Origin of the sequence: Thalassospira australica, assembly GCF_000763295.1 — a bacterium.
GTDB lineage: Bacteria > Pseudomonadota > Alphaproteobacteria > Rhodospirillales > Thalassospiraceae > Thalassospira > Thalassospira australica.
Genome location: NZ_JRJE01000031.1, coordinates 288358 through 345356, shown reverse-complemented (window position 1 = coordinate 345356; position 56999 = coordinate 288358). Strand labels below are relative to the sequence as shown.

Here is a 56999-nt window from a genome sequence, read left to right as displayed (position 1 = left end):
TGGCAATTGAACGCGCCAAGGAAATCTTTGGCTGCGAATTCGTCAACGTGCAGCCGCATTCCGGCGCACAGGCAAACGGTGCTGTCATGCTGGCCCTTTGCAAGCCGGGCGACACCATTTTGGGCATGTCGCTTGATGCCGGTGGTCACCTGACGCATGGCGCACGCCCTGCTTTGTCGGGCAAATGGTTCAATGCCGTTCAGTACGGGGTTCGTGAAGACGACCTGACCCTTGATTACGATCAGGTCGAAGCCCTTGCGGTCGAGCACAAACCAGCCCTGATTATTGCTGGTGGTTCTGCGATCCCGCGTCAGATCGATTTCAAGCGTTTCCGCGAAATCGCTGACAAAGTTGGAGCATTGCTGATGGTGGATATGGCGCACTTTGCCGGCCTTGTTGCCGGTGGCGTTCATCCGAGCCCGCTTCCTTATGCCGATGTTGTCACCACCACGACGCACAAAACCCTTCGTGGCCCGCGTGGCGGCATGATCCTGTCGAACAACCTCGATATCGGCAAAAAGATCAATTCGGCGGTGTTCCCTGGTCTGCAGGGTGGTCCGTTGATGCATGTGATTGCAGCCAAGGCTGTTGCCTTTGGCGAAGCGCTGCGCCCGGAATTCAAAGACTATGCGCAGCAGGTTGTCGATAATGCCAAAGCCCTGGCCGAAGTTCTGGTCAAGCGCGGCTTTGATATTGTTACCGGTGGCACCGATACGCACCTGATGCTTGTTGACCTGCGCCCGAAGGGCCTTAAGGGCAACACCGCAGAAGTCGCGCTTGAACGTGCTGGGATTACCTGCAACAAAAACGGCATTCCGTTCGATACCGAGAAACCGACCGTGACCTCGGGTGTGCGTCTTGGCACCCCGGCCGGTACTACGCGCGGTTTTGGTGTTGCTGAATTCCAGCAGATTGGCGAACTGATCGGTGACGTTCTTGACGCCATGGTCGATAGCCCGGAAGGCAATGCCGAAGTCGAAGCCGCTGTCCGTGCAAAGGTCGAAGACCTGTGCAAACGCTTCCCGATCTATTCCTGATCGAACTGAACTGAGTAAAACATAATGCGTTGCCCGTTTTGCGGACATACCGATACCCAGGTTAAGGACTCCCGTCCGACCGAAGAGCATCATGCCATTCGCCGTCGCCGGTTCTGTCCTGCCTGCGGATCGCGCTTTACGACATTTGAACGTGTTCAATTGCGTGAACTGATGGTTGTCAAGACAGACGGGCAACGCGAATTGTTCGACCGCGACAAACTGGCGCGGTCGATCTTTCTTGCGTGTCGCAAACGCCCGATCGAAGACGAGCGGGTTGAAAAGGCCCTTAATGGCATTCAACGCCGTCTTGAAAGCAGCGGTGAAAGCGATATTTCCACCGATACCATTGGCGAAATGGTGATGGAGGCGCTTAATGCCCTCGATCAGGTGGCCTATGTGCGCTACGCTTCGGTCTATAAGAACTTCCGCGAAGCGCGGGACTTCGAACAATTCGTCGAAAAAATGCATGATGGGGAAGAAGAGGCGGACGCAGAGTAATGACAGCCCCCGCGTTTAGCGAAGACGACCGGCATTTCATGCGGGTCGCATTGAGCCTGTCAAAACGCGGTTTGGGAAACGTCTGGCCGAACCCGGCCGTTGGCTGTGTCCTTGTGTCTTCTGACGGAACCATCGTCGGGCGTGGTCATACCCAACCCGGCGGGCGTCCTCATGCCGAACGTGTTGCTCTTGATATCGCAGGTGATCTTGCACGTGGGGCAACGGCCTATGTCACACTTGAACCTTGCAGTCATTTTGGCAAAACACCGCCCTGTGCGGTCGGCCTGATTGACGCGGGGGTAACGCGGGTGGTCTGTGCGCTGGTCGATCCTGATCCGCGTGTGTCGGGCAGGGGGCATGAGATGCTCCGCAAGGCGGGTATTCAGGCTGATGTTGGTTTGTTTGCCGATGACGCACGCAGGATCAACGAAGGTTTTCTGTCAAAAGTTGAACGTGGCCGTCCTTTCGTGACACTTAAGCTTGCCTCGACAATCGATGCGCGTTCAGCGACGTCTTCGGGTGAAAGCCAGTGGATCACGGGACAACAAGCGCGCGACGAAGGCCACCTGATGCGGGCCACACATGATGCCATCTTGGTCGGTGCCCAAACTGTCCTTGCTGATGACCCAACTCTCACCTGCCGTTTGGCGGGGCGGTCAGATCAATCACCTGTCCGTGTTATCCTTGATCGTTCTGGCACGGTGCCGGTTACGACGAAACTTGCCCAAACGGCGTCTGATGTGCCGACCTGGCTTGTCACTGCCGAGAAGAATTTCACCAAACTACTGGAGAAATTTGAAAAAACTTCGGTAAAAGTGATTGCTGCCCGATGCACTGCCGGGCATTTGGACCTACATGACGTTCTAGGAAAGCTGGCGGGCGAAGGTCTGACCCGCGTTCTTGTCGAAAGCGGCGGTAATTTGGCTGCCGGTTTGATCAAGAGTGGGGTGGTAGACCGGATTGTTCATTTCGTCGCGCCGTCGATGATTGGTGCAGATGGCAAGGCAATGATTGCCGATTTAGGTGTTGATAAGCTTGAAAATGCACCGCAATTCAAACGCTCTTCTGTTCGTTCAGTTGGTCAAGACATTGCGATAACATACGAAAATAAAACGGATTAATTGATGTTCACTGGTATTATCACCGATATTGCAACTGTCCGTGCGATTGAAAAAACCGGCGACACCCGGTTTGAATTCACGACTGCTTTCGACACGTCAAAGATTGTTTTGGGCGCCTCCATTGCGTGTAATGGTGCCTGCATGACGGTGGTTGAGACCGGTAGTGACTGGTTTGCGATTGATGCGTCGGCTGAAAGCCTGTCGCGCACGACACTTGGTGATCTGAAGGTTGGCTCGAAGGTCAATCTGGAGCAGGCGACCCGTGTTGGCGATGAACTTGGTGGCCATATCGTTTCGGGCCATGTGGATGGTGTCGCCATCCTGACAAAACGCGTCCCCGAGGGGGATTCTTTACGCCTGACCTTTGAAGTGCCCGAAAGTTTTGCAAAATACATTGCATCAAAGGGGTCTGTGACCCTTGAAGGTGTGTCCTTGACCGTGAACGAGGTTGACGGAAACACTTTCGGTATCAATCTGATACCCCATACTCAGACAGAGACCACGCTGGGCTCAAAACAGCCGGGTGACCGGATCAATTTCGAAATCGACATGCTTGCACGCTATGTTGCGCGCATGCTTGGCAAGGACTGATTGATAATGCCCAACAACTATCTTTCGCCGATTGAAGACGTCATCGAAGAAGCCCGCAATGGCCGAATGTTTATTCTTGTCGATGACGAAGATCGTGAAAACGAAGGCGATTTGGTCATTCCGGCCCAGATGGCAACACCTGATGCCATCAACTTCATGGCGACCCATGGACGCGGCCTGATTTGCCTGACCCTTGAGTCGGAACGCTGTGACGAACTTGGGCTGACCATGATGAGTGCCCATAACGGCACCCGCCATGAAACAGCATTCACCGTCTCGATCGAAGCCAAAACCGGGGTTACCACCGGCATTTCGGCTCCGGATCGGGCGCGCACAGTCGCCGTTGCAATCGACCCGAATGCCGGACGCCACGATATCGTCACGCCGGGGCATGTGTTCCCGTTGCGTGCCCGTCCGGGTGGGGTTTTGGTGCGTGCAGGTCATACCGAAGCATCGGTGGATATCGCGCGTCTTGCCGGATTGAACCCGTCTGGTGTGATCTGCGAAATCATGAGTGATTCCGGGGAAATGGCGCGGCTTCCGGAACTTGTTGAATTTGCCAAGAAACATGACCTCAAAATCGCGCAGATTGCCGATCTGATCCGCTATCGCCGCAAGCACGAAAAAGTGGTTCAGCGCAAGGCAACCACTAAGATCCAAAGCGTCAATGGCGGCGAGTTTGACATGCATCTGTATGTTAATAACGTTACCTACGCAGAACATATTGCGCTGGTGAAAGGGGACATCAGTGATGATGCACCTGTGCTGACACGTGTGCATGCCCTTAACGTGATCGAAGATGTGCTTGGTGATACCCAGAACGGACATGAGGGCCAACTGGCGGCAGCCATGCGCCAAATCGGAGAAGAAGGCCGTGGTGTCGTGGTCTTGATCCGTGAACCACGCCCGAACACCTTGTCATCGTCTGTCGCCAAACTTATAGAGATCAATGGCGGTGACGGCGATGCCTTGCGTCAGGAACTTGCCGACCAAAGCGGTGATGCCGACTTGCGCGATTACGGTGTTGGTGCGCAAATCTTGCATGATCTTGGTATTCGCGACATGATTCTGCTTTCAAATACAAAACGCCACATTGTAGGACTTGACGGCTTCGGTCTAAATCTGGTTGATCAGCGTCCGCTTGTCGTCTCGGAGGAATAAAACCATGAGCAACGCCCCCCACATTCTCATTGTGGATGCGCCATATTACACGCATATCGTCGAAGACCTTGTCAAAGGGGCTGCTTCGACTCTGGAAGCCGGTGGCGCAACGTGGGACCGTATTTCGGTGTCAGGTGCGTTCGAGGTGCCGATCACCATTCGATATGCGGTGCAGTCAATGAAAGAATTGGCCACTGGACCACGCTATGATGGCTATCTCGCGCTTGGGTGTGTTATCCGTGGCGAAACCACGCACTATGATCACATCTGCGAAGAAGCCAACCGTGCGTTGATGCAGCTATGTCTTGAATACAAACTTGCCATCGGCAACGGCATTCTGACTGTCGAAAACGAGGCACAGGCGCTTGCACGGGCAAAGGCTGACGAAAAGAACAAGGGTGGCGAAGCTGCCAAGGCTGTTCTGCGTCAGATCGAAGTTCAAAACCATTTTGGAATACATCACAAGTAATGACCGAAAAATCAAAGGCATCAGCCGCACAGCGGCGCAGTGCGGCGCGTTTTGCCGCCATTCAGGCGCTCTATCAGGCAGAACTGTCACAGCTTTCTGCCAGTGATATCGTGCGCGAATACTCCGACTTCCGCCTTGATGGTGAAGGCGGTCGCGACCTTGATATCCCCAACGAGGACTTGATTGACCCGGATCGTGGTTTCTTTGCTGATCTGGTCCAGGGTGTCGCTGCGCGCATGGTCGATATCGACGGTATGATCAATGGCGCCCTTGAAAAGGGCTGGACCACCCAGCGTTTGGAAACGGTTCTGCGGAGCATCCTGCGTGCAGGAACCTATGAATTGATCGCGCGCGAAGATGTTCCAATGCGGGTTGTCATTACCGAATATGTTGATGCAGCCCATTCGTTCTTTGACGAGAACGAACCCAAGCTTGTAAATGCCGTTCTTGACCGCATTGGGAAAACGCTGCGTCCCGGTGAAAACGGACAAAATTGATATGGCTGCGCGATCTGGTGAGTTTGAACTGATCGCGCGCCATTTCGCGCCCATTGCCGGGCGTGATCCGGCTGCATTGTCGCTTCGGGATGATGCGGCTGTGTTTTCTTCTCCTGCCGGGTGCGAGGTCGTGGTCACCACCGACGCGCTGGTGGCAGGTGTGCATTTCCGGGGCATTGATGCGCCGGAAAAGGTCGCCAAAAAAGTTCTGCGTGTGAACCTGTCAGACCTTGCCGCGATGGGGGCCAGGGCAGGTGGTGTGGTTTTGACCACCGGGTATAATCGTGATCTTTCCGAAGAATGGATCGAACGATTTGCCAAAGGGTTTGGCGAAGACTGCGCAGCGCATGACGTTGCCCTGCTGGGGGGGGATACAGTCAGTACTCCTGGTCCAAGTTTCTTTAGCCTGACCGCCTTTGGATATGTTCCAACGGGCAGGGCACTTCGCCGGGATCAGGCCCGTCCGGGGGATATTCTGGCTGTAACAGGAACGCTTGGCGATTCTGCGCTTGGATTAGAAGTGTTGAACGGCAATCTCTCCGTTCGTGATGCCGAAGATGCAGATTTTCTCAAGAACCGTTATTGGTTGCCACAGCCCCGCATAAAGGCGGGTTTGGCCTGTGTGGATCTTAATGCCCGTATCGCGGCGATGGATATCTCAGACGGACTATCTGGTGATTGCCGCAAAATCTGCATTGCTTCGGGCGTTGGCATGGAAATCACCCGTGACGCCATCCCGCTGTCACCTGCGGCGAAGGCGGTTGTTGATCTTGAGCCGGGGAAGTGGGAACGTATTTTGGCCGGTGGGGATGATTACGAGCTTCTGATCGCAGGACAAGCCCAAGATATCAAGGCCTTGGGCGAGACAGTTACCGTGATCGGCAAGGTAACAGATGAAGTTGGAACTGTGTCGTTACTTGGACCAGATGGAAAAATGGCCGAACTCGCAGAAGGCGGGTTCGACCATTTTCGATAACGTATTTAGCATTCGGTCAATTGCGAATTAGATCTTATTGACCTTCGCTGAACCGGCCAAGGTTGCCAAAAAGCTGTTGCAGGATCGTCAATTCACGTCCGGCTGTTGGCGTTACACGGTTCGTCGGGATGACGGGTTTGCCGTCTTCCAGATCATATTCGCTCAGGATTTCGACGCGATTGGCGGAATCGAAGCTGATCAAAACGACTTTCTGTTCCACCGTTTCCGGTTCAAAGAATGCAACTGTTTCGGTGACTCTGGAAATATACAGCCAGACGTTTTCGTCAAAGGCAGCGATGGTGGAAGGTGAGCCCAAAATATCGGTCACATCACCTTTGGTCGATTCTCCAACCGATATCTGTTCAAGCTGTTCTGGTTCCGGTGCGTTGCCACGTGAGGCAATTGTCGGGCTACATGCAGAGACAAAGGCAATAGCCAGTCCTGCCAGCATGATCAGGGGAATGCGGGTAGTTTTATTATGCATGAAGCTCACCTGAGCGACCCTCTTGTTGAAGCCAAACCGGAATTGCCTTGAGTTTCTGCGCTAGGCGCATGATATTGCCGGGCAATGACTGGGGCAGGGTTGCCCCAATGGAATTTACGGCATTCTGCGTGCCATGGCAGGAATGTCAACGAAGGAGTGTTACTGTTGTTTGGATGGCTGAAGAAAAAAGACCGCAAGCAAACCGCAGCGTTCGAGCTTTACACGGCAATGGTAACCCAGGCGCGTCAACCGGACTTCTACGCGAAGGTCGGTGTGCCCGATACAATGGAAGGTCGTTTTGACCTTATTCTGGTGCATGCGTTCATCCTGTTTCGCCGCCTTAAGGCAGATGACGGAGACCGTGATCTCGCGCAATATATTTTTGACGTGATGTTTGCCGACCTTGACCAGAATATGCGTGAAATGGGGATTGGTGATGTTGGGATCCTGAAACGGATCCGCAAAATGTCGGAATCCTATCACGGGCGTATTGTGGCCTATGAAGAAGGTGTTCAGTCAGGCGCAGCCGAGCTTGCAGCCGCATTAGACCGGAATCTTTTTGCTGATTGCGAGATCAGCAATGAACAACTGATGGCGATGGTCGGATATGTGCATGACGCATTGGCCGCGCTTGAAAATCAAACCATTTTGCAAATGCAGAACGGTGCCGTGCATTTTCCCGATGTACCACGTGTCGCCGTCTCTGACCCGCAATAGAAAGAATGAACTGATGTCTGATAAATTTACTCCTGAGTTTTCCCGCATCGTCAAAACTGACGAGCAGGTAAAAACCAAAGAAAAACTTGTTATCGAAGCGAACGAAGCAGAACGCGCAGGATTGGCCAAACGTTTTGAGCTTGTTTCCATCGATAGCTTGAAAGCCGAACTTGAAATTAAAACGGCTTCGAATGGCGAAGTTACCGTACGCGGGCCAATGAACGCGCAAATCGTTCAGCGCTGTGTGGCAACGCTTGAGCCGGTTCCCGAGGTTATCGAAGATACGGTCGAGGTTCTCTTCTCTCCGCATGTGTCAGAAGCAGACATGCCGTCAAACCCCGATGATCTTGAAGATCTGTCTGAAGAAGAGTTAATGGCGTTGCTTGATCAGCCAGAACCGCTGGTGGATGGCATGATTGATGTCGGCGAGGTTGTCGCGCAGTTTCTTGCTGTTGCGATGGACCCATATCCGCGCAAAGATGATGCGGAACTGCCGGACTCGATCCAGTCCGAAGAAGATGCCCAAGAAGATAAACCCAACCCGTTCGCACAGCTTGCAGGCCTTAAAGAGCAGCTTGAAAAGAAAAAATAGTAGCTGTAATCGTCGCAAGAGCGGATGATTAGGCACTATGAATATGCCGGTGTTAACCAGCATTGCACTTTTATAAGTCATAGTATCGGTGGTTCAACTGCTGTGCGATTGGTCATCAGTTTCGGCTTTGCCTTGTATCTGGTTGAGAATTCCGGTAATTACGGGCGTTCCGGCCAGTTGATGATGGACGAGACCTTTTGGTCAGTCTGCCGGGTATCCGGTTCAGAGATTTTAGAACAACCATAAGAGAAGACTTTGCCTGAACAGGTTTGCATATCACTTGACGCGATGGGAGGAGACCACGCGCCAGACATGGTCGTGGCGGGTGCTGAAATTGCACTCAAACGACTTCCCCATCTCAAGTTTCTGATGTTTGGTGATGAAGCGCAGTTAAAGCCGCTGCTTGCCAAATATCCTACCTTGGAAGCTGTGAGTGAAATTCGCCACGCGACGCAGGAAGTTTCGATGGAAGACAAGCCTTCCGTTGCCCTGCGTCAGCGCCGTGATTCCAGCATGCGTCTTGCGATCAACGCCGTCAAAGAGGGCGATGCGCAAGGTGTTGTATCTGCTGGTAATACTGGTGCCCTTATGGCAATGGCGAAGTTTGTTCTGAAAACGGTGCGCGGAATCGATCGCCCGGCCATTGCGACCTATATGCCCACACAGCGTGGCGAGACGGTCATGCTTGATTTAGGGGCAAACATCGAGTGCGACGAACATAATCTGGTTCAATTTGCGCTGATGGGTGAAGTCTTTGCACGCATCCTGTTCGGACTTGAAAAACCGTCGGTCGGTTTGCTCAATGTCGGGATCGAGGAACTCAAGGGCAATGAGTCGGTCAAGAAGGCCTCGGCAATCTTGCGCGATATTGATCTGCCAATCCGTTTCGAAGGTTTTGTTGAGGGGGATGATCTTGCCAAAGGGACCGTCGATGTCATTGTGACGGATGGCTTTACTGGTAACGTTGCCCTGAAAACCGCAGAGGGGACAGCCCGTCTTTTGGTGCATTTCCTGCGAGAAACCTTCAAAAGCTCTTTCTTTGCCAAAATCGGTTACCTTCTTGCGCGTCGTTCGCTGCAGCGTTTCCGGGATCGCATGGATCCGCGCCGTTATAACGGTGCGATGTTGCTTGGTCTCAATGGTATTGCTGTTAAAAGCCATGGCGGCACAGACGCACTTGGTTTTTCCAACGCCATCGGGGTTTGCCACGACTTGATCGTCAATAACCTAAATGACACCATCAAAAGTGAACTTGCCATTTTTGAGCAGTCCATGAGCGGTTTGGAAAAAGCTCAGGAAGAAGTTGCCGTTCCTGTTGGTCAAGCCAACTGATCAACCCATCAACACAATAGAAAGCTGGCGGTCCCCAAGTCATGACAATTCGTTCTCGCATTATTGGTTGCGGTTCATATCTACCTGCAAACGTCGTAACCAATGATGATTTGTCCAAGCGCGTCGATACATCTGATGAATGGATCGTTGCGCGGACAGGCATTCGCCAGCGCCATATCGCGGCCGAGGATGAAACGACCAGTGATCTTGCCTGTGCCGCGGCAAATAAGGCGATGGAACATGCAGGTGTTACTGCTGATGATATCGACCTGATTATCGTTGCAACGGCAACACCTGATAATACGTTCCCGGCAACGGCGACCAAGGTGCAGAACCGTCTTGGTATAAAAGGTTTCGCATTTGATGTGCAGGCGGTGTGTTCGGGCTTTATTTACGCCCTGACGACAGCAGACATGTACATCCGAAACGGGCAGGCCAAAACAGCACTGGTTATTGGTGCGGAAACATTTTCGCGTATCCTTGACTGGGAAGACCGTCGAACCTGTGTGTTGTTTGGTGATGGGGCAGGCGCAGTCGTTGTTCAGGCAACTGAAGGCAACGGTTCAACTGACGACTACGGTATTCTTGCAAGTCGCCTGCATTCGGACGGCAGCAAATACGAACTTCTTTATGTCGATGGCGGGCCATCGGCAACCCAAACGGTTGGGCATTTGCGCATGGAAGGTCAGGAAGTCTTCCGCCATGCGGTGACCAACCTTGCCAGCGTTATTCGCGAAGTTCTTGGCGATACCGGGCTTGACCCGGATGATATCGACTGGCTTGTGCCCCATCAGGCCAACCAGCGTATCCTTGATAGCACTGCGCGCAAGTTTGGCATTTCCAAAGACAAGGTTGTTGTGACCGTTGATCGTCACGCCAATACGTCGGCAGCGTCTATACCATTGGCATTGGCCGAAGCGGTCCATGACGGGCGCGTTCAACGCGGCGATATTGTGGTTCTCGAAGCGATGGGCGGCGGATTTACCTGGGGCGCTTCACTTGTTCGTTGGTAACAGCGGCTTGGAAAGTGGCAGAAGTCCTCAAAAACACGTGAAAATCTTAAAAATCGCAACATTCCGCCTTAAAGCAGTGTATCCTGTTGATATTGACTGATTTCGCTACCAGATATAACCTTGTGTATAATGTCCCGAAATAAGGAGGCGGCCTGTCATGTCGGAAACAACGATTACCCGTGCGGATCTCGCTGAAGCCGTTTACCAGGAAGTAGGTCTGTCGCGGAACGAGTCCGCCCAGCTGCTTGAAACTGTGCTTGATGAAATTTCGACTGCGTTGATCAAGGATGAGGTCGTAAAGATTTCTTCCTTTGGAAGTTTTTCTGTTCGTCAGAAAGGCCAACGCATCGGACGCAACCCGAAAACGGGGGAAGAAGTGCCAATTCTTCCGCGTAAGGTGCTTGTCTTCCGGCCGTCACAGGTCCTGAAAGCCCGAATTAACGCTTAAGAAAAAGAACTCATGAAAACGAACTTGGGGGCTGCGGCGGGACCTTCCCGCCGGACAGCAAAGTCTGACTCTGCTTTTCGAACAATTAGCGAGGCTGCAAAGGAGCTTGGTCTTCCGCAGCACGTTCTAAGGTTCTGGGAATCGAAGTTTCCCCAGATTCAACCGATGAAACGGGCCGGTGGGCGGCGTTACTACCGCCCCGAAGATATCGAATTCCTCGGCAAAATCCGCGCTCTTTTGCACGACCAGGGTTTTACGATCAAAGGGGTTCAAAAGCTTCTTGATCAGAACAAGGGCAAGCTGCCCTCGGAAATTTCCGTGTCTGCGCAGGATGTAGACCAGGCCAAACCCGCATCGGTTCAGATTGCGGCTGTTTCAGAGCCAGATCGTTCAGCGAGTATGGATAAAACAGCGCTTCGAACCGTTTTAAGCGAACTTGAAGACCTTCAATCCATCCTGCGGTCGAGCCTGCAGAATATCAAAAAAAATCCGTAAAAATCATTTGCGTCTTTGGCGCGGCACCGCTATTTATCGAGCCGCGCCAAACGGCGCATCTACGGTCGGAGCGTGGCGCAGCCTGGTAGCGCACCTGCATGGGGTGCAGGGGGTCGGAGGTTCGAATCCTCTCGCTCCGACCAATTATTTTCCCCCTTTTAATACCCTCAAGCCAAAAACGTCTGTTCGTTCAGGGCATAATGCGCCCCAGCACTTCGACGTCATTGCCGTTGTTGTTCAGACGGAACAGAATAATTTCGCCTGAGCGCGGGAAGATATCTGTGAGGGCGGTAATGTTCACCTGATGCGTCACCAGCACTACCTTTTGCCCGTCAGGAATCTCTACAAGCCGTTGTTTAATCTGTTCGGTTTGTTGAGTGCGGGTACTTCGATCCTGAAAGAACGAATTTAGGGCGGGTTCTTCGGTGGGGGATCCAAGGTCAAGCAGTTGTGCTGTTTCCAAACACCGACACCATTGGCTTGTGAGGATGGTATCGACCTTTATGCCCATTTCGCGAATGCGATCACCTGCCTGGCGCGCTTGATCTTGCCCGGTTGCATCAAGATTGCGCTGTGTTGTGCAATCCCCAAGTGTGAAATTGGCTGGATCACCGGTGCCCGGTGCGATCGCGTGGCGCATCAGTGCGTGCACACCGTCTGATTGCCAGATTTTCCATGCATCATCAGGCTCTGTGGCAATGGCAGGGGGATGTGCTGCCGCAAAGAGCAACGCAACACAGATAAACAGCGATCTAAGCATCCAAGGCATCATCAATCCCCATCTTGTTGGTAGCGGGAAGGTTACCTTTGATACTTGTTATCGCGGCGTGTGGATCAAAATTGAGAATGCATTGGGGGTGAGGTTGATCTTAATCCGCGAGACAAGCGGATATTATTTTCCCGCAGCTGTGCTGGCGATCCGGCGGCCTTCATCTGTAAGCTTGCAGATCAGCCAGTCGGGTTTGACCGGGTTATCAAACCATGGTGCTGCCCATCCGTGCTCAATGCAGCTCCGGACGGTTTTTTCGCTGATTTGTTTTCCGTTGCCATCAAACAGCGGCAGTTTGCCACCCGGTTGGCTTAGGCCACGGCGCAGCCATTCAAGTTGAACATCAGTGGGTTTCGAATGTTTTTTCCCCGTCATCGGTACTCCCCGCACCGTTATGATATGATGGACCCTAACCATAAGATGTCTTTCAGTGTGACGGATTATCAACCACGGAGCAATCTCAATGACACCGGACGAGTTTCAGCAAAGCGAAATGTCTTTTTTGTATGTCACCGTTCCGGATATGGACACGGCACGGACGATTGCCGGAGGCGCGATTAAGGAAAAGCTGGCGGCGTGCGCAAATGTCTTGCCGCAGATGACGGCCATTTATGAGTGGGATGGTGATGTTGAAGAAGAAAACGAAATGATCGTGATCCTTAAAACATCACGCACAACGGCGACAGATCTGGCGCAATGGATCGATGAACATCACCCATATGAAGTCCCCTGTATCCTTGAAGTTCCATTGGGGCGGGGCAACCATGACTATGTTTCATGGCTGCAAACGCAATTGGGATCAAGATCACGGTTGATGTGATTGCATCTGTGTCCTTTGGCCCCTAGGATGGCGCAAATTTATTCATTGGGATTTATGATTTAATGAGCCAACTGACCAAAATGGCCCTCGAGATGGGGCCATTGATTTTGTTCTTTGCTGTTAATGCCACCACAAACCTGATGACAGCAACCGCTGTTTTTGTGGCGGCGACGGTCATTGCCCTGATCACATCCTACATGATTGCGCGAACCATTCCGGTTATGCCCTTGATTGGTGGGGCTTTTGTTGTCGTGTTTGGCGGTCTGACGCTGTATCTCGATGATGAATTGTTCATCAAGATCAAGCCGACCATCGTGAACCTGCTGTTTGCTGCCATCCTTTTTGGCGGGCTGCTGGCACGCAAACTGTTTCTCAAGCTGGTGCTTGAAAGCGCGTTTAAGGCAACCGATGAAGGTTGGCGGATACTTACGTGGCGCTGGGCTTTCTTTTTCGTCTTCCTGGCTGTGGTCAATGAAATTGTCTGGCGCAACTTTTCGACCGATACCTGGGTTGCCTTCAAGGTGTGGGGCATCATGCCCATCACCATGATCTTTGGAATGGCGCAGGTTCCGGTTCTGATGAAGCATCAATTACCCGAGGATGACGGCGAAGAAGCCGCGTCCTGAGCCTCTATGCGCAGCCTGGTCAAACATAAAAGGGCAGGATCATCATGATCCTGCCCTTTGTTATTAAAGCTGCCTAAGGCCTTCAGGAGGTCGGTAGCGCAACGCTAACGGCTGCCTGGGCTGCAATGCCTTCTTCACGACCGGTAAAGCCCAGACGTTCGGTTGTCGTGGCTTTGACATTGACCCGATCAACTTCGATGTCGAGAATTTCGGCAACCTTTTCACGCATCGTCGGCGTATGTGGGCCGATCTTGGGGCGTTCACAAATCAGCGTGACATCCACGTTTACAATCCGCCCGCCACGTTTGCGAACAAGGTCGGCGGCATGTTTCAGGAAGATATCTGAAGCAGCACCTTTCCATTGCATGTCACTTGGCGGGAAATGCTGACCGATATCACCCGCACCAATCGCGCCCAATATGGCATCTGTCAGGGTATGTAGACCGACATCTGCGTCAGAATGCCCGTCAAGCCGGGCGGAATGGGGAACCTTGACACCGCACAGTATGCAGTGATCACCCGGTGCGAACCGATGGACATCAAAGCCGGTTCCGGCACGGTATTCTTCCAATGGCATGCGCGACATATCCTTTTTTTCGCTCTCAGCCCAGCTCAGGGCACGGCCGAAGTCGTCCTGATGGGTGATTTTGTCGTTGTTTGTAGTGCCTTCAACGCAAATCGCATCAAGGCCGAGTGCTTCAAACAAGGCTGCGTCGTCAGTGAATTCCAGACCTTCAAATTTCTGATGGGCGTCCAAAATGGTTTTGAAGTCAAACCCTTGAGGTGTTTGGGCGCGGTGCAGGCTTTCACGCGGAATTGTGCGGGCAATAACCCCGGTATCAGTGGTCTGTTTTATGGTGTCAGCCACAGGAAGCGTAGGGATCGCCCCGGCATGCGATTGAAGGGCGGTAATCACGCGTTCGATTACGTCGTCTGAAATGCCCGGTCGGGCAGCGTCATGGATCAATACAATATCCGGGGCGTGGGGCTCAAGCGCACGCAAACCGTTCAGAACCGACTGTTGACGCGTTATCCCACCTTTGACTGGCTGCGGAAGTTGGTCGCGACCGTTTGCATTTTCGATCGCGCGGTCAAACCATTGCTGGTGATCGGGATTGTAGACCACCTGAATAAACTCGGGCGTGGTGTGTCGCACAAAGCAGTCGATGCAATGCGCAAGGATGCTTTTGCCACCAAGCATGTGATATTGTTTTGGTATTGGGTCGCCAAATCTGCTACCGCTGCCTGCTGCAACGATGACAACCCCGATTTTTTTGGTCATAAACTTAATGCCATGGCTTGTCTGAAGTGCGCCGCAGGCTATCTTCCTGCGAAGGTTTTGCCAAGTCGCCAAATCGACTGTCGAAATAAGAAGTCGTCCCGGATACAGAAATGGACCAATAGATGCTCGCTGCATATATCCATATCCTGGCTTTGTTGCCGCTTACAGCGCAAATCATGCGACCGGAACCCAAGCGTGACACTTGGTTGTATGCATCCATTTGTTTGGCTGCGGCCGGGACGATGGCGTTGCTTGGTCTGACGGGGGAGGAAATCCAGTCGCGCGGCTTTGCAGCGGCCTTGCATTGGTCTGAACTGACGGTGATCATGATCTTTGGCGGGCTTGTGATCTGCAAGGGCCCGCATCAGGTTTGGCGTTTGGCAGGTTATGTTGGCGGTTATTTGCTGTTGTTTGCCATTTTGGCTGCTGTTTTTAGCCTGCTTATCCCTCACGAACCGGAGACGGTCACAGGACCAGCGCTTTATTCCGGGTGGCTTTGGGCGCATATTGGCAGTTCGTTGATTACATATGCGCTGGTTACCTTGGCGGCTATTGCGGCGATGGCGTATGTCGTTCAGGAATATGCGCTGAAAAAGCGTAAACCAACACGCTGGAGCCGCCGTCTTCCGCCTTTGCGTGACAGTGAATACATGCTTGTCGGCTTTTTGAAATGGTCGGCGTGGGTTCTTGCGATTGGCATCATTTCAGGGTTTGCCTTGCGCTATGTCGAAGGCAGTAGCCTTTGGGCCATTGATCACAAGATGCTGCTGACCCTTTTGGGGTTTGTGATCATCTGCATTCTGATCTTTATCCATGAACGATCGACGCTTCGAGGCCGTATGGCTGTTCGGTTCGTGCTTGGGGCCTGGTTATTGCTGACGCTTGCATTTCCTGGGGTGCGATTGGTTACGGGCTATATCGTCAGCTAAGCTATTTGGCGATATATGCAGCAGAACTGCCCAATTTTTACAATCTCGCCTTATCCTTATGCATAATTGGTAATCATTGCCCTGAGGTACGTGCTCATATCCACGGGCATACTCGTGTTGAGCCTTTGTGTGACGCAGGATACATGCGTCGGATTTTCAGCCAAGGCAGAACGATATTTGCAATAACGCGCTTAGAGTTGTTGCATGTCGTAGTCAGTTTTATTAATCTGCCCAAGATTTAGGCAAACGGAAATTCTTCATGTCATTACAGATCGGTTCTGTACATGTGCCAGAGACAGTTGTGCTGGCACCGATGTCAGGTGTGACTGACCTTCCTTTTCGGCAACAGGTTCGCCAATTTGGCGGGCATCTTGTTGTGTCGGAAATGATTGCGTCTGATGCCATGACCCGCATCCAGCGACATGAAAAGGAAGTGCGCAAGATGCATGGTGACTGCGCTGCGGAAAGTCCACTTTCCGTTCAGCTTGCAGGTACAGAACCCGAGGAAATGGCCGAAGCGGCAAAAATGAACGAAGCCCGCGGCGCCATGATCATCGATATCAACATGGGCTGTCCGGCCAAGAAAGTCACCAAGGGCTATGCCGGGTCCGCATTGATGCGTGATGAACGGCTGGCTGCCGATATTATCAAGGCGACTGTTGACGCCGTTTCTGTGCCCGTCACGCTTAAAATGCGTCTTGGTTGGGATGATGACAATCGTAATGCGCCGCGTCTTGCGCGCATTGCCGAGGACCTTGGCATTACCATGCTGACCATCCATGGCCGTACACGCTGTCAGTTCTACAAGGGGGATGCCGATTGGGATGCGATTGCATTGGTCAAGCAGGCCGTCTCAATCCCTGTAATCGGTAATGGTGACGTTACCAGCGAAGAAGACGCCAAAGAGCTTCTGAAGCGTTCCGGGGCGGATGGCGTGATGGTGGGCCGTGGTGCGCAGGGGCGTCCGTGGTTCCTGGCCCAGGTATCGCATTACCTTAAGACGGGTGAAAAACTGGCCGCGCCCAGCTTGGAAATTCAGTTGCAAACAATCCTGCGTCACTATGATGCAATGATCGACCATCATGGTCGACAGGGTGTGCGTATCGCACGCAAACATCTAGCCTGGTATTGCAACAGCTTGCGCAATGCGACGGAATTTCGTCGTGTTGTCAATGTGTTGGATGATCCGATTGAGGTCAAAGATCAAATACGGGCGTTTTACGAACCCTTGATCGAAAACAAAATCAAATTTGATCAGCAAGCAGCCTGATCACTTCATAACAACAATAATATGGCGACGGCATAGCAGGCCGCGTCGGGGAAAATATGTATGAGACTGGGATTTGGAAAAGGCAATGGGGTTGACCCGACTGGCGTGCTCAATGCGATTGCGAGCGCCGTTGTCGTTGCCAATCGGGACGGAAAGATCAAATTCGTCAATCAGGCAACCGAACAACTGTTCAACACAAGCGCAAGCGTGCTGTGTCGCGGCAATCTGACAGATTTTATCCCCGCTGACAGTCCGGTCTTCTCATTGATCAAGCAGGCAGTTGACGAGGCAACCCTTGTTGCCGACCACAATCTGTTGATCGAAAGCCCCAAGATTGGCAAGCACACCGTCAACCTGACTGTCGGTTCCATGCCCGATGATAGTGACTGTGCGGTTCTGACGTTTGAGCCACGTTCAATTGCGCAAAAGATCGATAACCAGTTGCTCAGCCGCAATTCGGCGCGTTCGGTAAGTGCGATGGCCGCAATCCTTGCCCATGAAATCAAAAATCCGCTTTCGGGTATCCGTGGGGCGGCTCAATTGCTTGAGCAGACCAGCAACGAAGATGACCGGGTGCTGACCCGCCTGATTTGCGACGAAGCGGACCGCATTGTCGAGCTTGTCGACCGGATGGAGATTTTCTCGGACAAACCGCTTGAACGTGGCGCGGTCAATATTCACACCGTGCTGGAACATGTGCGTCGTTTGGCGGAAAACGGATTTGGCAAACACCTGACGTTCGAGGAAATCTATGATCCGTCCTTGCCGCCGGTATTTGGCAATCGTGATCAACTGATTCAGGTGTTTTTGAACCTGATCAAAAACGCGGGTGAGGCGGTTGATCCACAGGATGGCGAGATTACCATCTCGACGCGCTATCAGCATGGCATCCGTCTGGCTGTTGCGGGCGGTGATGCGCGTGTGCATCTGCCACTTGTTGTGTCTGTTCGTGATAATGGCCCTGGCATTCCGCAAGACATGCGCGAAAGCCTGTTTGATCCATTTGTCACGACCAAGCCAACCGGATCGGGGCTTGGCCTTGCACTGGTTGCGAAAATAATCAATGACCATGGTGGTGTGATCGAAGTTAAAGATGTACCGGGGGGAGGTGCAGAATTTCAGATCATGCTGCCAATCTACAATCGTGCGCTGGCCGAAGGTGCAAGCGAAGCGATCATAATCAATAACAGGGAAGAAACGGCATGAGTACGAGCCCTGCCAGAATTCTGGTTGCCGACGATGATCGGGCCATTCGCACAGTTTTGACACAGGCGCTGTCACGTCAGGGACATGAGGTGCGCAGCACCGGTCATGGACGCACGTTGTGGGACTGGATCGCCGACGGGGACGGTGATCTGGTTATTACCGATGTCATGATGCCTGACGAGAACGGGTTGGATATGGTGCCGCGCATTCGCAAATTGCGCCCCGATCTTCGTGTTATCGTCATGAGTGCCCAGAATACCCTGATGACGGCCGTCAAGGCTGCCCAGCGTGGAGCGTTTGAATATCTGCCAAAACCCTTTGATTTGAATGAATTGATGGGGATTGTTGATCGGGCGCTTGAAACGCCGCAGGAAAGTGAAACGGGCACGGTAGAGGATGAAGAAGGCGATGGTCGCCTGCCTCTGATCGGGCGTTCGTCGGCGATGCAGGAAATTTACCGTGCACTTGCCCGTCTGATGAATACCGACCTGACGGTGATGGTGACCGGCGAAAGCGGCACTGGTAAAGAGCTTGTCGCGCGTGCCCTGCATGAATATGGCGGGCGCCGCCACGGACCATTTGTTGCGATTAACATGGCAGCAATCCCGCGTGAGCTTATAGAAAGCGAGCTGTTCGGTCATGAAAAAGGCGCCTTTACCGGTGCGAACGAACGCAAGGTCGGCCGCTTTGAACAAGCCGAGGGGGGCACGCTGTTTCTGGATGAAATCGGTGATATGCCGCTAGAGGCACAAACCCGTTTACTGCGAGTGTTGCAGGAAGGCGAATATACCCGCGTCGGCGGACGAACACCGATCCGCGTCAATGTCCGTATTGTGGCCGCAACCCACCGCGATCTGCGCAAACTGATCCGCGAAGGCACATTCCGCGAAGATTTGTTCTATCGTCTTAATGTGGTGCCCATCCGTCTTCCGTCGCTGCGCGAACGTCTTGAAGATATTCCTGAACTTGTGAACCACTTCCTGTTGCAGGCAAGTGAAGAGGGGCTTCCGCGCAAAAACCTTTCCGCGGAGGCAATGGCGCGCCTTAAGGCGCATCGCTGGCCCGGCAACATCCGTGAACTGGAAAACATGGTACGGCGCCTGACCGCGCTATATTCACATGATGTGATCGGTGTTGACGTTATCGAGACCGAGTTCTCCGAAAATAATATCAGCGAAGCTGCGCCAAGTGCCGAACCTCAGTCTCTTTCTGAGTCGATCGAACGCCATGTGCGTGAGTATTTCGATGCGCATGATGAAGATCTGCCAGCAAACGGCTTGTATGACCGCATCTTGCGTGAAATGGAACGCCCGCTGCTAAACGTTACGCTTGAAGCAACGCGCGGCAATCAGGTCAAGGCCGCTGAGGTGCTTGGCCTTAACCGTAATACTCTGCGCAAGAAGATCCGTGACCTTGGTCTTGAAGTCGTCAGGGGCACGAAATGAACAATACCGACCGTTCGATCTCCAACCGGTTTTTGCGGTCGGGCTTTGTGCGGTTTCTTGGGCGGTTGGGCCAGTCGCGTCGCTTTGCATTCGGACTGGTTTCAGCAGCCCTTGTATCGGTGGTTGCGACCTATCTCGTGATGACGGGCACCGCACCGTTTCGCCCTGATCCACGACTGATTCTGTTATTGCTGAATATCGACCTTGTACTTGTCCTGCTTTTGGCAACGCTGGTTGCGCGCAAGCTTGTGCAGATTTGGGTGGAACGACGGCGCGGGGTTGCCGGGGCCAAACTTCACACCCGTATGGTTTTGATGTTTTCGCTGGTGGCGGTTACCCCGGCGATTATCGTTGCGATCTTTTCTGCATTGTTTCTGCATTTCGGTATTCAGGGCTGGTTCAGTGATCGCATCAGAACGGCCGTTGAAGAAAGTATGGTCATTGCAGATGCCTACCTGCGTGAACATCAGGAGCTGATCCGGGCTGATGTGTTGGCGACGGCCAACGACCTGCAACGCTTTGGTGTTAATTTTTCAACCAGTCCGGAACGTATTTCCAGTCTGTTAACGGATCAGGCACTTGCACGAGGATTGCCGGAAGTCATGATGATTGACGGTACCGGGGAAATTATTGCGCAGTCGGAGTATAGTTTTTCCTACGATACCAACCAGGCATCGGTGCCGGCGGAAGTCTTTGATGACGCGCGGGAAAAAGACGTCGTTTTGATGGTTGGTTCAAGTGACAACCGCATTCGCGCCATTGCCAAAGTCCCTACTTTTATTGACGCGTTTTTGCTGGTTGGGCGATTTGTTGACCCGAACGTTCTGGATCGTATTGACAAGGCGCGCCGTGCTGTTGACGCCTATCAAAGCCTTGAGGGCGAACGTTCCGGGATCGTGATCACGTTTGTGATGATCTTTGTTTTGATCTCTGTTGTGTTGTTGCTTGCGTCGGTAACTCTTGGCCTGATGGTGGCGACACGTCTTGTCCAGCCGGTTTCGCAACTGATCACCGGGGCCGAACGTGTGCGTGACGGGGATTTGTCATTCCGTGTACCGCTGGATGGGCAGGGCGATGAACTTGAAGCCCTAAGCCGCGCCTTTAACCGGATGACTGCACAACTTGAAACCCAGCGAAACGAACTGATTGCGGCAAACCGTCTTAATGATGAACGCCGCCGCTTTACCGAGGCCATCCTTGGTGGTGTGACAGCAGGCGTGATTGGTCTGGACCCGGAACGCAAAATCGATCTTCCAAACAGTAGTGCTTCGAACCTGCTTGGTCTGGACCTTGATGGGCATATTGCACAAGAATTGACGGAAGTAATTCCGGAATTCCAGCCGTTGTTCGATGATTTTGGCCGGGATGGTGATCGCAGCAAACCGCGCCAGATCGAAATCCGCCGCGATGGTGTTAATCTGACACTTCTGGCGCGTGTGACGGCCGAATGGGCCGATGATGGTACGGTGTTTGGTTACGTCGTGACATTTGATGACGTAACAGAACTTCAAACAGCACAGCGGATGGCAGCATGGGCGGATGTTGCGCGACGGATTGCGCACGAAATCAAGAACCCTCTTACCCCGATCCAGCTTTCGGCAGAACGTTTGAAGCGCCGCTACCTCAAGCAAATTGATGATGATCAGGAAGTGTTCAAGACCTGCACGGATACGATTATCCGTCAGGTTTCCGATATCGGACGCATGGTTGACGAATTTTCGAGCTTCGCCCGTATGCCATCGCCGACCATGCGGTCGGAAAATATCGGTGAGTTGGTAAAAAGTGCGGTATTCCTGCAAAAACAGGCGCACACCGATATCACCTATGATTTCGATCGTGAAGGTGTTGCAAACCTGCAGATTTCGTGTGACGCGCACCAAGTAAACCAGTGCCTGATCAACACGTTAAAGAATGCGGCCGAAGCCATTGAAGGCCGCGAAAAACCATCAGATGGGGAATTGCCACCCGGCAAGATCGAAATTTCCGTTGCAAAATCCCCGGACAATCAGCGTGTGTTTGTTGCCGTTTCTGATAACGGCAAGGGGCTTCCGGCAGAACATCGTGAACGTCTGACTGAACCCTATGTCACGACCCGATCAAAGGGAACCGGACTGGGATTGGCGATCGTAAAGAAAATCATGGAAGACCATGGCGGAGAGCTTATACTCTCCGACGGCGTTGAAAGTGGTGCAACGATTACGCTATCTTTCCCCAAAGTCATCGAAGCCGAAACAGCTAGTGTGGCGCGGGATACACATTCCTCAGACAATTGATTGATTGTCAAAATCGCAACAAAACAAAGATTGATTTGGTCATAAAATGGCGCACGACATTCTTATTGTCGACGATGAAGAAGATATTCGGGCTTTGATATCGGGTATTCTCGAAGACGAGGGCTACACAACACGTCAGGCTGGATCAAGTCAGGGGGCTTTGTCCGAAGTGGCGGCACGTCGGCCAAGCCTTGTTGTTCTCGATATCTGGATGGATCAAAGTGATCATGATGGCATTGAGACGCTCAAACTGATCAAGCGCGAACACAGCGAAGTCCCCGTTGTTATGATTTCGGGGCACGGCAATATTGAAACCGCGCTTGAGGCATCGCGTATCGGGGCCTACGACTTCATAGAAAAACCGTTCAATACGGATCGCCTATTGATGGTTGTGGAACGTGCCATTGATGATGCGCGTCTGCGGCGTGAAAATCGTGAGCTGACCCTGCGCGCCGGCGGCGATACCGAATTGGTTGGCAATTCTTCGATGATTAATAATCTGCGTCAATCGGCCGAGCGGGTTGCCAGAACCGGCAGTCGTGTCCTGATCCATGGACCGGCCGGGTCGGGCAAGGAAGTTGTCGCGCGCCTTATTCATCAAAAATCTGCCCGCGCTGAAGCACCTTTTGTGGTTCTGAATTGTGCGAACATCTCGCCGGATACCATGGAAGAAAACCTGTTTGGTGCGGTCGCGACGGCAGAGCGCGAAGCGCGTACTGGTGTTCTCGAGCTAGCGCATGGCGGTACGCTTTTACTTGATGAAGTGGCTGATATGCCGCTGGAAACACAAGGCAAGATCGTGCGCGTTCTTCAAGACCAGACGTTTGAGCGTGTAGGGGGATCGGTCCCGGTTAACGTCGATGTACGCGTCATCGCGACAACGGCGCGTGACCTTGAACAGCGCATATCCGAACAGCTGTTCAGACAGGATCTGTATTACCGCCTGAATGTGGTGCCGCTTGAAGTGCCGCCCTTGCAGCAGCGACGTGATGATATTCCGACGCTGGCGGAGACATTTCTTGATCGCTATGCCGATGCAACCGGTCTTCCAAAACGAAAACTCTCGCCCGAAGCCATGGCAACACTGCATGCCTATGACTGGCCCGGAAATGTACGTCAGTTGCGCAATGTGATCGAAAGATTGATGATCATGGCGCCAGATGATGAAGACAAGGTCGATCTGATCAGCGGCAAGATGCTGCCATCAGAGCTGTTTTCTGATATGCCAACGTCACTTAGTTTTGACAAAACCAGTGAAATCATGGCATTGCCGCTGCGCGAAGCACGAGAGATGTTTGAAAAAGAGTATCTCCAGACGCAGATTGACCGATTTGGCGGCAATATCTCTAAAACGGCCAGTTTTGTCGGAATGGAACGTTCAGCATTGCACCGCAAGCTGAAAAGCCTTGGTGTTAGCGGCCAATAGGCCCACCATTACCTTGGGCTGTTGTGAACGGGAGAATACAACATGAAGGTCATCATTTGCGGCGCCGGGCAGGTGGGTTTCCACATTGCCAAATACCTGGCTGCGGAAAACAATGATGTAACCGTGATCGACCAATCCGAAGAACTGGTGCGCAAGATTTCCGATACACTGGAAGTCAAAGGTATCATCGGGTTTGGTTCGCATCCTGACGTGTTGCAGCAGGCAGGCGCGGAAGAAGCGGACATGCTCATTGCCGTGACATTTGCCGATGAAGTCAACATGACGGCCTGTCAGGTGGCGCATTCGCTGTTTAATGTGCCAACCAAAATTGCCCGTATCCGCAGTCAGACGTACTTGCAGCCTGAATGGGCCAGTTTGTTCGGTCGTGAAAAACTGCCGATTGATGTTGTGATTTCGCCTGAGATGGAAGTTGCACGTGCGGTTGCACGTCGTCTTCAGGCACCCGGCGCGTTTGACATGATCCCGTTTGCCGATGACAAGGTTAAAATCCTTGGTATTCGATGCAGCGACGACTGCCCGGTGATCAACACGCCGCTGCGCCAGTTGCACCAACTGTTCCCGGATCTGAATATTTCGATCCTTGGGATGATCCGTGGCGATAAGGCGGTCTACCCTAAAGGGGATGATCAGATGTTGGCCGGGGATCTTGTGTATCTTGCAGTATCCAGCGATCAGGTTGATCGGGCGATGTCGGCCTTTGGTCACGAAGATCCCGAAGCGCGCCGCATCGTGATTTTCGGTGGCGGTAACATCGCATTGTTCCTTGCCGAGGAAATCAATCGGAACTTCCCGGGGGTGACAACCCGCCTGGTCGAGGAAGACCCGGAAAGGGCACGCTTTGTCGCGCAGAAACTGCCCAAGAAAAGCGTGGTGCTTCGCGGGGACGTGCTTGATCCGGAACTTCTTGAAGAAGCCAATGTCGGGAATGCCGAAGCCGTCGTGGCGCTGACCAATGACGATGAAACCAACATTCTGGCGTCTCTTCTGGCGAAACGCTATGGCTGCCCGCGTGCTCTCACGCTAATCAACAAAAGCACCTATAACTCGCTGGTGTCTGAGCTGGGCGTCGATGTTGTGATCAGTCCACGCATGACAACGGTTTCGACGATCCTTCATCACGTTCGCCGCGGGCGTATCCGCGCCGTTCACAGCCTGTCTGAAGGATTTGGCGAGGTGCTTGAAGCCGAAGCCCTTGAGACAGCGCCAATCGTTGGCAAGGCGATCAAGGATATCTCGATGCCGGCCGGTGTGGTGTTTGGTGCGATCCTGCGTAATGGTGAGGTTGTCATGCCGCGTGCCGCCACCGTGATTGAGGCCAATGACCGTATCGTTGTATTTGCCGGATCAGAGCAGATCAAAAAGGTTGAAAAGATGTTTGCTGTCCGGCTGGAATATTTCTGATCAGGCAGGCGTTCTTTATCCTCACACAAATAACTGCCCACCAAGCCACCGGAAATTCAAATGTCTGACAAATTGCCCCGACCGCCAAATGCCGTCATTTTTGACTGGGATAACACCCTTGTCGATAGCTGGGGCACCATTCAGGCAGCTTTGAATATGACGCTTGAGGAATTTGGCAAGGATCCCTGGTCACTTGAGGAAACCAAACAGCGGGTTGCGCGATCAATGCGTGACAGTTTTCCGATCCTGTTTGGGGAAGATAAATGGTTGGCTGCCAAAGACAGCTTTTATGGCCATTTCCAGTCCATCCATCTTCAAACGCTGACGCCACTTGCCGGTGCGCATGATTTGTTGTGTGCACTGCGCGATAACGGAACCTATATCGGGATTGTCAGTAACAAAAATGGCGACTTCTTGCGCAAGGAAGCCGATCACCTTGAATGGACCCCGTTTTTTGGCAAAATTGTTGGTGCAACAGATGCTGCCAACGACAAACCGGCACCCGATCCGGTCCATCTGGCGATGGGCGACTCTTCGGCGTCGCAATATGAGAATCTGTGGTTTGTTGGTGATAGTGTGGTCGATATTCAATGTGCACGCAATGTCGGAGCCACGGCAATCCTGATCGGGGACGAAATAACCGGTGACAGTGACACGCAGAATTCCGCGACTCTCAGCCCTGATTGGCATTTCGCTGATTGCGAGGCGCTTGTAAGGGTTGTAAAAAGCTTCTCGAAAGTCTTATAGTTCGTACAGGTCATTAAAAATGGGGCCGGAATCGTGACAGACCTGTACGTCGACGGTTCCACATTTTCCTTGGCCGCCCGAAACCAAAAAAACGCTCATAAAAGAAGGCTAGGTCTAACCAATGGCGGAAAAATCACAAAATGTTCAGGACGTATTCCTGAATTATTGCCGTAAAAACAAAACGCCGGTTACCGTGTTTCTGGTCAACGGAGTCAAATTGCAGGGCATCATCACCTGGTTTGACAATTTCTCTGTTTTGCTGCGGCGCGATGCTCATACTCAGCTCGTGTACAAACACGCGATTTCGACGGTAATGCCAACAACCCCGATCAAGTTGTTTGATCCGAGCCAGCCTGCGACGGAAGAAGAAAATAGCTGACGAGTCTCTGACTTCGGGGGGCGGCGATGCGCCTTATTCCCCCCGGGTCCTGGTTTTCCATCCGGAACTAAAACGCGCAGATCCAACCGGGAGCTGGCGCGACGCTTCGTCACGTCTGGAAGAAGCGATCAGTTTGACGGGTGCATTGGATTTTGAAGTGGTGGGCGCAGATATTGTGCCCATTGCAAAGTTGCGTCCTTCGACCTTGTTTGGCAAGGGCGTTACTGAACGGCTTGGCCTGCAAATCAAGGCCGAAGAAGCTGACATTGTCATGATCAATGGCATTCTGACACCGATCCAGCAGCGTAATCTGGAACGGGAGTGGAAATGCAAGGTCATTGACCGTACCGGTTTGATTCTTGAAATCTTTGCCGACCGTGCGCGTACTCGTGAAGGTCGTTTGCAGGTCCAGCTGGCGTTGCTGAGTTATCAGCGCTCGCGTCTTGTTCGGACCTGGACGCACCTTGAACGTCAGCGTGGTGGTCGCGGGTTCCTTGCCGGACCGGGTGAAAGACAGATCGAGATTGACCGTCGTTTGATTGGCGACAAGCTTGCCAAACTTCGCCGTGAACTGGAAGAAGTCAAACGGACGCGCGAACTTCATCGTGAAGCCCGCCGCCGGGTGCCTTATCCGATTGTCGCTTTGGTGGGATACACCAACGCCGGAAAATCAACGTTGTTTAATCAGCTGACGTTGTCGGAAGTCTTCGCCGAGGACATGCTGTTTGCGACGCTTGATCCGACAATGCGCGGGCTTGTTCTGCCCAGCGGCCGCAAGGTTATCCTGTCAGACACGGTTGGATTTGTGTCCGACCTGCCGCACGATCTTGTCGCGGCCTTCCGTGCGACACTTGAAGAAGTGCTTGAAGCAGATTTGATTGTTCATGTCCGCGACGCATCTTCGCCCGAAACCGAAGAGCAAAAGCTGGATGTTCTTGAAGTTCTAAAAGAACTGGGACTGCAAAAGGCGATCGACGGTGAAGAATTGGTCGAGGCCCTTAACAAAATTGACCAACTCGAAGGCGATGATCTGCAGGCTGTGTCAGAATATGCCGCACGCCACGACAACACCATTGCGATTTCTGCGGTTAAGGGCACGAACTGCAATGCGTTGCTTGATCTGATCGAAGACCGGCTCACCGAAGATATGCCGATCTTTGAGCTTTGCGTGCCATATGCGGACGGAAAGTCGCTTGCAAAGCTTTATGAGCAGGGTGAAGTCCTTAAGCGCAACGAAGGTGCTGATGGCATTGCCGTTCAAGTACGTGTGGATACCACCCGTGTCGGGCGCTTCGAGGATTGGTGTGCGAAGTCCGGGCTGGAAATACACTTGGTCTAGAACCAACAAGGAGAGAGCGTGTGACGATTAAAGTCGATATGGATAAGGTAACGGAGATCATCCGGGAAGTGTCGGCTGCCGAAATCGCACCGCGTTTTGGTCAGTTGGACGATGCCGATATCGATACCAAGACTCATGCGCTTGATCTTGTCACCATTGCCGATACCGAAGCGGAGCGCGTTCTGACACGTCGCCTGACGGATCTTCTGCCGGGCAGTCGAGCGTTGGGCGAAGAAGCCGCTCATGCGGACCCGAAGCTTCAAGACCGTGTGTTTTCTGGTGATGAGCCCTTTTGGATCATTGATCCGGTGGATGGCACGAAAAACTTTGCCAATCATCGGCAGCCGTTTCGATGCATGGTCGGTCTTTATGCTGGCGGTGAAACCGTCGCAGCATGGATCATTGATCCGATCGAGGGCGCGGCGACTGTGGCAGAGAAGGGGGCAGGCACGCGCTATCAGGGCGAGCCTGTTTCGGTGCGTTCAAATATCATGAAGCCAGCGGATGCGAAGGGATTTCTGATCTCTTATGCCCGCGACCGTATCCGCAAGCATTACGGGCATCTCGATTTCTTTGCCGATGTTGCGCATTATTCGTGTTGCGGGGCGGAATACGAAGAAGTGGCGCGCGGTGCATATGATTTTTGTGCCTACCGTACGCTCAAACCTTGGGACCATGCGCCGGGAACCTTGCTGGTGCGTGAAGCGGGGGGATATGCCCGCTACATCACATCTGATCGCGATAATGAATATAATGCCAATGCGATGGCACCGGGGTTACTGTGCGCCAGTTCCGAGGAGCTCTGGGCAGAGATCAATGAAATCCTGATGCCGCTATTTAGCTAAGCTGGCTCAAACCTGGCCGCGCTCTGTCTTTTTTGCCAAATTCCAAAGATCATCCATTTCCGCAAGGTTTGAGCCCTTGGCTGTTTTGCCATCGCGGGCCAGCGCATCCTCGATGAAATGAAAACGTCTGGTGAATTTGTGATTGGCACCGCGAAGGGCAACTTCAGGATCAACACCGATTTTACGCGCCAGATTTGCCATCACAAACAGCATATCGCCAAGTTCGTCCTGCAGGCGCGCAGGGTCCGGGTTTTCCGTCATTTCGGCTTTAAGTTCGTCTATCTCTTCATGCAGCTTGTCAAAGACTTCGTCTGTGCTCGGCCAGTCAAAGCCAACACGGGCCGCACGTTTGGTAAGCTTTTCTGCGCGCATCAATGCCGGAAGTGCGCTTGCGACCCCATCAAGGGCGCTGTGGCGTTCGTGGCCTTTGTCCTCGGCCTTCCGGGCGCGTTCGGTGGCCTTGATCTTTTCCCAAGTCTGATTGACGCCATCGGTCGTCGTAGCATCCCCGTCACCAAATACGTGCGGATGGCGGTTGATCATTTTTGAAACGATGCTGTTGGCGACGTCTTCAAATTCGAAATGGCCTGCTTCCTTTGCCATTTGCGCGTGGAAAACCACCTGTAGGAGCAGATCGCCAAGTTCATTGCAAAGTTCGGGCATGTCGTTGTCAGCAATGGCATCGGCTACTTCGTAGGCTTCTTCGATCGTGTAGGGGGCAATGGTTGAGAAATCCTGCTCCAAATCCCACGGGCAGCCACCATCGGGATCACGAAGTTTTGCCATGACTTCAAGAAGTTCATTGATGGCTTTGCTGTTATTGGTCGTCATGTGGTCGGTCCCGTTTGTTGGTTGCCCTGAAATAAGTCCTATCGCGCTGCACCACCACTGACAAGGATATGATTTTTGCAAAACAAAACCCGCAAGACCAAAATGGCACTTGCGGGTTTCGATGTGATGTTCGGATGCCCTTACGGCTTATGCAGCCTTAAGCTTTTCCTGTTTCGAAGCGCTATCATTGTTGTTTTTATTTGATGATGCGCTTTCTTCTTTTTTGCCTTCGACGAGACCACGGTGCAGGGCGACGATCGCGCTGTTGAAGTCGCTTTCGGCAACAACGAACTGCAGATCAACACGGCGGCTCGGATAGTGCGATGCCACCAGCTCGACGCCTGCATCATCAAGGATCGATACGGCACGGGCAAACAGGCCAGGCTGTTCGATGTTCGCACCAATCACCGAGACAATTGCGACCTTGCGGGTCTGAACGGTTGCTTCGGGCTGGTTTTCCTCGATCTCGTCAACGCAACGGCGGATCTGCTTGAGCGGCGCGGCCACATAGTGCGTGATCGTATTGGCATTGAGGTTCTTGGTAACGGTCGGAACCTTGTAACGTTTAAGGACGCTCAGGATCGCTTCTTCGCCACCTGGAACACCAACCATATCCTGATTGAATACTTCAATCTCGAACGCGGTCGGGACGCCGGTCACGATCTCAACACGGCTGTTTTCCGGCTCCCAGTGATCATCAATAACCGTACCGGGATGTTCCGGCTCAAAGGTATTGGCGATCCGAAGCGGAATGTCGTGCTGACGCAGGCCTTTTGCTGCGCGCGGGTGGATGGCTTCCATGCCCATGTTCGACAATTGGTCAGCCACGTCGTAGCTGGTGCGGCCAATCGGACGCACAGCATCTTCACCAACGATGCGCGGGTCGGCACTAGACAGATGGAATTCCTTGTGAATGATCGCCTCGCGCGCCTGAGTCAGGCACGCAATACGCGAGAAGGTCACTTCACTGTAGCCACGACCATAGATGCTCATCAAACCTTCGCTGCATTGGGCATAGCCCGTTGCAATCGCAAGCTGGTTTGGCAGATCAATATCTTCAAACACCTTGTTGATGCGACCATCAAGGCTGGAGGCCTCTGGCTCACGCCAGCCTGATAGATCTGCAAACACGGCGTTCACGCCCTTGGCGCGAAGCAGCAACATGGTGTTGTGCGCACTATGGGCTTCACCAATGGCCGAAAGCATTTCACGAACGGTCAGAAGATGCTTTTCGAGTTTGAAATGACCGAAGCTGCACAGACGATGGAGGTCCATCAGGCAACTACGCGTGCCTTCAATACGTTCCTGTACAAAGGCATTCGCCAATTTCAATTCAGGTGCGTCGCCAAAGATTTCTTCGTTGATCGCACACATTTTCTCGGAAACCTTGGTCAGGGCATCGCCCCAGGCCCAGTCGGTCTCGGAACCGGCATAAAGCTGATAAACGCCTGCCTCGCCGGTCTTTTTGTTTTCCAGCAAAAGGTCGGTGAACCCACCGTATGCTGAAACGACAAAGACCCGGTTGTACAGTTCTTTTTCGCTGCGGTTGCCGACCAGAATGTTGTCCATGACCGCATCAACCTGGGTCATCGACGTACCACCGATCTTGTGAACGCTATGCCCAGCGTCCGTTTTATTCTGGGCTGAAAGCATGTTGCCTCCTTTGGGGGCGTATCCTTGAAAATATATGCTCGTGTGCGTTGGGGGTGGTCGAGTTCCGCCGTCCCGAACGCAAGAGTCTTACTTAGCTGGCGAGTGCATCACCATCGAGCGGGTATACCCCGTTCTCGTCATGTACTTCGCGACCATTGAGCGGCGGGTTAAAGGCACATGCGACAACCATGTCTTCGGTACCACCACGCAGGTAGTGACGGTCATGTTTGTCGAGGATGTAAACCGTACCCGGCTCGATCTTGTATTTTTTGCCATCCGCAAGCGTTTCGACTTCGCCATTACCCGAGATGCAATAAACCGTCTCGAAATGGTTCGCGTAGCAGATCTCGGTTTCGGTGCCGGCATAAATGGTCGTGATGTGGAACGAGAAACCCATACCGTCTTCGGCAAGCGACAGACGGGTGCTTTCCCAGTTATCCGAAACCACGCGACGACCGGATGCTTCACATTCTTTCAGAGTACGAACAATCATTATTAACTCTTTGATCTCATTAAGTTGTGGGGCAGGGCGGCACCCGTGGCGCCGCCCAAACTATTACTCAGCAGCAGCTTTGGTCGGGATAACTTCCTTGCCCATGGCTTTGGCGGTTGCCAGTTCAAGGATTTCCAGACCATGTGCCAAATCCTGCTTTGAGATGATCAAAGGCACAAGGCATTTAACCACTTCATCTTCGGGACCACTGGTTTCGATGACCAGATTGTGCTTGAAGCATTCCTTGGTGACTTTCGAGGCCAGTTCACCGCTTTCAAAGCAGATGCCCTGCATCAGGCCGCGGCCTTTGCGATAAAGTTTGCCGTCGCCATAACGTTCGGCAATCTCTTCGAGGCGGTTGCCAAGGAATTCGGCCTTGTCACGCACATCGGCTGCGAATTTGTCATCCGACCAGAAATGGTCCAGGGCGGCAGCGGCAGTCACAAACGCGTGGTTGTTACCACGGAAGGTGCCGTTATGTTCACCCGGGTGCCAGACATCAAATTCCGGTTTCATCAGGACCACAGCAAGCGGAAGACCATATGCCGAAAGCGACTTCGACAGGGTGATCATGTCCGGCTTGATGCCAGCAGGCTCGAAGCTAAAGAACGTCCCGGTACGACCACAACCAGCCTGAATGTCATCAACAATCAGGAGGATGTCGTGTTTACGGCAGACTTTCTCAAGGTTCTTGAGCCAGCCAAAGTCAGCAGCATTCAGGCCGCCTTCACCCTGAAGGGTTTCGACAATCACGGCAGCGGGCAGGGCCACGCCACTTGAGTTGTCTGACAGAACGCGATCCAGATATTCGGTGGTATCAGCGCCGTCGCCCATGTAACCGTCAAACGGAACCGCAACAGCGTTATCAAGCGATACGCCAGCAGCGCCACGGTGATGTTCGTTACCCGTAATGGCAAGCGAACCCAGCGTGCAGCCATGGAAACCGTTGGTAAACGAAATAACAGTTTCGCGACCTTTGACACGACGGGCGAGCTTCAAGGCAGCTTCGACTGCATTGGTGCCGGTCGGACCGGTAAACTGCACTTTGTATTCCATGTCACGCGGCTTGAGAATTTTGCTTTCAAGCGCGGTCAAGAATGCTTCTTTGGCCTTGGTGTGCATGTCCAGGCCATGGGTGATGCCATTTGATTTGATGTAATCAATCAATTTTTCCTGAAGGACCGGGTGGTTATGGCCATAGTTCAGGCTGCCGGCACCAGCAAGGAAGTCAAGATAGCGGTTACCGTCAAGGTCCGTAAGCCAGGCGCCCTCGGCATTGTCAAAAGTAACGGGGAAGGAGCGTGCATAGCTCTGAACTTCCGATTCAAGGCGATCAAATACAGTCATGGTTCCCTCTTTCAGATTGGGAAAAAATCAAAGTCCACCTGTCATGCCAAACGTTCCGGCGGGCCGGATGTTCCACTGCGACCAAGGCCGCTTGTTACAATCAAGGTGGTGAAAATTCAGGCAGCCGGATCAGGCGGCAACGCGTTCGACGTCTTCACGTTCAAACGGGCCGATCTGCCAAAGAATCTCGCTGGCAGCAGCGCCTTCGAAGTGGGTTTCACGTTCGAACTGAACTTTACGCTTCACATCCGCACCCAGTTCGCGGGCGACAGAGCGGAATACACCCTGAGACGGAGCGTTGGTCGACGTGATCGTCGTGTTCAGTTGCGAAACGTCATGGCACGACGGGCGATCCAGAATATCAAGGATCAGGCGTTTTGCCAGACGCAGGCCACGGGCCTTTGGTGAAACCGCGACTTGCCAGATGAAAAGTTGGTCTGGGGTGCTTGGTACGATGTAACCGGAAACAAAGCCGACAGCTTCGCCGTTCAGTTCGGCAATCGCGCATGTGTCTGAAAAGTGTGAACACTGCAGCAGATTGCAATACATCGAATTCTCGTCCAATGGCTTGCAGTCGGCGATCAGGCTGTTCACAGCCGCGCCGTCCGTTGCCTTGGGTTTTCGGATAATCAGGTTGGCTTTCTGGCCGGTATTGCCGTTTGTGTTGGCAATTTTCATCGGTCTGCCTGCTCTGTTATTTCGATACACGATCATTTATGTCGCGGGAGATATATAGAACAGCGATACAAATTGATCAACCCCCTGACTATGACTTTCCTGTGAAGATGTGTAAGTCATTGATAAACATAAAAAGAAAGATTTATCGGTTTTCGATAGGGATATTATTCTCTTCATAAATCATTGTTTCAAAAATTAAACGGTTTTCGATGAAATTAAATATCGAAAGTCTATGTAAAAATGTCTTAAATCGTTGCACAGCGCGGGTTCAGCGGGTAAAACAGCGTTTCCTGCATAAAAACAAACCTTGCCTGGAAACCTACAATGGACAAATTGCATGAAGCGCTGATCTCTATTCGCCGTATTCTGCGCGCGAGTGATATTCACGCCAAAAAGCTTGGCAAGGTGACCGGGCTTAAAACTTCCCAGCTACTGGTTTTGCAGTCCCTTGAAGAGTTCGGTGAGATGACCGTGGGCCAGATTGCAGCCAAAGTGAATTTGGCGCAGGCATCAACCACAGCGCTGGTCGACAAACTTCAAGCCATGCATCTTGTGACGCGTGAACGCGGCGATACAGACAAACGCAAGGTCTTTGTCCGACTGACAGAGCAGGGGCGTACGATCCTTGACCGTGCACCAATGGCGCTTCATGACCGGTTCTCGGACAATTTCAACAGTCTGGAAGAATGGGAACAAACGTTCCTGATTGCTGCGTTGCAGCGTGTGTCCGGGATGATGGATGCCAGCGAGATCGACGTGGCGCCGGTCCTTGACCATGGCGTTATTGTTGAAAAGCGCGATTAGGCATCACTGATTCTTTGCCAGAGCAACAGTTTAGCAATCAAACAGCATGGCAAATGTGATTTTGCAGCGGGCAGGGGCAACCTTGCCCGTTAAATTTTTGATGTGTTTTTGCGTTTCATGTGGTTTTGAAACCATTTGGCCATCAGCGGTGCAAGAAGAACGATCTCGAAAATCCGCACAATATGATGGAACGCGACAAAACTCGGTTCGACATCAAGTGCCAGGGCGATCAACGACATTTCAGCAACGCCGCCCGGTGCAAAGGCCAGAAGCACGGCAATAAAGTCCAGATCAAGCCACTGTGCGACAAACCAGGCGACGCCGCCGGTAAAGGCCAGAACAACAAGTGTTGCAAGAACGGAATATCCCGCAAGCCTTGCCAACACGGAAAGCTTGACGCCGGAAAAACGACTGCCAATAGCAGAGCCCAGAATAAGCAGGCTACCGGCAAGCAGCCAATCCGGAAGGTTTCCTTCAACAATACCGGTTACATGCAGCACCATGCTTGCGGCCATGGCCCCCGTCATGTAACTGGCAGGGACACCGATCTTACGAAACACAAGCACCGTGACGAGGGCGCAAACCCCGGTCAGAAGGCCTTCGTTCAGCGTCATCTGGACGGCATGGCTGTCCCCGTGGCCGTTTGCGACGACCCCGGTGATCATCAGCGCAAACACCGGTGCGGACATCACAAGCAACAGGACGCGCAAACCTTGGGTAAGGGCGATCTCCTGTTCATTGCCACCGGCAGCCGCACCAAGGACAATCATGGGCGTCAAGCCGCCTGGTGTCGCGGAAAACAGGGCGGTTGCCGGATCGAGGCGCGCAATCTTGGTATAGAACCATGTAATGATAACGGTAATGACCGGAACATAAATCAACACAGCGATCATGCTGATTGGCCATTTCGCGGCCTGATCAAATGTTTCCGGGGTGAAAGATGCGCCAAGAAACACCCCGATCACACCAAGAATGATCGAGCGGAACTGCATCGGCACGGCCATGGGCACGCGCATGAGGCTTACCACAAATGTTGCCAGCATCGGCCCCATCATCCATGCCAAGGGCATATTGATGGAATGGGCCAGTCCCCCGCCGATCAAACCAATGCCCAGTGCAATGGAAAGGTTTCTGAAGAAACGTCGTGTCAGAACATTAGACAGGCGATTGATCCCGCGGTTTCTTAGTGGATCGCCCGGTTGTTCTTGCATCAAGCTTCGGCCTTGTTTTTGTTGATCTGTTCAAGGAAGCCATCGATTGCGTCGCGCAGACGGCCTGCTTCGGTATTTAGCGTGCTTGTGGCGCGGGTTACATTTTCTGATCCGTGATGAACGCGCGCGGTTTCGTTATCAAGGGCGCCTACCGCCTCGGCAACGGTGCGCATCCCGCCATTGGCATCCTGAATGCTGTCTGAAATGCCCGCTGTTGATGCCTGCTGTTCCTCAACGGCTGCAGCAATGGCTGCTGCTGATTGGTCAACTTCGCCGATGACATCGGCAACACTATGAAGGGCTGAAACCACATTATCGGTCAAGCCGCGGATTTCGTCGACCTGATTGGCGATATCTTCGGTGGCGCGCGCAGTTTGCGATGCAAGGTTTTTAACTTCACCGGCGACCACGGCAAAGCCTTTGCCCGCATCACCAGCACGCGCGGCTTCGATTGTTGCGTTCAGGGCCAAAAGGTTGGTTTGGCTTGCGATATCTTCGATCAGACTGACGATATCGCCGATGCGCTGGGTGGCATTCGTCAACTGTTCAAACAGTTGACGAGACTGTTCGCTTTCGGAACGTGCGCGACCGGCGACTTCGGCGGAATGTTGCGCCTGCTGGCCGATTTCGGCAATCGCGTCGGACAGGCTTGCTGTCGTGTGTGACACTGCTTCGATGTGATGGAGAACCTGTTCGGAATGTTGGTTGGCGTCGGCTGATTGGGAACTGGCCGCTGTTGCGATCTGTTCCATATCATTTGCCGATCCGTTCAGAGATCCAAATTCACGATCAAAGCCAGACAGGGCATCTTGCACTGTGCGCTGAAAATGTTCGGTGGCCTCTATCAGGTTTTGCTGACGGCTGGTTTCGAGTTCGCGAACGCGTTCACGTTCCAAGCGCAGGAGTTCAGCTTCTTTTGACTGATCGCGAAGGACGGTGACGGATCTTGCGACGGTTCCGATTTCATCGCCACGCTGTTCGCCGCGAATATTGACTTGGAGATCCCCGTTGGAAATCTGTTCAATCAGTTGGGCGAGATCCGTCATCGGGCGTGAAATGCGCCGGGAAACAAAGACGGAAACGATACCTGCAATCAGCACCACGAGAACGGCAACTATCACGAAAACACGCTGCAATGCTTCTGCTTGGTTTGAGGCGGCAGCAAATGACGTGGTTGCAATTTCATGAGACCTGACAAGGATTTCATTAAGTGGCACCTGAAGAGCCTGAAAAGTTTCATCAGCTTGGGCGATGACTTCGAGCGCGCCATAGATGTTCATTTCACTTTCAACAAGGAACTGCGCGACCTGTTCGATGTATTTTGCGTAATTTTCTCGGAAGGCATCACCGCCGACAGCTGAAAGACGTTCGGCAAGGGGGGCGAGTTCCGTTTCGAGCTTGCTAACCTTTTCGCGCAAATCAGGGACGACGGCGGCATTGATCCCGTTTGAATCCCACGTCAGAATTCGAAACAGCGATCCATGAGCCTCGTTTAGCGCATTGCTAAGTTCCAGCGCATCGGATCGCCGCTCGTATGCTTCGACGCGAAGGCTGGTAAGCGTCTTTTTCTCGCTTTCGAGGGCGGCAACAGCTGCGACCCCCATCGCGATAATAACGATCATCAGAAAAACCGGAACCAAAAGGGTTTTGGGGCCGATCGACAAATTATCGAGAAAACGCATAACCATTAACCTTCGCGCCTGTTGGGCCGAGAACCTTAAAGTTCACCATCATTCGGCACAGCTTTTCGGTTACGCATCCACGTACGGAAGTTGCCAATAAGCGGTGCAGCAAGGAAAAGAATGCTGAGCGAAAGGATCACAAGTGTGATCGGGCGTTCCCAAAGGAAGGAAATCGATCCGTCACTGATTGCCAGAGCACGACGGAGGTTTTCTTCCATCATCTTGCCAAGAATGAAACCAAGCAGCATTGGCGCCATCGGATAATTCAGAAGCCGCAGGCCGATCGCAATTGCAGCAGCAATCACCATCATGTGGATGTCCATGGTGTTAAAGGTCACCAGATAGACACCAACCAGCGAGAAGAACAGAACGAACGGCACCAGAAGCTGCTGGGGCAGGGCCAGAAGACGCGAGATATACGGGATCAGCGGCAGGTTCAGAACCAGAAGAACCACGTTACCAATATACATCGAGATGATGACAGACCAGAACACTTCGGGTTGTTCAACAAACAACCGCGGTCCAGGTTGCACACCATAGGAAATCAGCGCGCCCATCATAACGGCCGTTGTCCCGGAGCCCGGAATACCAAGGGTCAGGAGCGGCACGAACGACCCGGAACAAGCAGCATTGTTTGCCGTTTCAGGTGCAGACAGGCCACGGATGGACCCTTTGCCAAAGCCAAGTTTTTCCTTGGCTGATGCAAGATTGCGTTCCATGCCATAGGCAAGGAACGAGGCAATGGTTGCACCGGCACCTGGCAGAACACCGGTAAAGAAACCCAGAACCGAAGAACGGCCAATGACCGGAATCATTGTTTTGACTTCTTCACGCGACAGCTTCATCGAGCCAAGGCTTTTTAGCGCCTTTTGTTCATCAGAGCGCGTGTCCTTGGTCGGGCGCAGGATCGACAACAGCGCTTCGGACAGGGCAAAAGTCGACATGGCAAGCAACAGGAAGCTGATGCCATCCACAAGATCCATACTGCCAAAGGTAAAGCGCGCAACACCTGCGGCCGGATCCGTCCCGATGGTTGAGAGCATGATGCCAAATAGCGTCATGGTGACCGCTTTAAGCACCTGACCCTTGCCCGCAAAGGCAGAGACCGCGGTTAAACCAAGTACCATCAGGGCGAAATAGTCACCGGACTGGAATGACAGCGAGACGGACGCCAGTGCAGGGGCCGCGACCAACAGGAAGACTGCAGCAATTGTGCCGCCCGAGAATGACGAGATGGCCGCAATTGCCAGCGCCTTGCCAGCTTGACCCTTTTGCGCCATCGGGTAGCCGTCAAACGCGGTTGCTACCGTGCCTGCGACGCCAGGAGCATTGATCAGAATAGATGATGTGGAGCCACCAAAAATCGCACCATAATAAACACCAGCCATCAGGATCAAACCTGTGGAGGGATCAAACCCGTAGGTGATCGGGATCATAAGGGCGATGGCAGTGATTGGGCCAAGACCGGGCAGCATCCCGATAAAGGTGCCTGCGAAGCAGCCGACCGCAACCATCAACAGATTGATCGGCAAAACAGCGGTCGAAAGACCGGAGAAAATTCCCTCAAGCATCGTTTGACATCCAACCGAGATAGTAGAAGAAATCGCCCGGCGTGAGGTAGATGCCCATCATGTAAAGCAAACCCCAGAACGCCAGCGTGACAAGAACAGCCGTCAGAATAAGAACATGCGGACGACGTTCGCCAAGGGTGTAGAAACCGCCCATCAGGAACAGCGATGTAGAAATCGGAAAGCCAATCTGGCGGATTGTCAGGCCATACAGCACCATCAGAACTGCAAGGACGACAACACGCCCCCATTTCAGGCCACGGAATGCCGCAGAAAGGGTGCCTGCCTCCTTGTTGGTCGGCAGTACCAGTTGAATGAAGGAAACCACACCCAGTATCCATGCAAGGGCGTTGGGAAGGGTTCTGGCATTGAACGGAGCATCCTCGTCACCAAACAGCAGCGGGATGTCATCGACATAGGAGCCATATATCAGCGCAAGGCAAAGAAATATCAGTGCGCCGAACTTGTCGCGATTGATGGACATGGCGTGGTTTCCTTCGAAGGTCTTTTTACTTTTATTTTAACGGCTTATTTCAAGAAGCCGAGTTCGCGCATCAGGTCGCCAACGACCTTTTCCTGGTTTTCCATGAAGGCGGAAAACTCAGCACGGCCTTTGTAGATTTTTTCCCAGCCGTTACGCGTGCGAACGGTTTCCCATTCCGGGGTTGCCTGAACATCTTTGAGCAGAGCTGCATATGCATCAGCCTTGTCTGCCGAAAGAGCCGGGGAACCGAAGTAACCACGCCAGTTGACGAATTCGGCATCAATGCCCAGTTCACCAAGCGACGGGACGTCCGGAGCTGCTTCAACACGTTCTGTGGAGGTCACAGCAAGGATGCGGACCTGACCTGCTTTGGCGAGTTCAAGAAGTTCACCAAGACCGGTCGAAAGAACTTCGGTTTCGCCCGACAGAAGACCAGCAATGGCTTTGCCACCGGCATCATAGGGGATGTATTTGACCTGTTTTGCATTGCCGCCACCTTTCTGGACAGCATAGGCAGCAACAATGTGGTCCATACCACCACGGACCGAACCACCACCGAACTTGACCGAATTCGGGTCCGCTTTAACAGCGTCGACAACATCGGTGAAGGACTGGAATTTGCTGTCAGCCGGAACGGCGAAAGCAGCATATTCAGCAACAACAGCAGCAATCGGGGTCAGATCACGAAATGACTGCGGGAAGACACCCGTAAGGGAACGAACGATGATCGGGGTGGAGTTGACCATCAGGGTATTATCAAGGCGATCAGCTGCTTCGATCATGTAGGCAATGGCTTTACCGCCGCCGCCACCAGACATGTTTTCATAAGAAGCAGTGCCCACAAGACCGGATTTGGTCAGGGCTTCACCGGTGCCGCGTGCGGTACCGTCCCAGCCACCGCCGGCACCACCGGGAATGACGAAGTGAAGTTCGTCCATTTCTGCGGCTTTGGCATCCATTGCACCGAATGCAGCAGTCGAAACAGCAACAGCCGTGGCTGCGGCAATAAATCCGCGACGTGAGAACATCGTCAGCTTGTTCATCAGGGTCTCCTCCAGACACTAAAGCATTTTCCCAAGCCACCCGTGTGGTGGCGGCCGATCGCCAGGAACAAAACTTCAACAAGGGATGTCGGGAACCGACCCGCAGATGCTTTGATCGCATCTGCCTACGGCTTGTTTTTAATGACCTCCCTTGCCGATATTCTTTTTGTTTGTTCCGGGGTCACTTTGTGACTCTCGGATCGGCAGTGGGAGGGACGTTAGCAGGCCAACCTGTCACCAACCTGTCATTGCGCCAAATTGGATGAAAAAAGTTCACATCATTTATGACAGCAACGCACAGGTGGTGACTGATCGCCAATTATGGCGACAAGTTTGACCCACATCTACGCGCATGTTGTTGTAGTGAGTTCAATAAGTTAAGGCGATTTTCTTCACTAAAACGGCTTTTGGGACCAGATAGCGTTAGAACGCCAAGAAGATTGTTTTGTCGATCCAGTACCGGGACCGCGATTGCCGAAATATCGGGATCGCGTTCTCCTTCGCTTTGGGCGAACCTGTCATTAAGAACATCAAGTGCACGGTCATCAATACCATTGCCCCAGGCACGAATTACGTGGCCGGCTGCGCCGCAGCCGCACGGCAATATCGCGCCTTCTTCCAGATGATGACGCAGGCTGCTTGGTGAATTTTCCCGAAACAGGCACAGGCGGTTTGAACCCTCTGGGACATAAAAGGACGCGGTTTCACCACTTTCCTGAACAAGGTCCGAAAGGTGCGGGCGGACAATGTCATCCATTCGGTAAGACCGACGATAAATCGACCCCAACCGCCACAGTGCTGGCCCCAATCGATATCGTCCGCGCCCCGAAAGCATCAGGAATCCGCAAGTTTCCAGTGTTCCTGCCAGGCGAGAGATCGTACTTTTGTACATTCCTGTACGTTCAGAAATCTCCTTGAGCGATAAATCAGAGTCCTGATCTGTAAAGACATCAAGAATATTCAGGGCGCGTTCGACGGCGCTAACATTTTGTTCTGGCATGAAAATTCTGCTCTTGGACGTGGTCATGAACGCAATGCAATGCGGTTTGCATTTCGTGGAAGATCGAAATTCTATATAATAGAACACAATTCTACCAGGCAGAATTTAGGTGTTTTATGAATAACGGATCAAACCCGCTTTCCGGGATTACGGTGTTGGACTTGACCAATGTGCTGGCCGGGCCGTTTTGCTGCCATCAACTGGCCCATATGGGGGCTGATGTGATCAAGGTTGAAGCACCCGGGCGTGGTGATCTCGCCCGGCAGCTTGGTGCGGACATGGAACTGAATGAAAAGCTGATGGGCGTTTCGTTCATGGCACAAAATGCCGGAAAACGTTCGATCACGCTTAATCTCAAAGAACCGCGTGGCAAAGAAATCCTCAAGAAGCTGGTGGCGAAGGCCGATGTGCTGGTCGAGAATTTCCGTCCCGGTGTGATGGATCGACTGGGACTTGGTTACGATGTGCTAAGCGACGTCAATCCGGCCCTGATTTACTGCGCGATCTCGGGCTTTGGTCAGTCTGGGCCGATGAAAAGGCTGCCTGCCTATGACCAGATCGTGCAGGGGCTTTCGGGCATCATGACCATCACCGGCGAAGAAGATAAGGGAACCTATCGCGTCGGATATCCGATGGCCGATACCATTGGCGGCATGACGGCTGCATTCGCCATCAGTTCGGCATTGGCTGGGCGCACGATGGGGAACAAAAACGCCAAAGGCAGCTTTATCGATATTTCGATGCTGGAATCAGTCATAGCCACCATGGGTTGGGTTGTGTCGAACTATCTGATTGCGGGCAAGGAACCAACGGCCAATGGCAATGACAACTTCACATCGTCACCATCGGGCGCGTTTGCCACAGCAGATGGTCAACTCAACATCGCGGCAAACAAACAGGAACAATTTGAAGCCCTTTGCGATGTTCTTGGACTGGAATCCCTGATCAAAGACCCGCGATTTGTCTCGCGCAAGGAACGGCTTGAAAACCGGTCGGCTTTGACCGCGCTGCTTGAAGCAGTGCTTGTGACAAAGGAAACGGATCACTGGGTTGAAAAGCTCAATGTTGTTGGTGTTCCGGCCGGTGCGGTTCTGACCGTGCCACAGGCATTGGCGCTGCCGCAGATTGCTGAGCGTGGGATGATGGCATCCTTTGAAAATGTACCGGGTGCTGATCGCGATATCCGTATCCTGCGCACGGGTATCAAGATGGATGGCGCTGCACCGTCCGTGAATACACCGCCGCCCGAACTGGGACAGGATAACCAGGACATTCTGTCGTCGCTGGGCTTTTCCTGTGACGAGATCGATAACCTTGCCAAAGAGGGCGTGCTATGAGTACGAAAACCGTGGAAGACGTCGAAAACGAAGTACGCGACTGGTGGAAAACCGACATCATCGATATGGAACCGGGCAAAATCCATTATAGTGGCTATGCGATTGAAGATTTGATCGGGAATATCAGTTTCCCGACGATGATCTGGTTGATGACGCGCGGTGATTTACCATCAGTACCGCAGGCCAAACTTCTTGAGGCAGCACTTGTTTCCGCAGTCGACCATGGGCCGCAAGCCCCCAGTATTGCCATTGCACGGATGGCTGCGACCTGTGGGGTTGGTCTGAATAACGCAATGGCCAGTGCCGTTAATGTGTTGGGCGATGTGCATGGCGGTGCTGGTGAACAGGCGGTCGCGCTGTATCATGATATCGCCGCACGGATGGATGCCGGGCAGGAATTGGTTGCGGCGGTTTCTGACGGCCTGGATAACCAGATTGCCGAACATGGCAAACATGTTCCGGGCTTTGGTCATCGTTTCCATCCGGTGGACCCGCGCGCGCCGAGGCTGCTGGAACTTGTGAATGAAGCAGCAGAGCAAAACGCAATTTCCGGACGGTTTGGAAAAATCGCCAGCGCCATCGAAAGCGAATTGTTGGCCCGCAAAAGCAAACCAATTCCGCTGAATATTGATGGCGCAACGGCCGTGATTTATGCCGAGCTTGGCTTTGCACCAGAACTTGCACGTGGATTGTTCTGTTTGTCGCGTTCTGTGGGTATTCTCGCCCATGCGTGGGAGCAAACCCAGCAAGGTGGCCGAAACAAAGGACCCATTCCAAGACGGATGATCTGGAATTATACCGGACCGAAGAACCGCGCTGTCCCGAATGAAAATCTATCGGAATAGAAGTACGGCGATATTGAAAGCGTCGGGCAGGGGGACTTAGCGCCGATTGAGCAAAGAGTCCTGCCAGCGACGGATGAACCGTTGTCGTTTGGCCTGATCAAGATAGACCAGAAGTCCTGGCCCCACCGGGAAGGAACGCACCCGCTCGCCATAGCGATCAAAAATCAAGGATGAAAAGGTACTTGGTGGAATGTCGTCGCGTACCGGGTTGAAATTGCCATCATTTTGCAAAACGGTTTGCCCGCGAACTGACAACATGAAATCAAGAAAGCGTGCGCCTAGGTCCGGGTTGCGCGCTGCCCGCGGGATGATGGCAATCCGCGAATAAACCACAATGAAATCTTCGGGCAGGATCACACCAAGGTTCTGGTTTCGGCGACTGAATGTTTCGGCATATGACCCCAGAAGGTTATATCCGAGCACAACCTGACCATCGGCAATTTTTTCAAGCATGGGAGACGTGTTGGAGTAAAGCTTTACCTTTGATTGCCCCAATGTTCGTACAAAATCCCAAATGCCCGCGAAAAATCGTTCGTCACGGGCAAGAAACAGAAAACCAACACCGCTTCGCTCGATGTCATATGTCGTGACCTTCTCGCTGAAAAGGTCGTCATGATTGGTCAAAAGTGCGATGAAATCTTCGCGTGTTTTCGGCGGTTCAAGGTCATGCTCGCGGAAGAAAGCCCGATTATAAGCAATAACAGCAGGTTCCTGCGTGACGGCAAAGGCTTCATTGCGCCAACGTGCCCAGTTTGGCAATGCCTGTGTTTCTGTACTTTGGTGTGAAATGGCGTAGCCGTCATTGGCAAGCTTCATCTGCAGGTCCATTGACGAACTTATGATCAGATCAGCATTGGCTTCAGCGTTTTCACGCTGCATCAATGTCATGTCATACATTTCAAGGGTCTGGAGCTGATGATATTCAACACCAACAAGCGGGTTTTCTTCCTGAAAAGCCTTGATCACAGGGCTAAAGGCTTCAATGTCGGCTGACCCGTAAATGACAGCTTTTGGGATGCCCGTCGAAAGCAGGGATCGTTCCGGGTCTGATACTTGAGCCAGGCGCAGCGGTTCGTAGCTAAACACCTCTGCCATTGCAGAAGTTGCTTGCATCACAAGGACGATGACACATAAACGAATACAGGTACGGCCCAAAGTCATGTTGAAATACTCTTGATCGCAATCAGCCGTTCATGAGGTGGATATCATGAACATGGGATGTCACTATGGCGTTTTATGGGCGTATCATGGTTGGTAAACCACTTATGATAAACACCACCTGCCGGTTTATCAGGGAAGAGAAGCACAAACAATGAGAGTCCTTGTCGTTGAAGATCATGCCGCACTGGCGGACGGGATTGCACGGTCTTTAAGGCATTCTGGCTATGCGGTTGATGTAATTGCCGATGGCGAGGAAGCAGATGACATCCTGCGCACGCAGGAATACGGGCTTGTGGTGCTTGATCTGAATTTGCCGAAACTTGATGGGTTGGAAATTCTCAGGCGGATGCGTCATCGCGGCGCTGAAAGTGCTGTACTGATCCTGACCGCACGGGGCGACATCGAAGATCGGGTCAAGGGATTAGACCTTGGTGCGGATGATTATCTGGCAAAGCCATTTGAACTGGTCGAACTTGAAGCGCGGGTGAGGGCGCTGATGCGCCGCAATGCCGGCACCCACAACACCCAGATCAAATGCGGGCAGCTTGTATTTGATACGGTGGCACGGCGTGTAACAATTGACGGTCATGACGTTGATATTCCGCGCCGGGAACTCAACATCCTTGAAATCCTGTTGCTGCGCATTGGGCACGTTCTGAGCAAGGAACAGATAGCTGATCAGCTTGCCGGGTTTGAAGACGATATAAGCGCAAATGCGGTTGAGCTTTACATCAGCCGTTTGCGAAAACGTGTTGAACTTGCAGACATCAAAATTCAGACCGTGCGAGGTCTTGGCTATTTGTTGAAAAAAGCATGAAATGGCGTAACGGATCGCTCAGACGCAGGCTTGTTATATGGTTGCTGGTGCCACTTTTGGTAATCAGTTCATTGATGTTACTTGAAGTGCGTAGCAATGCAGTTCGCTCGACAAATCAGGCCTTTGACCGCGCACTTTTAAGCTCGGCCCTGGCAATTGCTGATCGAGTGGTTCTGATCGGTGGTCAGATTGAGGTCGATGTACCTTATGTGGCGCTTGAGATGTTAACAAGTGCAGCAGAAGACCGGGTTTTCTATCAGGTCAGCACCGGGCAGGGCGCGTTTATTACAGGTTACGAAGACCTGCCGCCGGTTCCCGAGAAACTCAGACCGCTTCGTGAAGAACCCGTGTTTTATGACGCGGTTTACAATGGTGAAAACGTAAGGATTGGTGCGCTGTCGCGTTATGTTGCCAGCGCCAGAAAAGCGACACGTTTTCAGGTGCTTGTCGCTGAAACCATGGGAACAAGATTAAGTTTAAGCGAAGACATTATCGCAAGTGCTGCTGCGCGCCAGATCGCCCTGATTGCAATTGCCGCGGTAATCGTATGGTTTGGGATTGGACAGGGTCTGAAACCGCTCACCAGACTGGAAGAGGCACTTAATCGACGTTCCCCAACCGATCTTCGACCGATCTTGCATGATGTTCCGACCGAAGTACGGCACCTTGTCGGGGCAATTAATCACCTGTTTCAACGGCTTGAAAACAGCCTTAAAACCATGCAGCGGTTTACCGCAGATGCCGCACACCAGTTGCGGACACCCTTGGCCGCATTGCGCACCCAAGCCGAACTTGGGCAGCGCGAACAAGATCCACAAAAAATACGCCAGATAGTGGAAACAATCGCGGCCTCAACCCGCCAGACGTCGCATCTTGCTAATCAGTTGCTGGCGTCGGCACGTGCGGCACCAGAAGGATTGGCCGGCAGATCATTTGAGAAGATTGATCTGTGCGAGATCACCCGTGCCGTGACCGGATCGAAGGTTCCTGTTGCGCTGGAGCGCGGTATTGACCTTGGATATGAAGGACTTACTGAGCCGACCTTCATCAAGGGTGATGCAACGTTGATTGAAGAACTGCTTAAAAACCTGGTGCATAATGCGTTGTGCTATTGCCCCGATGGCAGTGCGGTCACTGTACGCCTTGATCGAGAGATCACCGCACATGACCAGCATGTGGTTCTAACCGTCGAAGACAATGGACCGGGTATTCCCGTTGAACATCATAAAGATGTCTTCAAGCGGTTTTATCGGATGAATGGTACTGGGCAGGAAGAAGGGTGCGGACTTGGCCTTTCGATCGTCAAGGAAATTGCCATACGCCATGACACGACGATCAAACTGACACAGCCAGATGATCATAGCGGCTGCGTCTTTAGTGTGCGTTTTGAAGTGTTGGCATAACCCGTGACGCGAGCATTAATTGCAAGTATGTGATCTAACATATTGGAATAGAACTATATTGATCTTGGATCGCGAGAGTCATTATTTGTCATAATATATATTATCGAACACATGTGTAGCTTCGATAGTGTTGCGCAAATATCGATGAACTGCCCCTTTTTTACATGTACAGAAATCGTACACTCCGGCCTGTCGTGTGCATAGCTTCGCCCGTTTAATGAGGAGATGTTCCACGGTGATGGACGTTGTTGGGAATCTTCTATGAGCATTCCCGCTTCCTAATCATCTCGACAATCAGTTCTTTGGGAAACGGCGATAGCTTATTGGTCTGCCTGTCGCCTACTGCACCGCGCGATCACGTCAGGATGACTGGTTGCCTCGAAAATGCTGGCAGAACCCATTCCCGATCAAAGATTTCACTCCACCTAAGTCAGTCCAGTTGCAACCTGATCAGGAACCGGTCGGAACGCATCATCTTGATGAAATGAAATTCCTGGCTGTTTTTTCATTTGCATCCGTGAAATTTTCATCTACTTTTTCATAAGCGCAATTCTGAAGTCGGTAGCGGCTAAACGTATCAGTTGGATTTGGGGGGACGAATGCCAGAGAAAAGTCAGATTGGTCCCGACATCCGTGCATTGCGGCTCGCCCGTAAGATGACGCTCGAAGACCTTGCGCGGGCTCTCGACAAATCCGTTGGATGGCTTTCTCAAGTTGAGCGAAACTTATCCGTGCCAACTGTTGATGATCTACATAGCATCGCCCGTGTTCTAGAAGCGCCCGTCTCCATATTCTTTGGCATCGCGGATGCCCCGGAAGACGAACGTGGTCTTGTCGTCAGGGCGTCGGCACGCCGCGAGATTGGCGAGCGCGATAGCGGTTTGTTGGAGGCCCTGGTGTCTCCCGATCTGACAGACGACTTTGAAGTCATTCATTCTACTTTTCTTCCCGGTTCAGCGCTCAAAAAGCCTCGTCAACGCGCGACCAAGGAAGTTGTCTATCTTGTTTCTGGCAAACTTGATGTTTGGATTGGGGGGCAAAAGTTTACGATTTCAACCGGCGACAGTTTCCGTATCAAAGGTTCTGAATATCGCTGGGCCAATCCCTATGACGATCCCGCAATCGCGATATGGGTCATTTCCCCACCCGTCTATTGAGGCTTGCAGATGTCCCTTCCCTCCTAAGTTTGAGTAGTCATCATTTGCGGCCGCACAATTGATTGTGACGTTTATGGCGAACCCCACACCGCCACGTTTTCGCGAAACCAGCTCCCTGTCGGGGCACAGATAACGCCCGAATTCGCGCGTAACCCTTTAGAAGGATGTAAAAATGGCAATTCCACCAAATAGCGCCCGCGTTGTGATTGTCGGCGGCGGTGTGATCGGGTGTTCGGTCGCTTATCACCTGACAAAGTTGGGCTGGAAAGATGTTGTCCTTTTAGAACGCAAGCAGCTTTGCTGCGGCACCACCTGGCATGCCGCAGGCCTAATCGCCCAGTTGCGTGCTACCCAGAATATGACCCGGCTGGCGAAATACAGTCAGGAACTCTATGGCAATCTTGAGGCTGAAACCGGCTTGTCTACCGGTTTCAGGCGCGTGGGATCCATCACGGCTGCGCTCACGGATGAACGTCAGGAAGAACTGATGCGCCAGGCATCGATGGCCCGCGCCTTTGGTGTTGAAGTGGAGGCGATTTCTCCGTCTGAAATCAAAGCCAAATACGAACATCTTAACTGCGATGATGTGGTCGGCGGCGTTTATCTGCCGCTTGACGGTCAGGGTGATCCGTCCAATATCGCGCACGCACTGGCGAAAGGTGCCAAACTTCGTGGCGCCAAGGTTCTTGAACGCACCAAGGTCATCGGATTTGTCAAAGACGGTCGCCGCATTACTGGCGTTGAATGGGAAAACGAAGAAGGTGCAGGAACAATCACGTGTGATCACGTGGTAAACTGTTCTGGCATGTGGGGCCATGAGGTCGGCCGTCAAATGGGTACCAATGTGCCCCTTCATGCCTGTGAGCATTTCTATATCGTCTCGGAAAAAATCCCCGGCCTTCAACAATTGCCGGTGCTACGTGTGCCCGACGAATGCGCCTATTACAAGGAAGACGCTGGTAGCATCATGCTCGGTGCCTTCGAACCGGAAGCAAAACCCTGGGGCATGAAAGGTATTCCGGAGGATTTCGAATTCGACCAATTGCCCGAAGACTTCGATCATTTCGAACCAATTCTCGAAAAGGCAGTCAACCGACTACCGCTTCTGGCGGAAACGGGAATCCAAACTTTCTTTAACGGCCCGGAAAGCTTCACCCCGGACGACGCATACCACTTGGGTCTGGCGCCCGACATGGACAATGTTTGGGTTGCTGCTGGCTTCAACTCCGTCGGGATCCAATCTGCTGGTGGTGCAGGCATGGCGCTGGCGGAGTGGATGAACAGCGGTGAGAAGCCGTTCGACCTTGGTGATGTCGACATTTCCCGCATGCAGCCCTTCCAAGGCAACCAGACCTATCTGTTCGAGCGATCCAAGGAAACCTTGGGCCTGCTCTATTCAGACCACTTTCCCTATCGCCAGAAAGCCACAGCACGCGGTATTCGGCGGTCACCACTGCACAACGCTCTTATCGCGGAAGGCGCTGTCATGGGAGAGCTTTCAGGCTGGGAACGGGCAAACTGGTTTGCTGATCCAGGCCAGACACCCGAATATCAGTATTCCTGGAAGCGGCAAAACTGGTTTGAAAATTCAGCAAGGGAACACAAGGCCGTTCGTGAAAATGTCGGTATCTACGACATGTCGTCCTTCGGGAAGATTCGCGTAGAGGGGCCAGATGCCGAAGCTTTCCTGAACCGGGTTGCTGCGAGCAATCTTTCCGTGCCTGTCGGCAAGATCGTCTACAGCCAGTTTCTGAACACCCGTGGCGGTATCGAGGCAGATGTAACGATCACACGTCTTTCCGAAACCGCCTACCTTGTGGTGACCCCGGCCGCAACACGCCTTGCCGATCAGACCTGGATGCAGCGTCAGATTTTGGATGACCGTGTCGTGCTGACCGATATCACCGCAGCAGAGGCCGTCATCTGCGTGATGGGTCCGAATGCCCGGCAGTTGATGCAAATGGTTTCGCCGAATGATTTCACCAACGATGTAAACCCTTTCGGGACTTGGCAGGACATCGAAATCGGCATGGGCCTTGCCCGGGCGCACCGGGTTACATATGTCGGAGAACTGGGTTGGGAGCTTTACGTCTCTGCCGACATGGCAGCACATGTTTTTGAGGTGCTGTGGGCTGCCGGACGAGAACTTGATGCCAAACTGTGCGGTTTGCACATGATGGACAGTTGCCGGATCGAAAAAGGCTTTCGCCATTTCGGCCATGACATTTCAAGCGAGGACCACATTCTTGAGGCTGGGCTTGGATTTGCGGTCAAGAAAACGGACGTCGCATATATTGGTCGGGATGCAGTTTTGAAAAAGCGCGAGGAAGGCCTGCAAAGACGCATGGTCCAATTCCTGCTCAGCGATCCGGAGCCCCTGCTCTATCACGCTGAACCTATCGTCCGGGACGGCGAGATCGTTGGGTACCTCAGCTCCGGAAACTACGGTCATACGCTTGGTGGTGCTGTCGGTATGGGCTATGTGCCGTGTGCTGGCGAGACGGCACAGGACGTCCTTTCCTCAAAATTTGAGATCGAGGTTGCTGGTGAAAGGATTTCGGCGATGCCTTCTCTCAAGCCCCTCTACGACCCGAAATCCGCAAGGGTGAAGGTCTAAATGCGTGGGTGTAAGGCAATCGCTTAACCTGCGAGGGTCGTCGCTAAGGAACGAAGAGATTATAGAGCGTCTTGACTGAACTGAGATCGCGGTGTTTTGGAGGCCCAATAAGCCGGTAGAAAACCTTAACCAGCTCGCTTCAATAGGTTTGTGACTCGGGTTTTGGAGCGCAAAGCCTAGTTCACGTTAATCACTAACCCGTCGTATGCCGGTTCAACATGATCCGGTGTATCAGCCATTGCCTGGGCGTAATCGAACTGGATGCTCATATGGGTCATATAGACCTGTTTGGGTTTGTATTCTTCAACCCAGCCCAACAGCTTTTCCAGGTGGGCATGTGTGTTGTGAGGCCGATGTCGCAGGCAATCAACGACCCAAACGTCAAGATCATACAGATGTTGTTTGGACTCTTCGGGAAACTCAACAACGTCTGTCGAATAGGCAAATTTGCCAATTTTAAAGCCAAGCGTCTCGCCATAGCCGTGGTCTTGCGAGAATACGGTTATTGGCACCCCTGCTGCCTCAAACGACGGACCTGTAATCACATGCGGGACCAGGACCGGTTTGAAAAAGAACTCAACCCCCTCCGGCAACGGTGTGAAGACATAGTTGAAGCGGTGATCGATATCCGAGATCGTTTGTGCATTGGCGTAGATATCAATTGGCCGTTCCATGGCAACATTTAGCCAGCGGACATCATCAATTCCGTGCACATGATCTGCATGCGAATGGGTAAACAGGATCGCATCAACGTGATCAATATTATGGTCCAAGGCCTGCTGACGAAAATCCGGCGTGACGTCCACAAGGATCTTCTTGCCGGCTTCTTCAATCAGGATTGAGCTGCGAAGACGCCGGTTTCGCGCATTCCAAGGATCACATTTGCCCCATCCAAGGCCGACGGATGGTACGCCATTTGAAGAGCCGCAGCCGAGAATGGTTACTTTGGTCACTGGGTGCCGTCTCCTGGCACGATGAGGTGTTTTCGATCTGCTTTTGTGAACAGTCTAAAGAAGTTATCCGTGGTAATTCGGGTGATTTCTTCGGTGCTGACATCTTTGATTTCGGCAAGTTTTGCTGCCGTATGGGCAACGTAGCTCGGCTCGTTTGGTTTGCCACGCTTGGGAACCGGCGCCAAGTAGGGGGCATCGGTTTCAACCAATAAACGGTCCAGCGGGACGTCTTCAAGAGCGGCACGGATTTCCTTGGCGGAATTGAACGTAATGATACCCGAACAGGAAATATAAAACCCGATCTTAAGTGCGCGCTGTGCAAGTACGGCCGAGCTTGAGAAGCAATGAATAACGCCCGGAAACGGCCCTTGTTCATATTCTTCTTCGAGGATATCCATCGTGTCATCATCCGCATCACGGGTATGCACGATCAATGGCAGCCCGGTTTCGCGGCACGCTGCAATATGGGCACGAAAGCTTTCCTGCTGTGCGTCGCGCGGGGCGTTGTCATAGAAGTAATCAAGTCCGCTTTCACCAATGCCGATGATCTTTGGGTCAGATGCCTTTTCGATCAGTGCGGCGGGGCTTGTAAGCCCCTCCTCGCCGGCTTCGTGTGGATGGACGCCGATCGTGCAATAGATATGATCTGCCTGCTCTGCGACTGCGCGCACCTGATCAAAGGTCGTCAATTTGACACCAATGCTGACCATCATGCCGACACCAGCATTTTTCGCACGTGCGATGGTCCCGCTTAGGTCATCGGAGAACTGCGGGTAGTCCAGATGGCAGTGGCTGTCGACAAGGGCGACATTCATGCCTTCTCTCCTTCCTCTTCAACATAGCGCGGGAACACACCAGCCGGTTTCGGAATTTCAGAACCCGGTTTCAGGGCGTGATCGGGCCCAAGGCATTCGTAGCCCCGCTGATCGTCGGAAAGGACCAGTTGATCAAGAATTTTGGCCGCAGATCCCGGCATGATCGGCTGCACAAGAATGCCCACATGGCGAATGACTTCAGCCAGAACATAAAGAACCGTTTCCATACGCGCCGGATCGGTCTTTTTCAGACCCCAAGGCGCCATTTCATCGACATAGCGGTTGGCATCACCCACAAGGCTCCAGATCGCTTCAAGCCCCTTGTTAAAGGCCTGTTCGTCAAACAGCGGACGCACGGTTTCAAGCATACCATGGGCTTTGGCAAGAATTTCCGTATCTGCCTCGGTAAACGTACCCGGTGTTGGCACGGCAGCATTGCAGTTCTTGTGGATCATTGACAGAACGCGCTGACACATGTTGCCAAGATCATTGGCAAGTTCACTGTTCATGCGGTTGATCATCGACCGATGGGAAAAATCGCCATCATTGCCAAATGGCACCTCACGCATCAGGAAGTAACGCGTCTGATCCAGACCGTATTTGTCGGTAAGGTCATACGGATCAATGACGTTGCCAATCGATTTGGAGATCTTCTGACCTTCGTTGGTCCACCAGCCATGAGCAAAAACGCGTTTGGGCGGCGTGATGCCAGCAGCCAGCAGGAATGCAGGCCAGTAAACAGCATGGAACCGCAGGATATCCTTGCCGACCATATGCAGATCAGCAGGCCAGAACTTTTCAAGTTTCGCCGGGTCTGCATCGGGATAGCCAATTGCGGTCAGGTAATTGGTCAGAGCATCAAGCCATACGTACATGACATGGTCTTCATCACCTGGGACCGGCACCCCCCATTTAAAGCTGGTACGCGATACCGAAAGATCATGCATGCCACCTTTGACAAAGCTGATCACTTCGTTGCGACGTGACTGCGGCGCAATGAAATCCGGGTTTTGGTCATAAAATTCCAAAAGACGCTCGCCCCAGGCCGAAAGCTTGAAGAAATAGCTTGGCTCTGACACCCACTCTACCGGTGCGCCGGTCGGTGCAAGTTTCTCGCCGTCTTTTTCAATAAGTTCTTTTTCGCCGTAGAACGCTTCATCACGGACCGAATACCAGCCGTCATAGGAACCAAGATAAATCTCGCCCTTTTCAAGCAACGTATTCCAAAGTGCCTGACAGGCCTTTTTGTGACGTTCTTCGGTTGTGCGAATGAAATCGTCGTTGGAAAAGTTCATGTGAACCGCAAGGTCGCGGAAATTCTGTGACACCTGGTCGGTAAAGGTTTGCGGATCAATACCCTTGGCCGCGGCCGATTTGTCGACCTTCTGACCGTGTTCGTCCGTTCCGGTCAGGAACATCACGTTATAACCGTCCAGGCGCTTGAAGCGGGCCAGAACGTCACAGGCAAGCGTCGTATAGGCATGGCCAATATGAGGCTTGTCGTTGACGTAATAGATCGGTGTCGTGATGTAATAGGGCTGTTTGTGCCCGGTCATGGCCGCAAATCCTTCGCGCAAGTCGTGAAACAAAACGGCCCGAAATGGGCCGTTATGGTCAAAATTTCGGTGTGTGGGCAGTGATGTCAGGTTCGCATGCATTCTTCAAGCATGAAGAATGCATTGAGCAAGGCTTGCTTGCGATCAAGATGCAAACCGCGGGTCGCGCCCATCAATTCGGTGATCTTTTCCCATACCTCCAGCCATTGATCAAGCGGTTGCGCGGCTGCCATGCGTTGCATGGCTGGCAATTCACCGTCAACGACTTCTCTGGGGGCTTGTCCGGTGGCGGCAAAACGGATCATGCGTGCCAGCCACCAGTGCAGAAGTTCTGTGATCGTGGCAAAGGCAGCATCCTTGTCTGCAGGCGAAAAACGCTCAGCAAACTTGTGCTGGGCTGCGACATCCGCATTGGGCAACGCAGATATAATATTCACAAGATCTGTATACAGCTCAAGGCCACCGACTTCATGTAGTTGAAGCGCCCTGCCAATACTGCCCTCGCCCAGTCCGGAAAGTGCGTCACGCGCCCCAAGATCCATATCTGGACAATACCGCCCGAGTAGGTCAACCACCTGATGGTCTTCAAGCGGCCCAAGATTAAGACGACGACAGCGCGATCGAATGGTCGGCAACAATCGCCCCGGATGATGGGCAATCAAAATCATCATGGCGTTGGCCGGCGGTTCCTCAAGAACCTTTAGAATGGCGTTTGCAGCATTGCGGTTTAGTTCATCTGCCGCATCCACGATTACAATTCGCCACCCGCCTTCTGCGGATGTCTTGGACATGAAGTTGCCGACAGTTCGCACACTGGCAACTGTAATTTCGCCCTGCAGACGCTTTTTCTTTTCGTCATATTGGCGTTCAATGACTTTGAGGTCACCGTGACCGCCACCGGCAATTCGGCGCGCTACCGGGTTGTCTGGATCGACATAAAGCCCTTCGGGTTGATCGCCAAACAGGCCTGCACCGCCATTGTCACCGCCGCCAGAAAGAATGAAACGTGCCATTCGATAGGCCAATGTTGCCTTGCCGACACCACGGGGCCCACAGAGAAGCCACGCGTGATGCATACGTTTACTGTTCCAGGCATCAAGAATGGTTTTTTCGGCTGCTTCGTGACCAAGAAGCGCATCGTTTCGGCGCGGATCAAAGGGGTTTTCGTCTTCGACAATGTCAGTTGCTGCCATGGGTCAGCCCCCCTGCCCGGCAAGATGACCCTGAACAACGGAAACAACACGTTCTGTTACTGTTTCAAGATCACCGCTGGCATCGATGACTTTGCAACGGTCCTTCTGGTTTCCAGCAATTTCCTTGAAACCGTCGCGCAGGCGCTGATGAAATTCTAGTCCCATGCGTTCAAAACGGTCTTCCGCAGCACTGACATTGGCAAACCGTGTCCCGGCCCTTTCAAGACCAAGCTCGATCGGCAAATCAAAAATAAGCGTCAGGTCGGGCTTGAAGTCGCCGATCGCCAGTTTCCAAAGATTGCGAATATAGTCTGCGCCCAGTCCGTGACCATATCCCTGATAGGCCACAGATGAGTCGGCAAAACGATCACATAAAACGACTTTCCCGTTTGCAAGCGCAGGGCGAATGGTGCGTTCAACATGATCGCGGCGCGATGCAAACATCAGCAGTGCCTCTGTCACCGCATCCCAACGGCCTGGATCACCTGTTAGCAGCAGGTTGCGTATTTCTTCTGCCCCGGGCGACCCGCCCGGTTCACGCGTTACGACAACATCTTTGCCCTGATCCCGGAACCATTTTTCAAGACAGCGTATCTGGGTTGACTTTCCGCTGCCTTCTCCGCCCTCAAAACTGATGAACAAACCGGGCTTATGGTTCACCCGTTCGCCCCCCAAAGCAGGTATTTGATGGCAGCGCCGATCCGGCCAACAAAGCCAAGACGGCCGACATCATGGGCGGCATAAAGCGGAAATTCGATGACATCCTGATCCGGGACTTCGACTTTCAGGGTTGCAATTTGATCGCCCTGGCTGATCGGGGCAGGAATTGGTCCATCATAAACAACCGAAACCTTCATATCCCGGCTTGCACTGCGTGGCAGGGTCAGAAGAACTTCCTTGTCGGCGACAAGATCAACTTTGGTTTCTGATCCCAACCATACATTGGCAGAGCTTACTGTTTCGCCATCAGCAAACAGGTCATAGTTGTCGAACTCACGGAAACCCCAATCCAGAAGTTTTTGGGATTCTGTGCGACGTTCACGAACCGACCCCAGGCCATTTACAACGATGATCAAACGGCGGCCATCGCGTTCAGCCGATGCGGTCAGGCCATAGCCTGCTGCTTCTGTATGCCCGGTTTTAAGGCCATCGACACCGGCACTGGTACCCAGCAGCGGATTGCGGTTTGGCTGACGAATGCCGTTGTAGGTGAATTCCTTGACGGAATAGAGTTCGTAAAGTTCCGGGAAATTACGAATGGTATCGCGCGCAAGGACCGCAAGATCACGCACGGTAACAAGGTGTCCTTCAGCCGGCCAACCCGTCGCGTTTTTAAATACAGACTTTGTCATGCCGATATTGCGCGCTTCCTGGGTCATGGCTTCGGCAAAGGCTTCTTCGGTGCCAGACAATCCTTCTGCAACAACAATTGCTGCGTCATTGCCCGACTGCACGATGATGCCGTGAAGAAGGTCGGAGACCGAAACGTTGGAGTTTACCTCGACAAACATTTTCGACCCGCCTTTGCGCCAGGCTTTCTCGCTGACGTGGAAGGTATCGTCCATGGAAACCCGACCATCCTTGAGATACTTGAAAAGCATGTGGACGGTCATCATTTTGGTCATCGATGCAGGCTCGGTCAGGGTATCCCCTTCTTTGTCGAGCAACACGGCACCGGTATCAAAATCCATGATAAAAGCTTCGCGCGCATTGGTTTCAATTGCCTGCGCACTGGTCATCGACATTGCCATGACAGACCCAAGGATAAAGGCCCCGGCCACTACCCGGTTCAGACTGTTTTTGAACGGAATTGGTGGCATGAAAGTCATAGCGTCCTAACCCTGTAATAATAATTCTGTAACCACCGGGAACCGGTGTATTCGCTGCATTGCCTATGTCGCAAATTGGGCGAAATTGTGCAAGACCTGCGCGGTCGAGTTTTCAAATCGGTAGCATAGTGATCGATTTTTGATCAACAACCTGATGTTGCCGCTCCACCATCGGCGCATTCCACAACAACTTTCGCCCCGTTTTGCCCGGTTGCAATCACGCGTTCCAGCAAGATATCGGCTTCCGGAACTGTTTCCAATGGACCAAGACGCACCCGGTAAAAGGTTGTGCCTTTGACCTCTATCGGTTCGA

The 56999-nt window shown here is 52.7% G+C and carries 57 protein-coding genes and 1 tRNA gene (2 of these 58 only partly in view); 35 read left to right on the top strand and 23 right to left on the bottom strand.

Going from position 1 to position 56999, the window contains the following annotated elements; translation table 11 throughout:
* The 8 genes in view from glyA to thiL are tightly spaced (at most 24 nt apart) and all read left to right on the top strand, a layout consistent with a single transcriptional unit that may run on beyond the window.
* Nucleotides 1–1037: the 3' portion of a serine hydroxymethyltransferase gene (gene glyA / locus JF44_RS0114780; protein WP_033069720.1), read on the top strand. The gene continues 238 nt to the left of window position 1, outside the view; only the last 1037 of its 1275 coding nucleotides appear in the window; its start codon lies off the left edge, out of view; the stop codon is at nucleotides 1035–1037.
* Between the two features lie 24 nt (nucleotides 1038–1061).
* On the top strand, nucleotides 1062–1535 hold the full coding sequence (gene nrdR, locus JF44_RS0114775; RefSeq protein ID WP_008891109.1) for a transcriptional regulator NrdR: 474 nt from the start codon (nucleotides 1062–1064) through the stop codon (nucleotides 1533–1535).
* On the top strand, nucleotides 1535–2656 hold the full coding sequence (ribD, locus tag JF44_RS0114770; RefSeq protein ID WP_033069719.1) for a bifunctional diaminohydroxyphosphoribosylaminopyrimidine deaminase/5-amino-6-(5-phosphoribosylamino)uracil reductase RibD: 1122 nt from the start codon (nucleotides 1535–1537) through the stop codon (nucleotides 2654–2656). The genes nrdR and ribD overlap by 1 nt, the downstream gene beginning before the upstream one ends.
* Before the next feature lie 3 nt (nucleotides 2657–2659).
* A complete protein-coding gene (locus JF44_RS0114765) occupies nucleotides 2660–3247 on the top strand; it encodes a riboflavin synthase (RefSeq protein WP_033069718.1) in 588 nt (195 codons plus the stop codon).
* A gap of 6 nt (nucleotides 3248–3253) precedes the next feature.
* The gene (ribB, locus tag JF44_RS0114760; protein WP_033069717.1) at nucleotides 3254–4408 is read left to right on the top strand and encodes a 3,4-dihydroxy-2-butanone-4-phosphate synthase; all 1155 of its coding nucleotides are present in this window, start codon (nucleotides 3254–3256) and stop codon (nucleotides 4406–4408) included.
* 4 nt (nucleotides 4409–4412) lie between these two features.
* Nucleotides 4413–4877: a 6,7-dimethyl-8-ribityllumazine synthase gene (gene ribH / locus JF44_RS0114755; protein WP_033069716.1), complete on the top strand. Its 465-nt coding sequence runs from the start codon at nucleotides 4413–4415 to the stop codon at nucleotides 4875–4877.
* Entirely contained in the window at nucleotides 4877–5374 is a 498-nt protein-coding gene (gene nusB, locus JF44_RS0114750) for a transcription antitermination factor NusB (RefSeq protein ID WP_033069715.1), read from the top strand. Before ribH ends, nusB begins: the two co-directional genes overlap by 1 nt.
* Before the next feature lies 1 nt (nucleotide 5375).
* Nucleotides 5376–6350: a thiamine-phosphate kinase gene (thiL, locus tag JF44_RS0114745; protein WP_033069989.1), complete on the top strand. Its 975-nt coding sequence runs from the start codon at nucleotides 5376–5378 to the stop codon at nucleotides 6348–6350.
* A gap of 34 nt (nucleotides 6351–6384) precedes the next feature.
* On the opposite strand, the gene JF44_RS0114740 is transcribed toward thiL, so the two are convergent.
* Nucleotides 6385–6834, bottom strand: a complete 450-nt coding sequence (locus JF44_RS0114740; RefSeq protein ID WP_033069714.1) for an outer membrane protein assembly factor BamE — start codon at nucleotides 6832–6834, stop codon at nucleotides 6385–6387.
* A gap of 165 nt (nucleotides 6835–6999) precedes the next feature.
* On the opposite strand from JF44_RS0114740, the gene JF44_RS0114735 reads away from it, so the two are divergent.
* The 7 genes from JF44_RS0114735 to JF44_RS0114705 all read left to right on the top strand — a co-directional run bounded on the left by JF44_RS0114735 (nucleotide 7000) and on the right by JF44_RS0114705 (nucleotide 11574).
* Entirely contained in the window at nucleotides 7000–7551 is a 552-nt protein-coding gene (locus tag JF44_RS0114735) for a ubiquinol-cytochrome C chaperone family protein (protein ID WP_033069988.1), read from the top strand.
* 13 nt (nucleotides 7552–7564) lie between these two features.
* Nucleotides 7565–8143 (top strand): YceD family protein, encoded by a 579-nt coding sequence (locus tag JF44_RS0114730; RefSeq protein WP_033069987.1) that lies wholly within the window; start codon nucleotides 7565–7567, stop codon nucleotides 8141–8143.
* Nucleotides 8144–8398: 255 nt separating this feature from the next.
* A complete protein-coding gene (plsX, locus tag JF44_RS0114725; RefSeq protein WP_052065952.1) occupies nucleotides 8399–9475 on the top strand; it encodes a phosphate acyltransferase PlsX in 1077 nt (358 codons plus the stop codon).
* Nucleotides 9476–9516: 41 nt separating this feature from the next.
* On the top strand, nucleotides 9517–10488 hold the full coding sequence (locus JF44_RS0114720; protein WP_033069713.1) for a beta-ketoacyl-ACP synthase III: 972 nt from the start codon (nucleotides 9517–9519) through the stop codon (nucleotides 10486–10488).
* A 157-nt stretch (nucleotides 10489–10645) separates the two neighbouring features.
* Nucleotides 10646–10936, top strand: a complete 291-nt coding sequence (locus tag JF44_RS0114715) for an integration host factor subunit alpha (RefSeq protein ID WP_033069712.1) — start codon at nucleotides 10646–10648, stop codon at nucleotides 10934–10936.
* A gap of 12 nt (nucleotides 10937–10948) precedes the next feature.
* Nucleotides 10949–11431 (top strand): MerR family transcriptional regulator, encoded by a 483-nt coding sequence (locus JF44_RS0114710; protein WP_052065951.1) that lies wholly within the window; start codon nucleotides 10949–10951, stop codon nucleotides 11429–11431.
* Between the two features lie 66 nt (nucleotides 11432–11497).
* A tRNA-Pro gene (locus JF44_RS0114705) sits at nucleotides 11498–11574 on the top strand.
* Nucleotides 11575–11621: 47 nt separating this feature from the next.
* On the opposite strand, the gene JF44_RS0114700 is transcribed toward JF44_RS0114705, so the two are convergent.
* Nucleotides 11622–12203, bottom strand: coding sequence for a histidine phosphatase family protein (locus JF44_RS0114700; RefSeq protein ID WP_238318464.1), 582 nt, complete (start codon nucleotides 12201–12203; stop codon nucleotides 11622–11624).
* Between the two features lie 120 nt (nucleotides 12204–12323).
* Nucleotides 12324–12575, bottom strand: a complete 252-nt coding sequence (locus tag JF44_RS0114695) for a hypothetical protein (RefSeq protein WP_033069711.1) — start codon at nucleotides 12573–12575, stop codon at nucleotides 12324–12326.
* A gap of 118 nt (nucleotides 12576–12693) precedes the next feature.
* On the opposite strand from JF44_RS0114695, the gene cutA reads away from it, so the two are divergent.
* Both cutA and JF44_RS0114685 read left to right on the top strand, forming a co-directional pair.
* Nucleotides 12694–13020: a divalent-cation tolerance protein CutA gene (gene cutA, locus JF44_RS0114690; RefSeq protein ID WP_033069983.1), complete on the top strand. Its 327-nt coding sequence runs from the start codon at nucleotides 12694–12696 to the stop codon at nucleotides 13018–13020.
* Nucleotides 13021–13082: 62 nt separating this feature from the next.
* A complete protein-coding gene (locus JF44_RS0114685) occupies nucleotides 13083–13646 on the top strand; it encodes a septation protein A (protein WP_033069710.1) in 564 nt (187 codons plus the stop codon).
* 82 nt (nucleotides 13647–13728) lie between these two features.
* Here the strand turns inward: JF44_RS0114685 and JF44_RS0114680 are convergent, their stop codons facing one another.
* Nucleotides 13729–14928, bottom strand: a complete 1200-nt coding sequence (locus JF44_RS0114680) for a bifunctional 2-C-methyl-D-erythritol 4-phosphate cytidylyltransferase/2-C-methyl-D-erythritol 2,4-cyclodiphosphate synthase (RefSeq protein WP_033069709.1) — start codon at nucleotides 14926–14928, stop codon at nucleotides 13729–13731.
* 122 nt (nucleotides 14929–15050) lie between these two features.
* On the opposite strand from JF44_RS0114680, the gene JF44_RS0114675 reads away from it, so the two are divergent.
* The 11 genes from JF44_RS0114675 to JF44_RS0114625 all read left to right on the top strand — a co-directional run bounded on the left by JF44_RS0114675 (nucleotide 15051) and on the right by JF44_RS0114625 (nucleotide 28209).
* On the top strand, nucleotides 15051–15857 hold the full coding sequence (locus JF44_RS0114675) for a cytochrome C assembly family protein (RefSeq protein WP_033069708.1): 807 nt from the start codon (nucleotides 15051–15053) through the stop codon (nucleotides 15855–15857).
* A 259-nt stretch (nucleotides 15858–16116) separates the two neighbouring features.
* Nucleotides 16117–17127 (top strand): tRNA dihydrouridine synthase DusB, encoded by a 1011-nt coding sequence (gene dusB / locus JF44_RS0114670; protein WP_033069707.1) that lies wholly within the window; start codon nucleotides 16117–16119, stop codon nucleotides 17125–17127.
* Between the two features lie 60 nt (nucleotides 17128–17187).
* Entirely contained in the window at nucleotides 17188–18333 is a 1146-nt protein-coding gene (locus JF44_RS0114665; RefSeq protein WP_033069706.1) for a two-component system sensor histidine kinase NtrB, read from the top strand.
* Entirely contained in the window at nucleotides 18330–19778 is a 1449-nt protein-coding gene (ntrC, locus tag JF44_RS0114660) for a nitrogen regulation protein NR(I) (protein WP_033069705.1), read from the top strand. Before JF44_RS0114665 ends, ntrC begins: the two co-directional genes overlap by 4 nt.
* Nucleotides 19775–22051, top strand: a complete 2277-nt coding sequence (locus JF44_RS0114655; RefSeq protein WP_033069704.1) for a sensor histidine kinase NtrY-like — start codon at nucleotides 19775–19777, stop codon at nucleotides 22049–22051. The genes ntrC and JF44_RS0114655 overlap by 4 nt, the downstream gene beginning before the upstream one ends.
* Nucleotides 22052–22097: 46 nt before the next feature.
* Nucleotides 22098–23477, top strand: coding sequence for a nitrogen assimilation response regulator NtrX (gene ntrX, locus JF44_RS0114650; protein ID WP_033069703.1), 1380 nt, complete (start codon nucleotides 22098–22100; stop codon nucleotides 23475–23477).
* A 42-nt stretch (nucleotides 23478–23519) separates the two neighbouring features.
* Nucleotides 23520–24899 (top strand): Trk system potassium transporter TrkA, encoded by a 1380-nt coding sequence (trkA, locus tag JF44_RS0114645; protein WP_033069702.1) that lies wholly within the window; start codon nucleotides 23520–23522, stop codon nucleotides 24897–24899.
* A gap of 60 nt (nucleotides 24900–24959) precedes the next feature.
* Nucleotides 24960–25646: an HAD family hydrolase gene (locus JF44_RS0114640; RefSeq protein ID WP_033069701.1), complete on the top strand. Its 687-nt coding sequence runs from the start codon at nucleotides 24960–24962 to the stop codon at nucleotides 25644–25646.
* A gap of 121 nt (nucleotides 25647–25767) precedes the next feature.
* Nucleotides 25768–26025, top strand: coding sequence for an RNA chaperone Hfq (gene hfq, locus JF44_RS0114635; RefSeq protein ID WP_008891082.1), 258 nt, complete (start codon nucleotides 25768–25770; stop codon nucleotides 26023–26025).
* 7 nt (nucleotides 26026–26032) lie between these two features.
* The gene (gene hflX / locus JF44_RS0114630; RefSeq protein ID WP_052065986.1) at nucleotides 26033–27364 is read left to right on the top strand and encodes a GTPase HflX; all 1332 of its coding nucleotides are present in this window, start codon (nucleotides 26033–26035) and stop codon (nucleotides 27362–27364) included.
* A 20-nt stretch (nucleotides 27365–27384) separates the two neighbouring features.
* A complete protein-coding gene (locus JF44_RS0114625; protein WP_081944456.1) occupies nucleotides 27385–28209 on the top strand; it encodes an inositol monophosphatase family protein in 825 nt (274 codons plus the stop codon).
* A 6-nt stretch (nucleotides 28210–28215) separates the two neighbouring features.
* On the opposite strand, the gene mazG is transcribed toward JF44_RS0114625, so the two are convergent.
* The 5 genes from mazG to ectA all read right to left on the bottom strand — a co-directional run bounded on the left by mazG (nucleotide 28216) and on the right by ectA (nucleotide 33211).
* Nucleotides 28216–29040, bottom strand: coding sequence for a nucleoside triphosphate pyrophosphohydrolase (gene mazG / locus JF44_RS0114620; protein ID WP_033069698.1), 825 nt, complete (start codon nucleotides 29038–29040; stop codon nucleotides 28216–28218).
* 147 nt (nucleotides 29041–29187) lie between these two features.
* Complete coding sequence (locus tag JF44_RS0114615; RefSeq protein ID WP_033069697.1) at nucleotides 29188–30693, bottom strand: aspartate kinase; 1506 nt, start codon at nucleotides 30691–30693, stop codon at nucleotides 29188–29190.
* 91 nt (nucleotides 30694–30784) lie between these two features.
* Nucleotides 30785–31186 (bottom strand): ectoine synthase, encoded by a 402-nt coding sequence (locus JF44_RS0114610; protein WP_033069696.1) that lies wholly within the window; start codon nucleotides 31184–31186, stop codon nucleotides 30785–30787.
* A 63-nt stretch (nucleotides 31187–31249) separates the two neighbouring features.
* On the bottom strand, nucleotides 31250–32533 hold the full coding sequence (gene ectB / locus JF44_RS0114605; RefSeq protein ID WP_033069695.1) for a diaminobutyrate--2-oxoglutarate transaminase: 1284 nt from the start codon (nucleotides 32531–32533) through the stop codon (nucleotides 31250–31252).
* 129 nt (nucleotides 32534–32662) lie between these two features.
* On the bottom strand, nucleotides 32663–33211 hold the full coding sequence (ectA, locus tag JF44_RS0114600; protein ID WP_033069694.1) for a diaminobutyrate acetyltransferase: 549 nt from the start codon (nucleotides 33209–33211) through the stop codon (nucleotides 32663–32665).
* A gap of 324 nt (nucleotides 33212–33535) precedes the next feature.
* Here ectA and JF44_RS0114595 point away from each other — a divergent pair, with 324 nt between their 5' ends.
* Complete coding sequence (locus tag JF44_RS0114595; RefSeq protein WP_033069693.1) at nucleotides 33536–34015, top strand: MarR family winged helix-turn-helix transcriptional regulator; 480 nt, start codon at nucleotides 33536–33538, stop codon at nucleotides 34013–34015.
* A gap of 89 nt (nucleotides 34016–34104) precedes the next feature.
* On the opposite strand, the gene JF44_RS0114590 is transcribed toward JF44_RS0114595, so the two are convergent.
* The 6 genes from JF44_RS0114590 to JF44_RS0114565 all read right to left on the bottom strand — a co-directional run bounded on the left by JF44_RS0114590 (nucleotide 34105) and on the right by JF44_RS0114565 (nucleotide 41003).
* Complete coding sequence (locus tag JF44_RS0114590; RefSeq protein ID WP_033069692.1) at nucleotides 34105–35226, bottom strand: AbrB family transcriptional regulator; 1122 nt, start codon at nucleotides 35224–35226, stop codon at nucleotides 34105–34107.
* Nucleotides 35226–36908 carry a methyl-accepting chemotaxis protein gene (locus JF44_RS0114585; RefSeq protein WP_033069982.1) on the bottom strand — a complete coding sequence of 561 codons (1683 nt, stop codon included), beginning with the start codon at nucleotides 36906–36908 and terminating at the stop codon, nucleotides 35226–35228. The genes JF44_RS0114590 and JF44_RS0114585 overlap by 1 nt, the downstream gene beginning before the upstream one ends.
* 35 nt (nucleotides 36909–36943) lie before the next feature.
* Complete coding sequence (locus JF44_RS0114580) at nucleotides 36944–38479, bottom strand: tripartite tricarboxylate transporter permease (protein ID WP_033069691.1); 1536 nt, start codon at nucleotides 38477–38479, stop codon at nucleotides 36944–36946.
* Nucleotides 38472–38960, bottom strand: a complete 489-nt coding sequence (locus JF44_RS0114575; protein ID WP_033069690.1) for a tripartite tricarboxylate transporter TctB family protein — start codon at nucleotides 38958–38960, stop codon at nucleotides 38472–38474. The genes JF44_RS0114580 and JF44_RS0114575 overlap by 8 nt, the downstream gene beginning before the upstream one ends.
* A 44-nt stretch (nucleotides 38961–39004) precedes the next feature.
* Nucleotides 39005–40003: a tripartite tricarboxylate transporter substrate binding protein gene (locus tag JF44_RS0114570; protein WP_202901517.1), complete on the bottom strand. Its 999-nt coding sequence runs from the start codon at nucleotides 40001–40003 to the stop codon at nucleotides 39005–39007.
* Between the two features lie 319 nt (nucleotides 40004–40322).
* The gene (locus JF44_RS0114565) at nucleotides 40323–41003 is read right to left on the bottom strand and encodes an IclR family transcriptional regulator (protein ID WP_033069688.1); all 681 of its coding nucleotides are present in this window, start codon (nucleotides 41001–41003) and stop codon (nucleotides 40323–40325) included.
* A 116-nt stretch (nucleotides 41004–41119) separates the two neighbouring features.
* Here JF44_RS0114565 and JF44_RS0114560 point away from each other — a divergent pair, with 116 nt between their 5' ends.
* Together JF44_RS0114560 and JF44_RS0114555 are read left to right on the top strand one after the other, a co-directional pair.
* Nucleotides 41120–42340 (top strand): CaiB/BaiF CoA transferase family protein, encoded by a 1221-nt coding sequence (locus tag JF44_RS0114560; protein ID WP_033069687.1) that lies wholly within the window; start codon nucleotides 41120–41122, stop codon nucleotides 42338–42340.
* Complete coding sequence (locus tag JF44_RS0114555) at nucleotides 42337–43185, top strand: citryl-CoA lyase (protein ID WP_033069686.1); 849 nt, start codon at nucleotides 42337–42339, stop codon at nucleotides 43183–43185. Before JF44_RS0114560 ends, JF44_RS0114555 begins: the two co-directional genes overlap by 4 nt.
* Nucleotides 43186–43221: 36 nt before the next feature.
* On the opposite strand, the gene JF44_RS0114550 is transcribed toward JF44_RS0114555, so the two are convergent.
* Nucleotides 43222–44346, bottom strand: a complete 1125-nt coding sequence (locus tag JF44_RS0114550) for an ABC transporter substrate-binding protein (protein WP_033069685.1) — start codon at nucleotides 44344–44346, stop codon at nucleotides 43222–43224.
* 151 nt (nucleotides 44347–44497) lie between these two features.
* Between JF44_RS0114550 and JF44_RS0114545 the strand changes: the two genes are divergently transcribed.
* The 4 genes from JF44_RS0114545 to JF44_RS0114530 all read left to right on the top strand — a co-directional run bounded on the left by JF44_RS0114545 (nucleotide 44498) and on the right by JF44_RS0114530 (nucleotide 50340).
* Complete coding sequence (locus JF44_RS0114545; RefSeq protein ID WP_033069684.1) at nucleotides 44498–45163, top strand: response regulator transcription factor; 666 nt, start codon at nucleotides 44498–44500, stop codon at nucleotides 45161–45163.
* Nucleotides 45160–46566, top strand: coding sequence for a sensor histidine kinase (locus tag JF44_RS0114540; RefSeq protein WP_033069683.1), 1407 nt, complete (start codon nucleotides 45160–45162; stop codon nucleotides 46564–46566). The genes JF44_RS0114545 and JF44_RS0114540 overlap by 4 nt, the downstream gene beginning before the upstream one ends.
* A 599-nt stretch (nucleotides 46567–47165) precedes the next feature.
* Nucleotides 47166–47723 carry a helix-turn-helix domain-containing protein gene (locus JF44_RS0114535; RefSeq protein ID WP_033069682.1) on the top strand — a complete coding sequence of 186 codons (558 nt, stop codon included), beginning with the start codon at nucleotides 47166–47168 and terminating at the stop codon, nucleotides 47721–47723.
* Between the two features lie 172 nt (nucleotides 47724–47895).
* Nucleotides 47896–50340 carry a GcvT family protein gene (locus tag JF44_RS0114530; RefSeq protein WP_033069681.1) on the top strand — a complete coding sequence of 815 codons (2445 nt, stop codon included), beginning with the start codon at nucleotides 47896–47898 and terminating at the stop codon, nucleotides 50338–50340.
* A 176-nt stretch (nucleotides 50341–50516) separates the two neighbouring features.
* Here the strand turns inward: JF44_RS0114530 and JF44_RS0114525 are convergent, their stop codons facing one another.
* The 7 genes from JF44_RS0114525 to JF44_RS0114495 all read right to left on the bottom strand — a co-directional run.
* On the bottom strand, nucleotides 50517–51293 hold the full coding sequence (locus JF44_RS0114525) for an MBL fold metallo-hydrolase (RefSeq protein WP_033069680.1): 777 nt from the start codon (nucleotides 51291–51293) through the stop codon (nucleotides 50517–50519).
* A complete protein-coding gene (locus JF44_RS0114520; protein ID WP_033069679.1) occupies nucleotides 51290–52108 on the bottom strand; it encodes a TatD family hydrolase in 819 nt (272 codons plus the stop codon). The genes JF44_RS0114525 and JF44_RS0114520 overlap by 4 nt, the downstream gene beginning before the upstream one ends.
* The gene (metG, locus tag JF44_RS0114515) at nucleotides 52105–53664 is read right to left on the bottom strand and encodes a methionine--tRNA ligase (protein WP_033069981.1); all 1560 of its coding nucleotides are present in this window, start codon (nucleotides 53662–53664) and stop codon (nucleotides 52105–52107) included. Before metG ends, JF44_RS0114520 begins: the two co-directional genes overlap by 4 nt.
* A gap of 86 nt (nucleotides 53665–53750) precedes the next feature.
* Entirely contained in the window at nucleotides 53751–54857 is a 1107-nt protein-coding gene (locus JF44_RS0114510) for a DNA polymerase III subunit delta' (protein ID WP_033069678.1), read from the bottom strand.
* 3 nt (nucleotides 54858–54860) lie between these two features.
* On the bottom strand, nucleotides 54861–55517 hold the full coding sequence (tmk, locus tag JF44_RS0114505; RefSeq protein WP_033069677.1) for a dTMP kinase: 657 nt from the start codon (nucleotides 55515–55517) through the stop codon (nucleotides 54861–54863).
* Nucleotides 55514–56677 (bottom strand): serine hydrolase, encoded by a 1164-nt coding sequence (locus JF44_RS0114500; RefSeq protein WP_033069980.1) that lies wholly within the window; start codon nucleotides 56675–56677, stop codon nucleotides 55514–55516. Before JF44_RS0114500 ends, tmk begins: the two co-directional genes overlap by 4 nt.
* Nucleotides 56678–56829: 152 nt before the next feature.
* Nucleotides 56830–56999, bottom strand: partial view of a septal ring lytic transglycosylase RlpA family protein gene (locus JF44_RS0114495; protein ID WP_052065944.1) — the 3' end only. Its footprint extends 874 nt past the window's final position; 170 of the gene's 1044 nt are visible here — the last part of the coding sequence; its start codon lies off the right edge, out of view — the gene reads right to left on this strand; the stop codon is at nucleotides 56830–56832.

Excerpts from the sequence above, each read along its gene's own strand:
- JF44_RS0114655 (WP_033069704.1), top strand. The coding sequence starts at position 19,775 with ATGAACAATACCGACCGTTCGATCTCCAACCGGTTTTTGCGGTCGGGC.
- dusB (WP_033069707.1), top strand. The coding sequence starts at position 16,117 with ATGTCATTACAGATCGGTTCTGTACATGTGCCAGAGACAGTTGTGCTG.
- JF44_RS0114540 (WP_033069683.1), top strand. The coding sequence starts at position 45,160 with ATGAAATGGCGTAACGGATCGCTCAGACGCAGGCTTGTTATATGGTTG.
- JF44_RS0114640 (WP_033069701.1), top strand. The coding sequence starts at position 24,960 with ATGTCTGACAAATTGCCCCGACCGCCAAATGCCGTCATTTTTGACTGG.
- JF44_RS0114715 (WP_033069712.1), top strand. The coding sequence starts at position 10,646 with ATGTCGGAAACAACGATTACCCGTGCGGATCTCGCTGAAGCCGTTTAC.
- JF44_RS0114510 (WP_033069678.1), bottom strand. The coding sequence starts at position 54,857 with ATGGCAGCAACTGACATTGTCGAAGACGAAAACCCCTTTGATCCGCGC.
- JF44_RS0114560 (WP_033069687.1), top strand. The coding sequence starts at position 41,120 with ATGAATAACGGATCAAACCCGCTTTCCGGGATTACGGTGTTGGACTTG.
- JF44_RS0114545 (WP_033069684.1), top strand. The coding sequence starts at position 44,498 with ATGAGAGTCCTTGTCGTTGAAGATCATGCCGCACTGGCGGACGGGATT.
- ntrX (WP_033069703.1), top strand. The coding sequence starts at position 22,098 with ATGGCGCACGACATTCTTATTGTCGACGATGAAGAAGATATTCGGGCT.
- JF44_RS0114685 (WP_033069710.1), top strand. The coding sequence starts at position 13,083 with ATGAGCCAACTGACCAAAATGGCCCTCGAGATGGGGCCATTGATTTTG.
- JF44_RS0114720 (WP_033069713.1), top strand. The coding sequence starts at position 9,517 with ATGACAATTCGTTCTCGCATTATTGGTTGCGGTTCATATCTACCTGCA.
- nrdR (WP_008891109.1), top strand. The coding sequence starts at position 1,062 with ATGCGTTGCCCGTTTTGCGGACATACCGATACCCAGGTTAAGGACTCC.
- JF44_RS0114700 (WP_238318464.1), bottom strand. The coding sequence starts at position 12,203 with ATGATGCCTTGGATGCTTAGATCGCTGTTTATCTGTGTTGCGTTGCTC.
- ectA (WP_033069694.1), bottom strand. The coding sequence starts at position 33,211 with ATGAAAATTGCCAACACAAACGGCAATACCGGCCAGAAAGCCAACCTG.
- thiL (WP_033069989.1), top strand. The coding sequence starts at position 5,376 with ATGGCTGCGCGATCTGGTGAGTTTGAACTGATCGCGCGCCATTTCGCG.
- cutA (WP_033069983.1), top strand. The coding sequence starts at position 12,694 with ATGTCTTTTTTGTATGTCACCGTTCCGGATATGGACACGGCACGGACG.
- JF44_RS0114585 (WP_033069982.1), bottom strand. The coding sequence starts at position 36,908 with ATGCGTTTTCTCGATAATTTGTCGATCGGCCCCAAAACCCTTTTGGTT.
- ribH (WP_033069716.1), top strand. The coding sequence starts at position 4,413 with ATGAGCAACGCCCCCCACATTCTCATTGTGGATGCGCCATATTACACG.
- JF44_RS0114595 (WP_033069693.1), top strand. The coding sequence starts at position 33,536 with ATGGACAAATTGCATGAAGCGCTGATCTCTATTCGCCGTATTCTGCGC.
- JF44_RS0114580 (WP_033069691.1), bottom strand. The coding sequence starts at position 38,479 with ATGCTTGAGGGAATTTTCTCCGGTCTTTCGACCGCTGTTTTGCCGATC.
- ectB (WP_033069695.1), bottom strand. The coding sequence starts at position 32,533 with ATGACTGTATTTGATCGCCTTGAATCGGAAGTTCAGAGCTATGCACGC.
- JF44_RS0114575 (WP_033069690.1), bottom strand. The coding sequence starts at position 38,960 with ATGTCCATCAATCGCGACAAGTTCGGCGCACTGATATTTCTTTGCCTT.
- JF44_RS0114615 (WP_033069697.1), bottom strand. The coding sequence starts at position 30,693 with ATGCTTTCAGCCCAGAATAAAACGGACGCTGGGCATAGCGTTCACAAG.
- JF44_RS0114535 (WP_033069682.1), top strand. The coding sequence starts at position 47,166 with ATGCCAGAGAAAAGTCAGATTGGTCCCGACATCCGTGCATTGCGGCTC.
- JF44_RS0114555 (WP_033069686.1), top strand. The coding sequence starts at position 42,337 with ATGAGTACGAAAACCGTGGAAGACGTCGAAAACGAAGTACGCGACTGG.
- mazG (WP_033069698.1), bottom strand. The coding sequence starts at position 29,040 with ATGACGACCAATAACAGCAAAGCCATCAATGAACTTCTTGAAGTCATG.
- JF44_RS0114765 (WP_033069718.1), top strand. The coding sequence starts at position 2,660 with ATGTTCACTGGTATTATCACCGATATTGCAACTGTCCGTGCGATTGAA.
- JF44_RS0114740 (WP_033069714.1), bottom strand. The coding sequence starts at position 6,834 with ATGCATAATAAAACTACCCGCATTCCCCTGATCATGCTGGCAGGACTG.
- JF44_RS0114530 (WP_033069681.1), top strand. The coding sequence starts at position 47,896 with ATGGCAATTCCACCAAATAGCGCCCGCGTTGTGATTGTCGGCGGCGGT.
- JF44_RS0114680 (WP_033069709.1), bottom strand. The coding sequence starts at position 14,928 with ATGACCAAAAAAATCGGGGTTGTCATCGTTGCAGCAGGCAGCGGTAGC.
- JF44_RS0114500 (WP_033069980.1), bottom strand. The coding sequence starts at position 56,677 with ATGCCACCAATTCCGTTCAAAAACAGTCTGAACCGGGTAGTGGCCGGG.
- JF44_RS0114550 (WP_033069685.1), bottom strand. The coding sequence starts at position 44,346 with ATGACTTTGGGCCGTACCTGTATTCGTTTATGTGTCATCGTCCTTGTG.
- JF44_RS0114695 (WP_033069711.1), bottom strand. The coding sequence starts at position 12,575 with ATGACGGGGAAAAAACATTCGAAACCCACTGATGTTCAACTTGAATGG.
- ribB (WP_033069717.1), top strand. The coding sequence starts at position 3,254 with ATGCCCAACAACTATCTTTCGCCGATTGAAGACGTCATCGAAGAAGCC.
- JF44_RS0114570 (WP_202901517.1), bottom strand. The coding sequence starts at position 40,003 with ATGAACAAGCTGACGATGTTCTCACGTCGCGGATTTATTGCCGCAGCC.
- JF44_RS0114520 (WP_033069679.1), bottom strand. The coding sequence starts at position 52,108 with ATGAATGTCGCCCTTGTCGACAGCCACTGCCATCTGGACTACCCGCAG.
- JF44_RS0114675 (WP_033069708.1), top strand. The coding sequence starts at position 15,051 with ATGCTCGCTGCATATATCCATATCCTGGCTTTGTTGCCGCTTACAGCG.
- ribD (WP_033069719.1), top strand. The coding sequence starts at position 1,535 with ATGACAGCCCCCGCGTTTAGCGAAGACGACCGGCATTTCATGCGGGTC.
- JF44_RS0114590 (WP_033069692.1), bottom strand. The coding sequence starts at position 35,226 with ATGCAAGAACAACCGGGCGATCCACTAAGAAACCGCGGGATCAATCGC.
- JF44_RS0114730 (WP_033069987.1), top strand. The coding sequence starts at position 7,565 with ATGTCTGATAAATTTACTCCTGAGTTTTCCCGCATCGTCAAAACTGAC.
- ntrC (WP_033069705.1), top strand. The coding sequence starts at position 18,330 with ATGAGTACGAGCCCTGCCAGAATTCTGGTTGCCGACGATGATCGGGCC.
- JF44_RS0114610 (WP_033069696.1), bottom strand. The coding sequence starts at position 31,186 with ATGATTGTTCGTACTCTGAAAGAATGTGAAGCATCCGGTCGTCGCGTG.
- JF44_RS0114565 (WP_033069688.1), bottom strand. The coding sequence starts at position 41,003 with ATGCCAGAACAAAATGTTAGCGCCGTCGAACGCGCCCTGAATATTCTT.
- trkA (WP_033069702.1), top strand. The coding sequence starts at position 23,520 with ATGAAGGTCATCATTTGCGGCGCCGGGCAGGTGGGTTTCCACATTGCC.
- JF44_RS0114665 (WP_033069706.1), top strand. The coding sequence starts at position 17,188 with ATGAGACTGGGATTTGGAAAAGGCAATGGGGTTGACCCGACTGGCGTG.
- nusB (WP_033069715.1), top strand. The coding sequence starts at position 4,877 with ATGACCGAAAAATCAAAGGCATCAGCCGCACAGCGGCGCAGTGCGGCG.
- metG (WP_033069981.1), bottom strand. The coding sequence starts at position 53,664 with ATGACCGGGCACAAACAGCCCTATTACATCACGACACCGATCTATTAC.
- hfq (WP_008891082.1), top strand. The coding sequence starts at position 25,768 with ATGGCGGAAAAATCACAAAATGTTCAGGACGTATTCCTGAATTATTGC.
- JF44_RS0114710 (WP_052065951.1), top strand. The coding sequence starts at position 10,949 with ATGAAAACGAACTTGGGGGCTGCGGCGGGACCTTCCCGCCGGACAGCA.